Origin of the sequence: Methyloglobulus sp. (genome assembly GCF_040079455.1) — a bacterium.
In the GTDB taxonomy this organism is placed as follows: Bacteria; Pseudomonadota; Gammaproteobacteria; order Methylococcales; family Methylomonadaceae; genus Methyloglobulus.
In genome coordinates this window covers 1-56,793 of the sequence record NZ_JBEBKJ010000006.1, presented here as the reverse complement: position 1 = coordinate 56,793, position 56,793 = coordinate 1, and the positions used below count along the sequence as shown (strand labels likewise).

The window sequence follows — 56,793 nt, the reverse complement described above, 5'->3', positions numbered from 1 at the left end:
AATCAGGCTTACCAGATGGATGAAATAGCGCCCAGTAAGAAAGTTCGCCAGCTTTCGTTTCCAACACGGCGGTAAGCCCCAGCCGATAAGGTTGATTGAGTGGATTATCGGGCAAATCAGCTTCGTTAATCACGGCGGTTAGCACTAAATGATGGTCAGAACGGGCAAAATGGATGGCAGGTGCATGGTTAGCTTGCCATGCTTTCTTTGCCCGATAATCATCGAACGCATAAGCCGCCCATTGACTAGATGGCGAAAAATTAAACTCATGATAAGGTGCTTCTTCCACAACCGCTATGAAGGCTTCAAAACAGGTGTGCTGCCACAATTCACCCGCCATGCTGGCTTGTTGCGGTTCAGGAATTAAGACCTTATCAATGTCACCTTGCAATTCATACCGTAACGTAAGGTTGCCCTGTTGGTACTGTGCCTTCACGCCGATATACAATGCCTTGGTTGCAGCATCGGCGGTGTCTGGATGGTGAATGAGGCAGGATTTGGAGATCAAGTTCTTATTTTCTGTTAGGTAAGAAAGTTATTCTGTCGTTCTGGCAAGTTACGACGGAATGATGGTGGTATTTAACAAGATTAATTACTCAATCCCAAACATCACATCGACAGTGACGGTAACTTCTTGTTCACCGACTTGCACAGGCGTGGACGCTCCGTCCGCCATAGCAGCTTTCATCATCCGCATTTCGCCGTAAGGCATAGGTGCAGCAGGAATGTCGCTGCCTTCACTGATATGTAAAGGTGAACCCAAGGTTACGCTTGCCAATTTAGCATATTGTTCAGCCTTGGTCTTTGCGTCGGCATAAGCTTTTTCACGTGCATTCCCCAAGGCCACTTTGGGATTCTCGATACCAAAATTAATACCTTGTACGCGTGTCGAATTACCACCCGCTTTAACCGCAGAATCAATAATGTCACTGGCCTTGTTAATATCACGGATGCAAACAGCGACTTGATTGGACAGTTGATAGCCGATAATTTTATTGGCCGTATCGGGTGAATAGTTGGGGTAAAGCGAAACAGACCGTGTTTGAATATCTTTGTCCGCAACACCTTCATTTTTAACAGCCTTTATCAGCGCATCCATAGAATTGGCTGCCTGAGCACGTGCCGCCTCCGCAGTTTTTGCCTGAACTTCTACCGATAAGGTCAAATCCGCTTTGTCCGGCGCAACAGAAACTTTACCCGTGCCGCTGACATGAATGGAGCGGGGGCGTTGGTTATCAATAGTTTCGGCATTGGCATTGGGCATCAACAAGGTGCTCACTAAAACGAGTGTCAAAAAAGTAGAAATTTGGCGGAAGTGATAATAAAACATAATTAACCTTATTAGTTGTTCAACAATTGGGCTTACACTGCTACTTAATCAAGATTATCCAATTAAAGAGAATAACGATCTTGCCTGAACAAGAGCTTAACATTATAAATGCGAGACAAGCTAGCCTACTAAATAATCAACACTGAAACCTTAATTCAAGCAATCACCAGGCCCACTAAAACTAACGTGCTTAAAAATACCAACGATATAACAGACACCCGCGAAATACTGCTGGCAATACTCTCAAACAGTGGCACATTGGCGGGGATTAGCCTTGCATTAGTAGGTATCATCAATCTCAAACCCAATAACCCAAAATTGGATACGCTTGCTGACGACTTGTACATTTTTTCCGCACTCGGTTTTGTCGTTGTCTGTTACTTGGTGTTTTTTGCCATACGGCTTTTACACTCACCTCGAATAAGCTATTGGGTCAGAATTATTGATGCCTTATTTCTAGGTTCATTGACAATGCTAGTCGTTGCTGGTTTTTTAACGGTCTACACATTTGTTTAGAACGCGAGTTCAATGCACTTGAGTTTGTAAGTTCCAGCAATAATTTCCCCCTAGGGAATTGCGATAATTATTTTAGTTCTACGGAAAACGCTTGATTTAACCGTATAATATGTCGCTATTTCACAGGTAGCAAGGTGACAATCATGCAAATCATCCAGGAAGCACTGACGTTTGACGACGTTTTGTTATTGCCCGCGCATTCGACTGTATTGCCACGCGAAGTCGAAATCAAAACCCAGTTGACCCGCACTATTGCGCTCAATATACCCCTGGTTTCAGCGGCGATGGATACGGTTACAGAAGCTCGGTTAGCCATCGCGATGGCGCAGGAAGGCGGCATTGGCATCATCCATAAGAACATGACCGTCGAACAGCAAGCGCGGGAAGTGCGTAGCGTCAAGAAATACGAAAGTGGGGTGATTAAAGACCCCATCACGGTTTCTCCCGACACCAGTATCCGCGATGTCATCAAATTAACCCGTGCCAAAAATATTTCCGGCGTTCCTGTAGTTAACGGTGATGAATTGGTTGGCATTGTGACCAGCCGGGATCTGCGCTTTGAAACCCGTTTTGACGAACCCGTTTCAAAAGCAATGACCCCTAAGGAGCGGTTAATTACGGTAAGTGAAAATGCTGACCCTAAGGAAGCTATTGCCTTACTGCATAAACATCGCATAGAAAAAATCCTGGTGGTGAATGATTCCTTTCATTTGCGCGGCATGATTACTGTAAAGGACATCCAAAAAGCGAAAGATTACCCACAAGCCTGTAAAGACGAGCAGGAACGCTTGCGCGTGGGTGCGGCAGTCGGTACCGGATTTGGCACTGAAGAACGAGTTGCTGCACTGGTTGCGGCAGGTGTTGATGTCATTATTGTCGATACCGCTCACGGACATTCCCAAGGCGTTTTGGACAGAGTGCACTGGGTAAAAAAGCATTACCCCAACGTTCAGGTAATTGGCGGCAATATTGCCACCGCAGCAGCAGCATTGGCGCTAGTTGAAGCAGGTGCAGACGGCGTAAAAGTCGGCATCGGCCCAGGGTCTATTTGCACGACGCGAATTGTGGCCGGCGTGGGTGTCCCACAAATTACCGCCGTCAGCAATGTCTCGGAAGCCTTAAAAGGCACAGGTGTACCGTTGATTGCCGATGGCGGTATCCGTTATTCCGGCGATGTCGCCAAAGCCTTGGCGGCGGGAGCGCATTCTGTCATGCTAGGTGGGTTGTTTGCTGGCACGGAAGAAGCACCAGGAGAAGTCGAATTGTTTCAGGGACGTTCTTACAAATCGTATCGCGGCATGGGTTCATTAGGTGCCATGTCACAAGTGCAAGGTTCCAGTGACCGTTATTTTCAGGATGAAACCGATTCCGTTGAAAAACTGGTACCGGAAGGCATTGAAGGTCGCGTCCCTTACAAAGGCAGCTTGCTCGCAGTTATTCACCAATTGTTGGGCGGCGTACGGTCTAGCATGGGTTATACCGGAGCGCAATCAATCAAGGATTTACATGAAAAAGCCCAGTTCGTTCGCGTGACCAGTGCGGGTATACGGGAAAGCCATGTGCATGATGTGACGATCACCAAGGAAGCGCCGAATTACCGGACGGAATAGCCATAATGTCTTCAGGCATATCAAAACACTTCAAGAGGGGAGCAGTCTTGATGGCGAGGTTTCCTAAATACTTGGTGGCAGGAGCATCGTTCGATGCCGGTCATGTCCTTGTATATAACAACGTACGGTCATTTAGGCTTGTCCAGTCAGCGGCCACTAACACATGCGGCGCATACGCTACGCTATTGTCGCCCTACAGGAGTGCGGCTTACGGCCTTAAGGCCTTGATGTTGAATTGATGCGGGTAAAATAGTTAAACACCACACAATTGCCGACAAAAAAGCCAATGAAATTAAATGCCTCATTACTTCATAAGGATAAAAAATAGGATCTAAGTTGTTTGGGGTCTCACCAATCAAAATAGTAAAAACCACAGAAAATATAATGCCGCTTAATAGCCAGAATTTTTTGTACATTAAATAAAATGAAGTGCTTTTAAAACGTCTGACAATAAATAGTGGAACGGATGCGGGTATCGCTAGTAACAATCCGTAGAAAATCACAGAAAGGACTATTCTCAATGGCGGGGATAAAGGGAAGCGCTCACTACAATCTGTGCAATCAAAAGACGCTATCGGTTGTTCTAAACCGGTACGTAGGCCTTTTATTGGGAAGCTTGGAAAATCAATAAGATTAAAAAGCGGCAATCCAATAATCACTATTATGCTGATGATTACCGATAAACTTAGTAAGAATAAGAAAAGGCTAAAGTTTTTCATATTGATTTTGTTCTGATAGATAACGGCGCGTTTTTTCAAAGAACTCGCCGTTATGTTTAATTGTGCTAGTTTTTTAATTTAAAAAGGCACCGGACTAAATTTAGTCGGCTGAATCCTAACCCAACTTTTTGTATATACACCTGGGGTAGCTGTTTTTAATAAGGTTGCTTTAAGTATCTGGTTAACGTGTCCAGTAGGGTTAATATATTTTAGTTCTGGAATAGTTAGCGTCCCGTTAGCAAATAATGTTGTTGAGACCATTGACTTCGTAGGGTTTCGACGTGGTTCAACAACCTCACCGTCGGCAAAACGTGAGTAACGGGGTAACATACCCCGTCACGCGGAGTTCTGTCTGGATGAAGATGGTTTTGGTTGCGAGAAATTATGAAAATGGTAAGTTGAAATTACTTTAACCGTTCAAATGCAATTCGCCAATCCGCCGCATAATCGCTACCTTGAACTGCATTGTTTTGCGACTGAAAATAATTAACGAGACTCGACCGCATTTCCTGGGGTAACGCTGAAAGGTTGACGTTACCCTCTTCTTTTAATAAAAAGGACAGGGCGCTATTCATTCCTTCCTGTGTCTCCGTATCAGGAGATGTTAAAAGGCTATTTACCGAGGTTAACGATTTGTCAGAATTGGCAAAAAGACTGCGAAAAACCGCGCTGTACATTTGAGCGCTAAATTCCGGTCGGTCATTAATGTCGGCTTTAATCTCAGGGATCAGCGATTCAAGCTCAGTCTGGTTAGCCTGGTTTCCATATAATTCCATAGAAAACTCCATCAAGCCGCTAGTTTCGTCAGATAAGTCAAAAAAAGAAGCATCGTTCGTATGAAGTATCTGCTGCCTGAGCATTTCCTTGATATAAGGCACATTCGCCTGATAAACAGATTCCGCCTGGCTATTATTGGCGATTTGTTCTTTGCCTATAGTCAGAATACTATGCGCGATTTCAAGTAAGTCATGCCGCGCTTGGCGGCTTTGCCCCCCTTGCGGGAGTAAGTTCTGGTAAGCGTCAGCTATTTCTGGCGATAGCTCATAAGGGGCCAATCCCGCCAAGACACCACCAATAATTTCTCTTAAGGCATTATTATCACCCGGCCATTCATTGCCCTGGTAAACATCCCATAAAATGCGGGCTTTATCTTCCCGGCTGAGCTTGGGGTTCATGTATATTTGACGGTCAATTTTTTCTGCAAAATCTGTGATCGCTTTTGCCACATCAGGCGGGTTTGCCCCAGGGATTGACTGGGTATTTTCTTGTGGAAAAGGGAATTCGCTAACCCATTGGTTAATTTGCGTTTTCCAATCTTCTAAACCCATAGCTTTGGTTTGTGACGCTATTGCGGTAGATTTATCTTTAGGAGTTCCAGAGGAATTATTGGTATTAGAATCCGCTTTGCTCTTATTTAGACTTGAGTGGGTCGTCTTAACAGCTTGCCCTAGCTTGATAGTCTTTTGGTGGCCTGTGCTAAAAATAGGCCAAGAGACAAAGCCAACGATGAGGCTGATTCCTATTATTCCGGCAAAAAACCAATTACGTGGCATTTAGATACCCTATCTAGGTTGAAAAGAGTTTAATCGGGAGGAGAAAAACGCGTCCCCTCCCGAAAAATAAAGCTGGCCTAGTAATTTCAACTAACTCCCCTAAAGGCCCAATACCAGTAAGTGCGGCGGTTAATAACGAAAATACCAAGGCTCCCCACAACCAGAAAGTTTTATATGTTTGGTAAAATGAATTACTTTTGAAGCATTTGGCAAGGGATAATGGGATCGAAGACAGTACCGCCAGTAACAATCCGTACCAAATCACTGAAAGCACTATTCTTATTGTAGAAGACAAAGGGAAGCGCTCAGGACACTTTAAGCAATCAAACGGTGCTATAGGTTGATCTAAATCATAACGTAGGTCTTTTACTGGAAAGCTAGGAAAATCAATGAAATAGAAAGGATAGGCAAAACCTCCCATAATTACCCATAATCCCAATAAACAGAACGATAAGACGCTTATGTTTTTCATATTGATTTCGCCATAAAAGATAACGGCACGCTTCTATAAAAACGCGCCGTTATGTTTAATCCTTTTTAAATTAAAAAGGTACTGGGCTGAACTGGGTCGGTTGAATTTTAACCCAACTTTTTATATATACCCCAGCAGTAGGTTTACGGCTTATTATAGTATTTGTGTTGAAGGTGGGCCGGTAATATAGCCAAGTAAGCAATGGTGATATACAACGTTACAAGAAAAATTACTACCTGGATTCCACCAGTACCCGTATGAATAAGACCAGTTAGTATGCCGGTTATTGGTGAAAATACCAACGCGCCACACCACCAGAATATTTTATACGCTTGGTAAAATGAAGTGCTTTTAAACCGCTTGGCAATACATAAAGGAATCGAAGCCAGTACCGCCAGTAACAATCCATACCAAATCATTGAAAGAAAAATCCTCGTGTCTTTAGCTAACGGAAAATGTTCAACTCCCCACTCCTGATCTATCCACCCTTCTATGGGAAAGCTCGGAAAATCATTCCTAATAAAATACGTCACTAAACCATACACTCCATAACTGGTGATTGCCGATAAGCCCAGTAAGGATAAGAAGGAACTTATGTTTTTCATATTGATTTCGCCGTGTTTGATAACGGCACGCTTTGCTAAAAAACGCGCCGTTATTTTAATACTATGAGTCTTTTAACTTAAAAAGGCACTGGACTAAACTTGGTCGGTTGAATCTTAACCCAACTTTTTGTATACACACCTAGGGTCGCTGTTTTTAATAAGGTAGCTTTAAGTATCTGATTAACGTGTCCTGTGGGGTTAATATATTTTAGTTCTGGAATAGTTAACGTCCCATTAGCAGATAAGGTTGTTGATACCATTGACGGTGTGGTCGTCGTAACTAAACTAGCACTTTGCTGAAATCGACCATCAGGTAATAAATTGAAAGAACCGGTGAGTACAACACTATCATATCTGTCAATGCGAGGTTTACATGCCCTGCCGAGGGCGATTGTAATATTTATACTGAATATATGCAGGAATTAAAGCCAAACAAACGGTAACTAAATAAAAAATTACAAACAAAACTAACTCAAGATTAATTATCGCGGAATCGGCAGATGGAATCATGATGCCAGTAAGTGCTGTCGTCAGCGAAGTAAAAATGAAAGCACTAAACAACCAAAAAAATTTAAATTTTTGGTAAAACGACTTGCTTTTAAAGCATTTGGCGACACATAAAGGAATTGAGGCGGGTATTGCTATTAAAAGTGGATACCACATTGCTGATAATATTATTCTCATTATCGAGGTCAAAGGAAAACGCTCATTACCCCATTCCTGATTGATCAATCCCTTAATTGGGAAGCCGCCAAAATTCATAAAATTATCAATAATGCCAAACCCAAGTTGATACATGCCGATATTTTCTATTTAGTTTTTAATAAATGGTGTTCCTTGCAAAAGCCAGGTACACCATTAATGTTGAAATTTTGACAGTTAATTTTGGACAGGTAAAAACTTGGTCGGTTGAGTTCTAATCCAGCTATTTTGATATAAACCAGATGAAATAGTGCGTAAAGTAGCTCTGAGAATCTGGTTAACATGTCCTGCCGCATTAATATATTTCAATTCAGGCACATATAACACACCATTGGCGTAAAGCGTTGCTGGTGACATTGAAGGTGTCGTTGTTGATTTTAAGCTGGCACTTTGTTGAAACCGGTTGCCAGAAATTAAATTAAACGAACCGGTCAGTATAGTGCCATTGTATTTTTGGATGCGCGGAATAGTCAAAATTCTGGTACGGCTGTCAAAGCTTGGCATTTGCCCATAGTAAACTCTAATTGCCAGTTTATCAAGAACGCTTAAATCCGTTCTACCAAAATATAGGCTTCGGCAATAATTCATCATTGAGTCAGGATCGTAATCAGTAAAGAGCGTATTGCCGGATACGTTAAATGTGCCAGCGATACCGGGTATTGTCTGAATTTTGGGGAAATCCTCAATATTACACAAACCTCTAGGCGGAGTGAGTGGATCGTCCGGTCTGTTTTGTTCATGTGCTAGACCTAAGATGTGACCAAACTCATGAATAGCTTCGGATTGTATACAAGTGCTGAGTGTTGTATTTGGATTATCGCGTCGGCATCTTGAAAATAAAGTTTGTGGTGTTGAAAATGGATAAAATCGGTCACTTGAAGCTTTATTGAGAGTATTCAACCTAAAATTCAATCGCATCACGCCAACTTTACCATTTCCCTGCCTGCCAAGCGCGGCTCGTGGGTCAAGGACATTATTGACGGTTATTCTGATGCCATTGAAAACTAATGGTGACAACGGGCATTGCCCCCAACCGGTAAATCTTGCCAATGAATACTTCTGCCATGTATTGGCAATTGCAGTCACGACGTTGGCTCTTTCTGCGGCAGTAGATTGTGAAAATCTCTCCCAACATACCGGAATATTGTAGGTTTTGGTGGTCGGGTTGTACGGCCAAAGCACGGTATCCAAAAAATATGCCTTCGCCTTCGGCGTTGCAACAATAGGTGGATTAACCGCCGCCTGAGTGGAAGCCGTTAGTAACATAATGAGCAGGGTACAGATTTTATACCTTATTGTCATGAGGGTATCCTCTAAGTTAAGTTGATTTTTCTGTATGAAACAAACCTCTAGGTTTAATTGGGCTAATGCAGCCGATGCTATGAAACAAATGAAGCGCCGTGTTTGTGTAATTATGCAAACACAGCCTAACTTGTACGCAAATTCTTTCATGCTGTCAATAATAATTTAGCGGTCAACCTATAGGGCTTCTCTCCGGCGATGTATGCCATTGCAAATAATACCAATCCCAATAAGTTGTTATATGAAACCCCCTCATCCTGACCTTCTCCCTTTGGAGAAGAGATCAATGAGTACTTATTGGGATTGGTATAACATCAACCACTTGGTAAGAAAAGGCTCACCTTGAGTGTTGTTGGTTGTCTTTCAGTGCTTAATTTTGTATGCTACAAACCCTAATCGTAAACCAGAGTGGCAAAGCTCATGACTAATACAAAAATAAGCAACCTTATGTTTGCCTGTTTAACAAACTACAATGCTTTACTAGGCAAAGCAAAGCCAGTTGTCTTGGCAGGTTTTCTGGTAATCGGGCTTTTTGCGCAACCCGCTGAGGCGGCTTTGACATTTGGCTTCAATTACCTGAATCCAGGCCAAGGTTTTGACGATCCTATTTTTGGTAGTAAAAGAAAAGCGGCGCTGAACAGTGCTGCGGGGATGTTAGGGTCGTATTTTAAGAATTACAACGCGCATCTTACTTACAATGTTAGTTCAGGCAGCGTTAATGAGCCTACATTGGCTTCTGCTGGCAGCTATTCGTATCTTACCCCTGGCAGTTTTCAGCCGTCTTTTGTGCAGACTAAAATCTTGAGTAATGGTCGAAAAGACTACAACGGTTCTGCTGCCGATGGCGATATCGATTGGAATTTTTTTGAAAAATGGGGGCTTACAGACAAAATCAAGGCGAATGAATTTGATTTTAAACAAATCGCGGTACATGAGTTATTACACACACTTGGTTTTAATTCGAACGTTAGAGAAAATGGCAAAGGGCTTGGCGGTAATGCGCCAGGCACAGCAGATACCTGGGCAATTTTCGATAACTTCCTGACGGATGCCGCAGGCAATCGGCTTATCAGCTCAGCAGGTGTTTTTGATAGCACCAAGGTTGCTGCCCTTACAGGCGGAAGTGGCGTGTTTTTTAATGGTGCAAATGCTATGGCGGCAAGTGGTGGGACTGAGATTCCTCTTTACTCACCAAGCTGGTGGCAAGAAGGTAGTAGTATTGCTCATCTTGATGGGTACAATCCATTAATGGCATCTTTGCTCATGGTTCCATCTATAAGTAGAGGGCTTGGTCCGCGCACTCTGTCTGCTATTGAGATTGGTATGCTTAAAGATATTGGTTATGCCAGCATATCTGCACCTGCGGTTGTACCCGTACCCGCCGCTATATGGTTTATGGCTAGTGGCTTGCTGATTTTATTTGGCATCAATCGGCAGCGTAAGATTGTCTTATGACGCGCAGAGTGGACACAAAAAGCACATTGCTCACATGCGGAAGAAATATCTGCTGAAGCTCTTCGATGGGTTCAGGACGAACGGAATCAACTTTTTAGCGGTGTAGTAATACCAATCCCAATAAGTTCACATATTATCCCTTCTCCAGTGGGCGAAGGTTAGGATGAGGGGATTCAAATAACAACTTATTGGGATTTGTATAACTATGCAGCGTCGTTGCTTAGTTGCCGTACTGTTGTACCTTCTCCCTCAGGGCATTAGGTATCTACACAAGCATCTGCCCCTTCTCCCCTCGAGGGAGAAGGCTGGGATGAGGGGCATAATCAAGCATTTTGCCTTTTTGATCCCCCAACCGCTCATGTGTTGCCCTATTTACCTATATCCATGTAGGCCTCCCTCTCGAGAGGTCTTTTAGGTGAAAACGCTGAACAGTTTTTCAGCGGTTTTCCTTAACGTGTAATTCCGTTTGAGCTATAGTAGTAACAAAATAATGCCATTGGCAAGATTAAATTTTGTAAGTGATAAAGTGAATCTGCCCAAGCCCTACGAGACACCAATATGGACTTAAAGAAAACATCACCCGATAGCAAATCAGCTCAGATTGTTTCTGAAGCACGGCGTAACCAGGAATTGCGGGAACAATCGTATCGAGGACAAGCCTTGAAACTTTACCCATGGATTTGTGGACGATGTACTCGCGAATTTGACCACAAGACGCTTAGTGAATTAACGGTTCACCATAGGAATCATAATCATGACGACAATCCGCAAGATGGTAGCAACTGGGAGTTGCTTTGCCTTTATTGTCATGACAATGAACATTCCAGATACGAAGAGACACGGTTTGGTAATGCCAAGACAGCATCTTCAACTGCAACAGCGATTGTCGGGCACAATCCCTTTGCTAACCTTAAAGACTTGATGAATAAGAAATAAGGGCTTACCCAGCCTTGACATGACTTGCTAACATATCTATCCCAAGATTCGCTAATTCATCAGCTCTATCGTTACCTTTATCACCGGAATGGCCTTTTACCCATTTCCATTCAATACGATGGGGTGTTCTAGCTGCGTCTAGCCGACGCCACAAGTCTTCATTTTTAACAGGTGATTTGCTTGCGGTTTTCCAACCTCTTTTTTTCCAGCTGTCCATCCATTCAGTAATGCCTTGCAGCACGTATTTAGAATCGCTATTGACCTGGACGGCGCTAGGCTGAGTCAACGCTTCCAAGGCATTGATGGCTGCTAACAGCTCCATACGGTTATTAGTCGTCTCCCGTTCACCACCATAAAGCTCTTTAGTGTTGCCTTTATAGCTCAGGATTGCACCCCAGCCGCCCGGGCCAGGATTACCACGACAAGCGCCATCGGTATAGATAATCACAGAATCATTCATTGTCTTTCATTTGTAAACTGGATATCGCGGTATTCGCTAATGCCAAACGGGGTTGCAAATCTTTAACGGGCGTTAAAGGAATTAAGTGATAACGCCGTTTTATCGCCTTAACCGCATAAGCTGTTGCTGATAACGAAAAAGCATTGCTTGGAAATCTTCCATGTGTCGTGTCTATCGAATCCAGATTAAACTGGGATAGCATGGTAACCTCAAAATTTAACAACTTTAGCCAATCGATAACTCTCGAACGACGTATAAAATGCCCTCGCCATGAATCCGCCAAGCGTTTGTCCCAAAGGTATTGGTATCTGACCCAGATACTCCAGGGATTAAAATTTAAAATCACCACTGTTCCCTCCGGCTTTAACACCCGCTCCACCTCGCGCATGGTCTGGAACCGGTAGGCATCAAACTCCAGTATATGCGGTAGTATGATCATATCGACACTGTCACATTGCAAGGGCAAATGGTAGGCTTTTGCACGGATTTTTCTGGAATCTTGACAACCCAGGGTTTTCGCATCGAGTATCGTATAACTTGTGTAAAGTGAGCAGTCGATGAATTCATTTTCCCAGTCCAATCCACCAATCTGCAAAATGGTCTGTTTGCAACTGACAACGATAGCACTCTGTAAATAATTGACCTCAAGCCCCCTCAAAAGCTTACCTCTAGGAGTTTGGTAGTAAGCGAACAGGAAATCGCGTTTCATGGCTTATACTCTATCAATATTAACTTTAGATTTTTCAATAAAAACAAGCTACAATCAAACTATTCTATATTTAAACTTCACGTTAATGGGTTAGATAATGCTTAACAATTCTAACAGGTCAGTCAAATTTTTATTTCTTTCGTTCACAATAATCGTTGCTGGCTGCACCGATGCACCCAAAGAGCCGCTTGACATCACTAGCTCACCCGCCACATCAACGTCCTACAGGAGTTCGGTAACTAAGTCACCACGAACCTTTTTCAAAAAAAGGCTTAAGGGTCTTTTTTCACACCATGATACCGTCTGGGAAAGGATGATCTCGCTGTACTCGCTCCCAGAAGTTGATAATGAGCGCGTAGACAGAGAATTAAGTTATTACCTGGGCCACCCTGATTACATCGCTAGAATCCAAGAACGAGCTGCCCCATACATGCACCTCATACTGGATGAAATTGAGGCAAAAAACCTACCTGGCGAGCTAGCTTTGCTGCCCGTCGTCGAAAGTGCCTTTATCCCAGAAGCCTATTCAAGAAGCGCGGCATCAGGACTTTGGCAATTCATCCCTGCAACCGGCCGACTGTTCGGGCTTGAACAAAACTCCTGGTACGATGGCCGCCGCGATGTCTATGCTTCAACAGTGGCGGCAACTACGTTTCTTAAAGATCTGAGCGAAACCTTCAATGGTGACTTCTTTCTTGCCTTAGCATCGTATAACTATGGCAAGGGCAACATCGGTAAAGCCATCACCCGTAACGAATACCAAGGCTTACCGACCGACTACTGGTCATTGGATCTTCCCAAGGAAACTTCAGATTATGTACCACGGTTATTGGCGATTGCCAAATTATTCGCCAATGCCGAACAATATAACGTTCGTTTACAAAATGTCCCCAACAAACCTTACTGTGAAGTTGTCAACGTTGGTTCCCAGCTAGATTTAGACAAAGCTGCGGAAATGGCGCACACCCCACTCAGCCATTTTTTGAAATTAAACCCAGGCTTTAAGAAGGCCAGCACCGCACCGCAAGGCCCACATCGCTTATTGATTCCATCCGTTCATGTCCAATCCTTCAAAAAAAGTCTGGCTCTGTTGCCTTATGAAGATAGAGTGGATCAAAGACAACATGACGAAGAACTATTAGCCGAAAAAATTCACCAAAATGAATTGATCGCCCAAAAAGCACGCGCAGAAGAGGAAAGATTCGAAAGTCGTCGCAGCAAAGAAATAATTACTGCGAAAAGGTATTTTTCAGGAGTTCCAACCCAGCAATACCGTGTTGGTCGTGGCGAAACCTTGTCTAATATTGCTAGAAAATACGACACAACCATTACCGCTTTACGCCAAACCAATCATCTGGCAAAAAACAGCGTCAACGCAGGAGCTTATCTTAAAGTCCCTGCATCAAGCCACACCGCCGCAATCAAGCAGATAAGCAGACCTGTCAAAGCTAAAATGTCAGGCGGACAAATCTACGTCGTCAAAAAAGGCGACACCTTTTTTAACGTCTCCAAACGTTTTGCAGTCAGTCGAAACAACATCGCGTCTTGGAACAACATATCCGCCAACAGCAACCTTAGGCTGGGGCAAAAGCTAGTCATAAAAGGCGGCGGACAACAAGTCGCCTCCGCATCCCCAACTCGTCTTATCCGTTATACGGTAAAACCAGGCGACTCATTGATGCAACTTTCCAGAAAATTCGGCGTTTCTTTGAACGATCTGCGTAAATCCAATCCCGAAGCCGGCTCCAAAGGGCTGCGCCCAGGCCAGAATTTAAAGATTTTGGTTGATAACTCTAATCGCGCGACCTAGTTAAGGGGATCTCTAAAAATTCAAAAAGCACCTTCTCCCTCTGGGCATAAGTATCTACCCCCTTCTCCCTTGAGCGAGAAGGTCGGGATGGAGGGGGATTAGCCGTTAATTTTATTCTCCTCGAACCGCTCCATGCGTTGCCCTGCATCCATGCAGTCGTCACCCCAACTCTCCAGCAGGAGAGGGGCTTGGTGATTTGGCAACCCATTGTTTTTGTTATATTGAAAAGTTGTGTAGATACTTATGCCCTCTGGGAGAAGGTTGGGATGAGCGATTAAAATCAAGCATTTACAAACCTCACCCTAGCCCCCTCCCAGAGGAAGAGCGTAGCGATGGTTCGGGGATTTTTAGAGATCTCCTAAGTATTACCCTCGTATTAGGCCACGCAAAGCTCCGCTGCGAAACCATAGGTGTGTTACCACAGGTTAGCAACATTATTCCTCACGATCTTAGGACAGATTTTCGCTCCTGCAAAATCTGTTTTTCCGTCGTTCACGTCAGTGAACCGACAATAAATACATACCGTGTACACTCACCATTTGCGGGATTTGACCTGTATTGAAGCACAAGGCCAGCAAGGAATTGCAACAATTAACCATGCTGGAAGGTGAACCTGTTGGTGATATACGGACAAAAAACACTCTTTTTAAAGGGAGAACTCAGAAAAATGGTTTAGCGCAATACGAAGTTCTGGATGAAAAATTCGTAGCGCATGAATGGATAGTCACTTCCAACAAGACTATTCCAAGCCTTGCTATCGACTTGGTTAATGGCGGTGATTTATTTTATTTCCATTTCAAAGAGCGGGGAATTTCACGCAGCTAAAATAATACCGGAATTTTTAGAACTAAACTTGCTCTCATAAGTATATTCTCATAATATACAAAAATGATTGATATAGCCAAGATCATAGGGTTTGATTGGGATGACGGAAATATCCGCAAGAACGACAAGCACGGCGTATCAATGGCGGAAGCGGAAAAAGTTTTTTTCAATACTCCTTTATTATTATTGATTGATAACAGACAGGATTATAAAGAACCGCGCTTTCACGCCTTGGGCAAAACTGATGATAAACGACTGTTACATATTACTTTCACGTTACGTTTTTCCGGTGAAAAAATTCGCGTGATTTCCGCTAGAGGCATGCACAAAAAAGAGCGCACAAATTATGAACAAACAACTTAAAGAAATCCCTGCATTTGCAAATGAAGTACAAGAGCGTGTCTTTTGGGAGACGCACGACTCCACCGACTACCTCGATTGGACTAAGGCACAATCCGTTGTGCTGCCCAATTTGAAGCCCACGACCAAAACCATTTCACTGCGGCTACCACAACACCTGCTTGACTCAATCAAGGCCGCCGCTAATGCCCGTGATGTGCCTTATCAATCGCTTATTAAGGTGTGGTTGCAGGAAAAATTGCATGATCGTTGATTTTACAAAAATAATATGGAAATCAAAACGTGGTCAATAAACCCTACTCCCAAGCCTGCGAAAACAATAAAGCACCTATTTTAGCGGTCATTCGGGAGATATTCAGTGAACCAACAACTGTTTGGGAAATCGGCAGCGGTACGGGGCAACATGCGTGTTATTTTGCCAGCGAGCTTCCGCATCTTATCTGGCAAGCTACGGACGTGGTGGGGAATCTCCCTGGCATCAACGCATGGCGGGAAGAGGTGCAATTGACTAACCTTAACCTGCCAATAGCCCTTGATGTCACCGATTCTGTCTGGCCTTGTGATGGGATGGATACGGTATTTACTGCCAATACTTTGCACATCATGAGCTGGCAACAGGTTGAAATATTGTTTAAACGTTTCCAAACCTATCTAAACCCGTTGGCACGGGTTTGTATTTACGGGCCATTTAATTACAACGGCAAGTACACCAGCGACAGTAACGCCAATTTCGATCAGTGGTTGAAAAGCCGTGATCCTTTGAGCGGCATCAGGGATTTTGAGGCGGTGATAGCGTTAGCAGAGATTGCTGGACTCAGGTTATTAAATGACAACCCTATGCCGGCCAATAATCGGCTTTTGGTTTTGCAAAAAGTTGACAAGACATCGAATGACTAACAAAGGTCACGCAGCTTATGTTAGCCATAGAAAGGGGAAAATATGCAATTCGATATTGATATGAAGTCAGAGCATAAAGCACTTTTTATGTCCGCACGTAAATTGCTAGTCGAATACTACCAGCTGAAGGAAATAAAAAAAGATCGGATAACCACTTATTCCGATGATAAAAGCGGAATCTGTCATATGCGAACGATGCCACATGGAATCGATATTGGCTTCCTTAAAGGCACTTGTATGGAGGATAAATATAGCTTGCTGACTGACACTGGAAAAGTCATGCGAGTGCTGTCAATGAGTGCTTTAAATATTGATTATATTAAGTATTATATCGATCAGGCCATCAAGATAAATGCTGAAAAGCCATGAACTTGCAGCAAGTGATAACACGATTGCAAGCTTTGGCAGACCCAGAGAAAATAGTAATTAAGGAACGAAAGTTTGGTATCAAAGCCCAGAATTCTCTGGGCGTTTATCACAAAGACCTAAAGGATTTAACTATGGAAATTGGACGTGATAATAATCTCGCCCACGCCTTATTTGAGACGGGCATTTATGAAGCAAGAATACTGTGTAGCAAAATTTACGACCCAATGTGCATTACGGAAGGGCAAATGGATCAATGGGTAATGACATTTGAGAACTGGGAAATCTGTGATTCATTCTGCATGGGATTTTTCACCAAAAGTAAGCATGGTTTAGCCAAGGCATTTGAATGGTCTGAGAATGAGCATGAATTCATTAAACGGGCTGGTTTTGTCATCATGGCGGCTTATGGTTTTGCAGACAAAACGTCGGGCAACGAAGTGTTTGAGCAATTCCTCCCAGTCATTGAGCGGGAAGCAAATGACGACCGAATATATGTTAAAAAGGCCATCAACTGGGCACTTCGCAATGTTGGCAAAAGAAATATCGATCTCAATAAAAAGGCGATACTCACTGCTAAGCGCATTCTAGTTACGGATAGCAAACCAGCAAAATGGATTGCTACCAATGCAATCGCCGAGCTTGAGAAACCGGATGTCCATATTTTGGATTATCCAAGACATATTTATAGCCCAAAAGCCTGCAAATCAATGATTCACTCCCCTAGAAGGAGAGGGTGATTATTAAAAGAATTCTTGGTAGATAACAGAATGACTAAATTTCAGTACTTTCCAACATCGGCACTACCCAATACTGAATCCCCGCACCTTCAAATTCCTCCTTCAACCGCTTTAATAAAAGCCTTGCTCCATCCTCATCAATATGTATCTGAAAACAAATTTGCTTCTGACGACCACTGACTTGCTCTGCCAGCGATAGGCCTTTGTTTTCATGATGATGCACGTTGACGGGAAAGCTGTTGAAGCCGTGTTCAGATTCCAATGTCAACAGGCAATCAACCAGCATTTCCTCTAGGCTTGAAGGCGCGTTGATTATAACCAAACAGTCTTTGTTCATTATGCAACCACCTTGGCTAAGCCAAACCGTTTAAACAGGATAGGTAATAAAAATAAGGTCAAAAATGTGGAAGATACCAGCCCACCGATGACCACGATTGCTAAGGGGCGTTGAATTTCCGAGCCGGGGCCGGTGGCAAACAGCAAGGGGATCAAACCAAAGGCGGCTATACTGGCGGTCATCATGACTGGCCTTAAACGCCGGGCTGAACCGATAACCACGACTTTAGCCATGTCCATACCTGTTACCAAAAGCTGGTTGAAATAGCTGACCATCACCACGCCATTCAGTACGGCGATACCTAGCAGCGCGATAAATCCTACCGAGGCGGGGACTGATAGATATTCGCCCGACAACCATAACGCAAACACGCCGCCGACCATCGCTAAGGGAATGTTGGAAAGCACCAATAGCGCTTGTCGCATCGAACCGAAGGTTGAAAACAACAACAGAAAAATCAACCCTAGTGCGACCGGAATAACCAACGACAACGTAGCTGCCGCGCGTTGCTGGTTTTCGAATTGACCACCGAATGCGACGGTATAACCTGTGGGCAATTTTACCTTCTCGGCAACGGCTTGTTTAGCTTCTTCAACAAAACCGACCAAATCCCGCCCATCGACATTGCTACGGACAACCGTAAACCGCTCGCCATGCTCCCGTCCAATGGAAACAACGCCCTCAACTTTTTTCAAATGGGCAATTGCTGTGATGGGTACATGACTGCCATTTGGCAAGGTGATTTGCAGATTATCAAAACTGGCTATGGTGCTGTTGCCACGCACAATTAAGGGCGTACGCTTAATGCCTTCCTGCACTACGCCTAAGTTTAAGCCTTCAATTTGCGCCCGTAATAGATTTTCGATGCTATCGCCATCCAAGCCAAGACGACCTGCTGCCGACCTGTCTATGGTCACTTGCAGAAATTGCATACCACTATTTTGTTTAACGAATACATCGCTTGAGCCTTCAATATGTTTGAGTATATCGACGATTTCATTAGATTTCTCCTCCAGCACAGCAAGGTCGGAACCGAATAATTTAACCGCCAAATCGCCCCGCGTACCCGTCAACATCTCGGAAACCCGCATTTCTATAGGCTGGGTAAAACCGAAGGAAATTCCTGGCATTTGTTCCATGACGGCGCGAATTTTTTCGATTAACGCTTCTTTTGAAGACACCTGCCATTCGGCTTTGGGTTTAAGCACCAAAAAAGTGTCGGTTTCATTGAGCCCCATTGGATCAAGCCCTAATTCATCGGATCCGACACGGGCAACAACGGTAGTAATTTCCGGCACATTCTTTAACAAAACTTTTTGTATTTGCCCATCCAAGGCAACAGATTGTTCCAAGGTAATCGACGGTAATTTTTCGACCTGCACAATGATGTCGCCTTCGTCCATTGTCGGCATAAAAGTGCTACCGATCTGGGTAAATACTAAAGTGGTCACGAGCAGCAATCCGCCAGCTATGAAGAAAATCTTTTTGCTATTGTCCAGGCTCCAAAGCAACGCTGGTTGATAGAGACTTGATAACTTTCGTGGTAACCAGGGCTCTTCATGCGTGACTTCCTTGAGCAAAAACGAAGCCAGTACGGGAATGACGCTTAGCGATAAAATCAGCGAGCCACCCAGCGCAAACACGATGGTTAAGGCGACTGGCGTAAACAACTTGCCTTCCAAGCCTTGCAAGGTCAGCAAAGGCAAAAACACGATTATGATTATGAGGATGCCGGATGTTACCGGAACGGCAACTTCGCGGGTGGCTCGGTAAATCACATGCAAGCGCGGTAAGCGTTCGGCTTTTTCCTTATGCGCCAGATGGGTGATGATGTTTTCGACCACGACCACTGCCGCATCGACTAACATACCAATCGCTATTGCCAAGCCGCCAAGGCTCATTAAGTTAGCTGACATTCCCGCAAACTTCATTAGAATGAAGGTCACCATCGCTGCCATCGGCAATGCCAATGCCACAGTAAGCGCCGCCCGCAGGTTACCCAAAAACAATATCAACAGAATCACGACCAGTACGATGGCTTCCATAAGGGCGTGGAATACCGTATCAACAGCCTTATCTACGAGATTGCCGCGATTATAAAAAACTTTGGCTTGCACACCTTCAGGAAAACTTGGCGTTATTTCTGCTAACTTTTCCTCGATACCGACGATGGTTTGCCGAGCATTCGCGCCGCGTAAGCTCAATACCAAGCCCGTTACCTCTTCGCCTTTGCCGTCTTTACTGACCGCACCATAACGTGTCAAAGCGCCAATCGAAACATCAGCCACGTCGTCAACGGTAATCGACATCCCTTGATTGCTATCCACCACAATCGCTTTCACATCATCCAGGGTTTTAATGCGACCTTCGGCACGAACAATCAGTGCTTCTTCGCCCTCTGTGATGCGTCCCGCGCCATCATTACGGTTATTGGTTTGCAATGCGCTGATTAACTTGTCCATGTTGATCCCACGCGCTGCCAAACGTGCGTTATCAGGCATCACGACAAAGCTCCTGACCATGCCGCCCAATGAGTTCACATCGGCGACACCAGGAACTGTTCTGAGTGCTGGACGGATAACCCAGTCCAGTAAGTCCCGTTTTTCCATCAGACTTAAGCCGCCACCTTCGATGGAAAACATAAACATTTCCCCCAATGGCGTAGTCATTGGTGCAATACCGCCGGAAACCCCAGACGGCAAATCGCCCCATAAAGTATTCAAGCGTTCGGCAATCTGCTGACGCGCCCAAAAAATATCCGTGCCTTCTTCAAAATCGACAGTAATATCAGTTAACGCATACTTGGCGATGGAACGCAGCATGGTTTGGTGCGAAATACCCAGCAAATTAATTTCGATAGGTGCGGTAATCCTGGCTTCAACCTCTTCAGGTGTCATGCCGGGCGCTTTAACGATAATTTTTACCTGTGTGGGGGAGACTTCAGGAAAAGCGTCGATGGGAATGTTTTTAAACGCATAATATCCCCCACCTGCCAGCAAGAACACGGCTAACAGGACGAGTATCCGCTGGCTAAGCGCGAATCGTATCAGGCTGGCCATTATTCACCGCTCCCTAAGCCCAGCCACAAAGCCTTGAGTGTCGCTGCATTATTGATTGCAATGTCCTCATTGCCGGAAAAAGTGCCGCTAATAACCGAACCGTCGGATTGTTTGCCCAATATAGCGACTTCGCTAATCTTGAAACCGTTTTTATCTCTAATGAAAACATACGTTTTTCCGTCATTATGAGCAATGCCAGCATCGGGCAGTCTATACGTTTCAGTATCGGTATCCTGGATAACTTGAATCGTCACTTTTTGCCCAACACGAACTGAAGGCTGGTTGCCTTTAGATTGCTTATCTTTAATGACTGCCCTAGCTAGAATCGTCTGGTTTTCTGGATTGACGCTTTGACCTAATACTGTAATTTCGGCTTCTACCAAGGTGTTTTCCACCTGAACTTGATCGCCGATTTTTATATCGCTGATGTGTTCATGAGGAATATTGATTTCCAGCCAAAGCTCATCAAGATTGGCTACGCGGTAGAGCGGTGCCATGGCATCCACGCGGGTACCGGAAACCACCATGCGTTCAAGCACTCTGCCTGAAATGGGTGACTTTACGCTGATCTGGCTAACAAAACGACCTGTGCTATCTAGTTGTTTAATGTTTGCTGGGGTCATTCCGGCAAATTGGAGCAGTTGTTTCGCCTCATTCATGTCGATTATCGAGGCGTTGTATAAACTAAACGCCTCTTGCTCGTTTCGACCCGAAATAACGCCTTCTTTACGTAATTTTTTATCTCGGTTATAGGTGGCAGAGGCCAGTTTTAGTGCGCCAACGGCTTTAAGATAATTGCCCTGCAAAGTCAGCAAATCAGGGCTGTTAACTAGACCTAAAAGCTCGCCTTTAGCAACCTTGTCACCTACCGAAGCATTCACCTTAACGACTAGACCTGCTTGCGATGTGCTCACGACAAAATCATTTGCAGGTGGAACGACTACTTTCGCTGGGGCTGTAAATAAGGGGATATGGCTGGCAGGTTCTAACTTGCCAGTTTTTATGCCAAGATTATCAAACTGTTGCTGCGTAAGCTGGATGAAATTACCGACCGCCCAGGAAATAGGGCTAAAAATAGCTAAGCCCAATGTGGAGACAAAAACTAAAATTTTTATCTTACTCATGGCAACACTCCTACCGCCTGATTGTAGAGCGCAATATCGCGCTCAAGCATGATTGCGCGTTCTTTTGCACTTAGAATTGCTTGCTGTGTTCTGGACTGTGTCTTCAACAAATCCATCAGATTAAGTTCACCCACAGAAAAACTAAGTTGCATCATTCCCAAATGTTCTTCGGCCACCCGCTTCAATTCATTAGCGATTTCAAGTTCTGCTTGGTTGACTTCCAGATTGTGTTCCGCCTCATGATGGGCAAGCTCTAAATCCCGGAAAAGCTGCTCACGGTTTGCTATCAAACGATTAAGCTCTACATTTTGGGCTGCAATTTGCGGTTGAAGATGCTCTGCTCCGCCAAAAGGAATGTTTACGCCAACATTAAAACTCTCGGTTTGATTGCTTCGTGGATCATTGTTTTGAGTCCTATCACTATTAACACCGACAGTAAGATTGGTTTGTCCTGAACCCACTAACTTAAGTGCTTTAATTTCAGCCTGTTTTCGTTCGATCTGACTATTAATGGCTACGAAAATAGGGTGGTTAAACTCAATTTTTTTTAATGCGACTAATTTTTCCTGGTAAATGGCTGGGGTTTTGGTCAATTGGGTGATACTGGAATACCGCTTACGGGCGTGCATTAATTCAGCTTCTGCTTGGGTTAAGGTTGAAAGCTTTTGCAGCAATTCGGTTTGCGCCAGCAATACATCAGCGCGGGGCAAATCGCCCAATTCAACTCGTCGTTCAACTTTGGCTAATAGCTGCTCAAAAACATTGATTTCTGCGCGGGCTTGTTCATAGCGGATTTTTTGTAGCTCCATATCCCATAATGCAGCTCTTACCAATCCTGCAATACGTAGTTTGGTTGCTGCGGATTGGAGGTCGGCGCTGTTTTCAGCTTTTATGCCACGCTCTTGTTCAGCATCGCGCTGACCCAAGTTCCACAACGGTACTTGCACCGTCGCATCGACATAATTTACGGTTCCACTGGTCATGTTCTGATAGCGCAGCCCTGCCTGGGACGCGCCTGCTGTCCAGCTTTCCCCGCGTTGCTTAATGGCTACCGCCTCTTCTTCCAAAGAATTGAGCCAAGCCATATCGGGGAATTTTTCCATAGTTAAATCAACTACTTTGGATAAAGTTAGCGATTTATCAATTTCAATGGGATCTTCATGGGCAACAGTGGGTTTAGGTTCTGCCGCCGCAACGGTAGCGATCAGCAAAAACACTGTTAGTACCTTGGTAATAAGGTTTGAAACAAACATAGCAAGCTCAATGCGGGAAAACCGCGAATTTTATAATCTAAAAAGCAAACGCGTCCTAATCAGGACAAAAAACCGTAGATTATTGAGCAGGAGGTGCGCGAGGAGAGAATAAAGGGGGTAGTCTTCGAAAACTAAACGACTGATGTTGCGGAGAGAAATTATTGTCAGTTTCAGGTAAGGCAGAGACCTGTAATTGATTGGAGGGTAACAGTGCAAAACCGCTATCTATGCTGGCTACAGAAATATCCTGGGTACTTTTAATGCCAGTATCAACCATAACCAGCAAGCCTTCAGCATCCCACTCAACATTGACATTGTGCAAAACAGGGGCATCTTGATGGGCAAGGTAAGACTCAAGTCCGGGCATATGCAAACCCTGATTGAAGTTTTTACCGCCCGTATGTGCATGGACTAATGGTGCAAAAAATTGCAACATTGCCAATACAAGCATAAGAGTTTTGCGAAGATGGAGTAACATAGACCAATGTTATTCTATAAAGGCATAATTAACAACTTGAAACTTTTACCATTCTCCCCCATCTTAGTGATGCACGATTTAACTTTGAGGAATTTATGAAAATCCAAACTGGCATACTTTTTAGCGCGTTGCTTTCCCTGTTTTTAGTTTTTGCAGGCTTAAATGATGCAGAAGCCCGACGCTTCGGCGGCGGCAGCTCGTTTGGCGGCAGGTCTTCCTATAGCGCACCTTACCAACGTTCGGCAGCACCCACACGTTCAGCCACACAACAACAAGCGGGCAAACAATCACCAGCGGCGGCGCGTCCAGGCTGGGCCAATCGTGGGTTGATGGGCATGTTGGGAGGTTTGGCTATCGGTGGCATATTAGGCTCCATGTTTATGGGCGGCGGCTTTCATGGCCTTAACTTTATGGATATGCTGGTTTTTGGCGGCATTGCGTTTTTCCTCTACAGAATGTTTGCGGCGCGTAAGGCTTCTGCACAGCGACCTGTTTTTGGGCAACCTAGCGGTCGAACCAGCAATGACAGTTATCAAGACACCACCTCCAACTACCAACAACATCCAGACCAATCGACACAAAGCAGCTCGACAGGCTTTAATACCGACATTCTGTTTGATAAAAACAAAAAATCGGCTGATTTGTCAGACCAAAGCACACAACAAGATGCCGGTTTTAACACTTACGTAATGCCCGAAGGTTTTGATGAACAAGGTTTCTTGGCTGGCGCAAAAATCGCCTACAAAAACTTGCAAAAAGCTTGGGATGAACGCGATTTGGCTGAAATCAGGGGTTTAACCACCGATAAAGTCTTCGCCGAGATACAAGACCAAATCAACGCATCAACCGAAGACAACCACACCGACATCCTAAAGCTGGAAGCTGAAATCTTGGAAGTGCGTGAAATCGGCAACGAAATCGAAGTCGTCGTCCTGTTCGACACCGTCATGCGCGAAGACCATGATGCCCAAGCCGGACAAGTGCGGGAAGTATGGCATTTTGTTAAACCAAGCAACCCCAAGCAAACCAAGTGGTTGCTGGATGGGATACAGCAGTTGGCGGAATAGCTCCCTTTACACCTACATTTTGAACACATGCGGGGCGCAGCAATTTGCCCGTCCCGCTTGAAATCAAGTGACAAAGGTTAGCGATATTAAATGATTTATTCTGCTGACGGCCTTGAGATCAATTATTTAAGCCCGGCTGAAATCCTGGACTGGCCTCCTTACTCTGACATACCAGAACCAAGCCAACGCTACGAGCCATTTGTCCAACGCCTTGATGATGTCGGCTTATGGACACCGTCGCAAATAGCAGGACGCCGCTGGTCTGTCGGTTGCGTATCCCTGGAGATTACTCAGCGCTGCAATTTAGATTGTACGCTGTGTTATCTTTCCGAACATTCGGAAGCCGTACGCGATATTCCACTAGAGGAAGTTTTCCGACGCATCGACATGATCGAAGCACATTACGGCAAAAATACCGATGTGCAAGTTTCGGGTGGTGATCCTACTTTACGCAAGCGCGAAGAATTGGTTCAAATCGTAAAACGTATTGCTGAAAAAGGCTTGCGGGCATCGTTGTTTACCAATGGCATTCTCGCCACCCGCGAGTTGTTGTCCGACCTATGCGCTGTGGGACTCGTTGATGTGGCTTTTCACGTCGATATGACCCAACAGCGTAAAGGCTTTAACAGCGAAGAAGAGCTCAATAAAATTCGTGAGAAATACATTGACCGTGTCCGAGGCTTGCCGTTAGCCGCGTTCTTCAACACCACTGTCTATGACGAGAACTTTCATGAAGTCCCAACGTTAGTGCGTTTTTTCCGCAAACACACAGACGTGATTAGTTTGGTTTCGTTTCAGCTCCAGGCTGATACTGGGCGAGGCGTGTTACGTGACCGTCATCAGGGCATTACGCCCGATACGATGATCGAACATATCCAGTCTGGAGCGGACAGGGCATTGCGTTTCGACACGTTGACAGTTGGACATCCCAGTTGTAACCGCTATGCCATGGCATTTTCTATTAATGGCAATTTGTATGATTTTTTCGATGATCCTGGTTTCACTGTACCGTTGCTAAATGCAACCGCGAAAGTTAATTTTTCGCGTACAGATCGACGTTCAGCCTTCGTGGTTGCTAGCCTTGCTTTTATAAAAACGCCGCTTTTGTGGAAAAAAGGGCTGCAGTGGCTGGTGCGTAATCTCTGGTCAGCGAAAGCGGATTTGTGGGCGGCACGCGGTAAAATTGAGAAATTGACTTTTTTCATCCACAACTTTATGGATGCTTGCCACTTGGAACATGACCGCATCAAAGCTTGCATCTTTATGGTGGCTTCTCAAGATGGGCCAATCTCCATGTGCCTGCACAATGCCAAGCGCGATGAATACATCTTGAAACCAATTGCCGTGAGCGGGGCTGAGGGGGAACACTTATGGCAACCATTGACGGGGAAAACGATACCAACAACTGGGCTTGAAACGCATCAAGTCAACCCCAAAATATATCCCATCAAATTCCTTAGGGGACGCACCCGTGCAAATGCCATGAGAGATAGCAGCTATGCTAGCGTTTCTACCGACTCCGACCTGAACAACGATATAATTTTGGCTCCTGACGAACTGCAATGAGAAAATTAAACGCGACTGCACTGTTAATAGCATTCGTATTGTTGCACGGCTGCACGACCTTAGTTCCGATTCCCGAACCTCAGTCAATACAACGTAGTGACAACCCATTAGACGCATACGCACGGGTGTTACACACTTATGTCAACGAAAGCGGAGAAGTAGACTTCCCCGCCCTACAAAAACAACCTGGCGATTTGTATTACTACATTGCTTATGTCGCACAATTTCCAGCAAGTTCAATAAGTAATCCGAATGTACGTTTAGCGCATTACATCAATAGCTATAACGCCTTGTCGATGTATAACGTACTTGCATCCAATATCCCAAAAACACACGAAGGCTGGGCTAAAGTTCGTTTTTTTTATTTGCGAGACTTCCTTATTGGCGGCAAGGAGATGTCGTTATATTCATACGAAAACGATGTTATCCGTAAACTAAAGGATCCGCGTGTGCATTTCGCCTTAAATTGCAGTGCATCCGGCTGCCCAATTTTGCCGAAAATACCATTCTCCGCTGCTAATTTATATCAGGCGTTAGATCGTGAAACGCGAAAGTTTTTTTCAGAAAACCGCAATCTGCGTATCGACCACTCCTTAAAAACCGTGTATTTGAGTGAATTGCTGGATTTTTATACCGACGACTTTATAAGCAAAGAAACCCCATCGCTTATCGCCTATGTAAATCTTTACTCACGGGAGAAAATACCTAAAGATTACGTAATCGATTTCATACCTTACGATTGGAATGTTGCTAATTCAGCGCGATGATTACACGCTACACCTTACTAGCATTTCGCTATTTTCTGGGCCTACTTTTTGTTGTAACTGCAATAGGTAAACTGTTGGATAATCGTGGTTTTGCACAGGTAATAAATAGCTATCAATTGGGTATACCTGATTTCGCGCTTCTAGGGTTTGCCCTCACATTTTCTTTATTGGAGCTAATTATTGGCCTCAACATTCTGTGTGGTCGGGAACTCAGCAAGAGCATACTTGCGACATTAGGTTTCCATCTGGGCTACGCCACCCTTGCTTTTACAACGCTCTTGCGTGGCATTGCACTTCCCAATTGTGGCTGCTTTGGCGTTTTTCTAGCGCGGTCACTCACATGGTCAACCGTCATCGAAGACCTAGTGCTTGCAACGATCAGCTTGGTCTGCTGGTTATTGCTGCGGCGAATTACTATTCTCGCAGTTGTAGAAAACATCGCCCATAGTTCTCAATACGATGAAAGGAAAAGCAATCAAGAGTAATGTTTCCTATGAATTCTGCAATCCGATCTTGGCTACCATTGATAGGTATAAGCATACTTTTAGCCTTCATAGTCATTGTGGCAATTTGTGGCTGGTTGTTTAGCTGCGGTTGCGACTGGCCATGGCGAGGCTTCTTCGAGCATTGCAATGCCTTTGTTCCCGACGCGAAGGAAAAATGCCCGTGGTGTGTACATAGTCGACCCTGAAAAACCACCCATCTTATTGAAACCTATAATTATTTACCAAAATAACCCACAACCAATCAACCGGAAATGATAAAATAACCCCCTGTTTCCCAGTCGAAAGGATCAAAATATGTTAACGCCCACAAGCACAGGCCACCAGACCAACTTTTTTGGCATCGACCTGTTGCTGCAACTCGATCCCCGCTGTAACAACGATTTACTAACGCGGTTGTGGAAACCCGATTAAAATAGCCGTTATTATAGCGACTCACACCACTGAAAGCACCTACTTGAACTTCATGCCAAGCAACCTTATCTATTCAATTTTGAACCTTTTTCTATAAATATTGTTTAGGACGTTGACACCTTACTTTCGTGCTTTAACCCTAAACGCGATAGTTACCAGTTCGATAATTTAGATTATACAAACAAATATCATGTCAGAACAACACCAAACCAGCACCACGCAATCCGCCCTAATTCGCCTAAAAACCCACATCAACCAAGAAATTATCGGCCAGGAAATTCTGGTTGAGCGCATGTTGATTGGCCTGTTGGCCGATGGCCACCTTCTCGTTGAAGGTGCGCCAGGATTGGCCAAAACCCGTGCCATTAACGTACTCAGCAAAGGTATCCAAGGCGATTTTCATCGGGTGCAGTTTACTCCAGATCTGTTGCCAGCCGATTTGACCGGGACTGAAATCTACCGTCCCCAGCAAGGCACGTTTGAATTCCAGAAAGGGCCATTGTTCCATAACCTGATCCTGGGCGACGAAATCAACCGTTCTCCGGCAAAAGTCCAGGCGGCTTTGTTGGAGGCTATGGCAGAACGGCAAATTACGGTGGGGCAGGCCACTTACCCGCTGCCGCAGCTATTCATGGTGATGGCAACACAGAATCCGATTGAGCAGGAAGGCACTTATCCCTTACCGGAAGCCCAGCTAGACCGGTTTTTGCTGCATGTTAAGGTGGATTATCCAAAAGCGGAACATGAAAAAAGCATTCTGCATTTAGCGCGTTCAGAAGCGCGATCCGAAGCTGCAAAACTTAAGCAGCCCTTTGAAGCCATCACCCAAAACACCTTATTTGCTGCCCGCGAGGAAGTGTTGGATATGTACATGACCGATAGCCTGGAAGATTATTTGCTGCAAATAGTCTTGGCAACCCGAAACCCGTCCGTGTACGGAAAAGATCTTGCAAGCTGGTTGCAATACGGTGCCAGCCCACGAGCTAGCATTGCCTTAGACCGCTGTGCCAAAGCCAAAGCTTGGCTGTCCCAAAAAGATTTCGTCAGCCCCGAAGACATTCAGGAGCTGGCTTTTGATGTGTTACGCCACCGCCTGATTTTATCTTATGAAGCGGAAGCCGAAGGCATCACGACCGATCAGGTTATCAAGGAACTCATTGCCAGAATTGCGGTACCGTAATGTTTTCTGCGAAAAAAATCGACGTTGACAACAGGCCTGAAGATACTAACGGGTTGGTTTCGGTATCGTTAAAGACTTTGATTGATCTGGCAAAACCTGCATCTGGCTTAAACCTGCACCGTTTGACAATCCGTGCTCAACAAAGCGGCGGCTATCTGTCTGCTTTTAAAGGCAGAGGGATGGAGTTTGACGAGACTCGTCTCTATCAACAGGGCGACGATATACGCAGTATTGACTGGCGGGTAACTGCACGGACAGGTAAAACCCATACCAAATTATTCAGGGAAGAACGCGAAAAGCCCGTATTTATTTCCGTAGATAACCGTCCGGCTATGCAGTTTGCTACCCGTGGCGTATTCAAGTCCGTGCAAGCCAAAAAACTTGCGGCTTTACTGGCCTGGGTTGCCAACCAACAGGGCGACAGGATAGGCGGACAGGTGTTTTCACAATCATCCTGTAAAGAACTCAAACCCCAAAACGGTAAACATTCGGTACTGCATTTCTTGAATGCCCTCGTCATTCCTGATATAGCAGAAGGTAATGATTTTACTTTTACTCAAGCACTATTCAGGTTATCACAACATGCCAGGCCAGGGAGCTTGGTATATATCATCAGTGACTTTCGCGGCATAAACGAACAAACGGAAAACTATTTACTGAAGTTATCGGAACATTGCGACGTGGTATTGATCTTCGTCTACGACCCGCTAGAAAAAGGACTGCCCACGCAAGGCCGTTACCGATTTACTCATGATGATAAGGATGTACTGATTGATACCAGCGATAAGCAAAGGTTAACTAACTACCAGCTTCGTTTTGAAGAAAGGCTACGAAAAATAAAGCGCATTTCTTCAAGGCGTGGCGTGGCGTTGATACAGTGCAGCACCCAGGCCGATCCTGTGCAATGCCTGAGACATCCATTGGGATCTCGATAAAATGGAATCCGGTAAACTTCCACTCCGCGACATTCACTTGCCTGAAGCAATTGGTTGGTGGCCACCTGCAATTGGTTGGTGGATATTGGCGATCCTGATTCCCTTATTGATTGGATTGATGTATTGGCTGTATCGATACGTCACCGGAAAGACAGCCATTAAGGCCGCAAAAAAGCTTCTTCTGGAAATAAAACAAGACACACGGGGCGAAAACAGCCAAAAACTGAAAGATTTATCTGCGCTTATTCGGCGTACGGCAATTAGCACAAACGTGAGAAATGAATGCGCTGGGTTGACGGGGCAACAGTGGCTCGAGTTTCTTGACCGTTCTGTCTCAGGAACACCATTCACACAGGGTATTGGCCAACTTTTAGCTAATGCACCTTACCAAAAAAGCCCGCCAACGGAACAGGAAATCACCCAACTTACCAGCCTGTGTGAAGACTGGCTAAACGCCCAAACCAAACGTAAACGATGATCCACTTTGAATGGCCTTGGCTTCTCCTTGTATTGCCGCTACCGCTGTTAGTGCGTTGGTTATTCCCTGCCCGAATGACCGTCGAGCAAGCGGCTTTAAAAGTCCCGTTCCTGGATGATTTTTCCGATGCGGAAACCAAATCGGTCACACAAAACCAAAAGTGGCCGTTATGGGTAGCGTCAATTGCCTGGGTTTTGTTAGTCATAGCCTGCACTCGCCCACAATGGCTGGGCGAACCCATCGAACAGGCCGTTAGCGGACGCGACCTGATGCTCGCAGTGGATCTGTCTGGTAGTATGGAAGTGCAAGACTTTTTCATCAACAAACGGGCGGTAGACCGTTTGACTGCCATCAAATATGTCGCCAACGATTTTATTAACCGTCGAGTGGGTGACCGGCTGGGCTTGATCCTATTTGGCACTCAAGCTTACCTACAAACGCCACTGACTTTTGACCGGAAAACGGTCATGACCTTATTGGATGAATCAGCCATTGGACTTGCTGGCGATAACACCGCCATCGGCGATGCGATTGGTTTGGCGATCAAACGCCTTAAAAATCAGCCTGCCGACAGCCGGGTTTTGATCTTACTCACCGATGGCGCGAATACCGCAGGTGAGGTGTCACCCTTAAAAGCGGCGGAATTGGCGGCGGCAAATAAACTCAAAATCTATACGATAGGGGTGGGCGCGGATGAAATGATCGTCCGTAGTTTTTTCGGTTCCCGTAAGGTCAATCCTTCTACCGATTTGGATGAAAATACCTTGGTTAAAATTGCCGAAAGCACTGGCGGGCGCTATTTTCGCGCCCGAAATGCCGAGGAATTGAATAATATCTACATGCTACTGGATCAGCTTGAACCCATTGAAAAAGACAAACAATTTTTCCGTCCACGTACCGATCTTTTTTACTGGCCTTTAGGGCTGGCATTAGCCCTGTCAGGTTTGATAGGTTTTTATAAAACAAAATGGTCATGAACTTATCCGATTTCCATTTCATTAGACCTTATTTGCTGCTGGCACTGCTACCTTATGCAGTTTTATTGGTCATGCTGGTCAGAAGTAAACTGAGCCACGGCAACTGGGCAGCCGTCTGCGATGAGGCATTGCTGCCTTATCTGTTGCAGGATAAGGCCGTCGCGCAAAGCCGCTGGCCTCTGGTAACAGGCGCTGTTGCCGCTTTGTTCGCAATTATCGCCTTGGCAGGGCCGGCTTGGGAACGCTTGCCTACGCCCGTATTCAGGAACGATTCGGCTTTGGTTATCGTGCTGGATTTGTCGCGTTCGATGGATGCCGCCGACATCAAACCCAGCCGTTTGGTGATGGCACGTTACAAAATCGCCGATATTTTAAAGCAACGTAAGGATGGACAAACGGCGTTGATCGTATACGCTGGCGATGCGTTCACTGTCACGCCGCTAACCAATGATACCGAAACTATAGACAACCAGTTATCCGCGTTGACGACAGGCATTATGCCCAGCGATGGCAATAACACTACACGGGCATTAGAAAAAGCCGTGGAACTATTTAAACAAGCGGGTTTGCAGAAAGGGCAAATACTTCTGCTGACCGATGGTGGGAACACTAACGATGCCTTATCAAAAGCAAGGTCGCTGGACGCTTATCAACTGCTGGTGCTAGGAGTAGGTACTTCCGGCGGTGCACCTATTGCCCTGGACACGGGCGGTTTTTTAAAAGATGACCAGGGCGGTATTATCGTTGATAAGCTTGATGTTAGCGGCTTAGGGAAACTGGCTCAGGCAGGTAATGGTGCTTATCAATCCTTGACGGCAGATGATGCAGATATTCAAGCCCTGCTTTCGACGGTAGCATCACAATCACATGTGAAAGGCGAGAAAAATGAAAACCTGCTGTTGGATCAATGGCGTGACTTAGGGCCTTGGCTGTTGCTGTTAGTCCTACCGTTAGCGGCATTGAGTTTCAGGAAAGGTTTGCTTGGTGTTGTCTTTTTGTTGCTATTGCCATTCCCAAAAAACAGCTACGCCCTTGACTGGCAAGAGCTATGGAAAACCAAAGACCAGCAAGCTCAAGAAGCTTACAACAACGGGCAATTTGATAAAGCGGCGGAGTTATTTGAAAATCCTGATTGGCAAGCAGCCGCTCAATACAAGTCAGACCAAACAATAAAAGGTGAAATGAAAGATGCCAAAACCGCCGTTGGCGATTACAACCAAGGTAACGTCTATGCCGTTCGTCAGGAATATGACAAAGCTATAGGAGCTTACGCTAAAGCCCTTAACAAATCACCGGATAAGCAACTTAAAGATGATATTGAATATAACAAGAAATTAGTCGAAGAAGCACTTCAAAAACAACAACAGGAAAAAAAACAAAACCAACAAAAAAAAGACAATAAACAAGACTCCCAAGACAAAAAAAATCAGGAGAAAAATAAGGAAGGCGACAAGTCAGGCCAGCCAGAACAAGATAAAAACAAAGAAAAACAAGACGAGCAAAAGGAAGCCGATAAAAAGCCTGAGCAAAAATCCGAGCAATCACAAGAAAGTGCGGAACAACAGCCTGAAAAAAAAGAAGCTGAAAAACAGGAGCAAAAAAATCAGCCAGAGGCAGCAAAACCTGAACAAACCGATCCTAAAAAAGATGATAAAAAACCGGATGCGGCATCAACAAAACCTTTAGACGCAATGACTAATGAAGAAAAACAAGCCAATGAACAGTGGCTCAAACGAATTCCAGATGATCCAGCGGGGTTATTGAGACGTAAATTCAAGTATCAATATGATCAGCGCGGACGACAATAAGCAAGTATTGGAAACGGCAAAGACAAAGACAACCCTATGAATCCAATAAAATTAATCATTAACCTTCTTCGTTTAAACATATTTCCAATGGTCTTAGGTAGCCCCATAAGTATTAATGCCGTCATTCCGGCAGGGATTGCCGGAATCCAGATGCCAAGGATGGCAATGCCAAATAATAACTCCAATTTTTTAAGAATCTGGAGCAACTTTTTTTCACATCCATGTGTCCTGGATCTCGGCAATCCCTGCCGAGATGACGAACTCTATAGGCATCAAAAACCATTGATAGCAACTATGCTTAGTTACTTCCTGTTGATACTGGTTTTGATTTTCGGCATAGCTCCTCACCAAACATTCGCCGCCGACATATCCACTTCCGTTGACCGCAATCCCGTCAGCATTGACGAATCATTCAAGATATTTTTTACAGCCAACGACACGCCTGATAGCGACCCTGATTTTGCGCCGCTCCAACAAGATTTCGCCATCGTTAACCAAGGCCAAAGCACCAGTTCATCCTGGGTCAACGGTAACTACACCAAGTCAATCCGCTGGACGGTTGAAGTCACGGCGAACAAGCCCGGCAATTTGGTTATTCCAGCCATACAGTTCGGCAGTGATGCCAGCAACCCACTTCCTATCGTAGTCACTCAAGGCACAGCAACGGGAGATGCAGTTAACACTAACGAAGAAATATTTCTGGAAGTAAAAGCTACGCCAGAGCAGCCTTATGTTCAATCTCAAGTCATTTACACAGTACGCTTGTACAGGCGAGTGGATGTCGCTCAAGCCGAATTGAGTGAGCCGGAACTTGCGGATGCCGTGATTGAAAAGCTAAGCGAGGACAGTAATTACAATACAGTGGTAAACGGTGTTTCCTATCTGGTCACTGAAAGGAAATACGCCATTTTCCCTCAGAAAAGTGGCGTAATGAACATTAAACCACTGTCTTTGACAGCCGCCATCATTGTTGATCGCCAGCCCGATTTCAGGGATTTTTTCGGTTCCCGGATGACTAAGACCAAACGGGTTTTATCAAAAGAAGTCACCTTGAATGTCAAACCAGCACCGTCCAGCTCTATCGGCAAAAACTGGCTTGCCGCTGAAAAACTCGAACTAACACAAGAATGGTCTGGTGACAGTCAGCAAATGAAAGTCGGCGAACCGTTAACCAGAACCTTGACCCTACAAGGTGTTGGCACGACAGTTGGGCAACTGCCTGAATTGAGCGCCATTAAAACGGATGCGAACTTTAAGGCTTATCCTGACCAGCCAATCCTGAATGAACAGAAGTTAGCGGCTGGCATTACGGCATCCAGACAAGAAAAAATAGCCCTTATACCATCGATAGCGGGCAAACACGTTTTACCAGCAATTGAAGTCCCCTGGTTTAACACCAAGACGCAAACCATGGAAATTGCCCGTATACCGGAGACTACCATCAATGTTGTTGGGATAAGTGAAAACCAACCTGATGCGAATGCCTTACCAAAGCCATTAATTCCACCTGTCCAGCCCAGCACAAAGCCTGAGACAACCAACCCGATTCTAGTCAACACAAATGCTGGGCAGCAAAACATCTGGTTATGGGCATCTTTATTTTTGGCCTTGGGCTGGTTGGCTACCCTAATCTATTTCTTGAAAAGACACCCCAAGAAACTCAGTGCAGATGCTGATGACCCCCAACGCCATCGGTACGAAGCCAGCTTAAAAGAGAGCATAAAAAATCTCAAGGAAGCCTGTGCCGATAACGATGCATTGGCCGCTAAAAACGCCCTGCTTGCATGGGGCAAACAAAAGTTTAGTGCCAACAATCTGGGGGCGATTGCAGATTGCTGTGATGCAAGGCTAAGAGATGAAATTACGCAACTAAACCAAATACTCTATGGCAAAGACAAGAATCAGTGGGTGGGTAAAAAACTGATGCAAGCGTTTACCGAAAACAAGGCAAGGGAAAAAAAAGCCAGTAACGATGATCCCATCCTGGAACCGTTAAACCGCTTATGAAAGTAAGTTTTTAAGCCCTTCGACAAGCTCAGGGCTCAGCTAGACGGGCATGTTGCCCCGTCTGTAGGTTTCACTTTGATTAAGCACAGCCATGTCATTTAAGTTTTGCGAAAACGTTAGGAACGGGGTTTCAAACCCCGTCCCGCGTGGAATTTTAATTTCCCTTAAATTCAGTTTATTTCCCAGCCAATTTCTTGATTTCATCCTTTTGGGAAAGGTCAGCAATAACCTTCTGAATTAATTCCTCACCTTTTGCTTACACGGCTACTTCAGCAATGGCTTGTGTCAATCCCGTATAGAAACTCTCATCCCCTGTAAGCCGATGCCAAAAATCCTTGCCTATGTGTAAGGAATAATCGTGTTTATCCCTCAGATATTTATAGTGATTGCTTTCTTTTCCAGGTTCACCATACAGAATTCCGATAACAAGATCATGTTGTTGTACGGGCAGATTATTTGTTCGCCCCAAGTTTTTGGCTTGTCTAAAATGATTATGGATCGTTTCCACATCATCTTTGTTGATGGTGTTCGGGCCAAGCTTCGCTTGACAGTATTTCTTTCTGCCATCAAGAGCATCGACAAACTCAATATCGATCCCAGGCACTAACGACCCATAAGAATCCAGCACCCCGGAAATGAAAGTCTGCATGTTTTGCCCAAAGGAGGTGGTAATCGAAGAACCTAATATCCTGGGATAAAGCAGCGCCTTGGCCACTGATTCTGGCGTGAGTTCTCCAGTCAAAAGCGGCTATATAGGGGACTAAGAAAGGGTTGATATCAAACTCACTCGGCTTGGCTAATTTTAGTGTGTTCTTGATGTGATTAGGAATAATAACTGTCCTGAACCAAGTTTTTACTTTTTCCAATATATCGTTGCGTTCTTGTTCATTCATGACATTTCCTTGCTTCTTCGATTATCAGATAAGTTTGGCATGAAAATAGCGCGGCATAACATTGCTCACTCATATAAAATAACCAAACCAACAACATTACACAGGGTTATCAGTGAAAGATTTTTATTCATTATCTGAAGTTGCCGATATGCTCGGAACCACCAAAGAAACCCTCAGACGTTGGGATAAGTCAGGTAAGCTTAACCCAGTTAGGCATCCAATCAATAATTACCGCGTGTATAAATCGACAGATTTAGAACAATTTGAAAAAATTGGCTTTATGTTTAGGGAACAAACTACACATGAGGACGAACCACCCTTAAAACGATACACATCTATCGAATTATTTGCCGGCGCAGGTGGACTTGCACTGGGATTAGAGAAATCAGGATTATCCAATATACTTCTATCTGAAATTGATAAAAATGCATGTGAATCCTTAAGAAAAAACAGGCCTGAATGGAATGTCATTGAAGGCGATGTTGCTAAAATTGACTTTAAACCCTACAGAGGAAAAGTTGATGTTTTAACGGGAGGTTTTCCTTGCCAAGCATTTTCCTTCGCTGGGAAACGATTGGGCTTTGAAGATGCTAGAGGAACTTTATTTTTTGAGTTTGCTAGAGCAGTCAAAGAAACTCAGCCGCTTATTTGTGTTGGCGAGAATGTAAGAGGTCTGCTTCAACATGAAAACGGCAAAACCATTGAAGGGATGAAAGCTGTTCTTGATGAACTTGGCTACGACGTGTTGCCGCCGCGTTTATTAAAAGCAATTTTTTACCGTGTTCCACAAAAAAGGGAAAGGGTGCTCCTAGTTGGCTTGAGAAGAGATACTGGACTTAAATTTGAATGGCCGCTTGAGAGTAATGAAATATTAACCATTCGAGATGCACTGAAAAAAGGCAAGCTATACCCAACCGATGTACCGTTGTCTCCTGGGCAGGCTTATCCAAAGGGCAAGCGTGAAATAATGGAGTTAATCCCTCCGGGGGGCTATTGGTGAGATTTGCCAATTGACCTGCAAAAAGATTACATGAAAAGCTCGTTTCATTTAAGTGGCGGCAAAACAGGAATGGCGAGAAGAATTTCCTGGGATGAGCCTTGCTTAACGCTTACCTGTGCGCCTGCCCAGAAACAAACGGAACGCTGCCACCCCGAAGAGACACGGCCTTTTACGGTTAGGGAATATGCCAGAATACAAACTTTTACTGATGATTGGGAATTTACTGGCTCACTGACCTCCCAATATGCCCAGATTGGCAATGCCGTCCCCGTTAACCTTGCCGAAGCAGTCGGTAAATCGATTATTAGAACGCTGAATAACTACTACAGAAACAGCCAGCAGCAATACATAACGCAAAAAGTCTATCCCACTCAAGCAATTTGCAACGTTGGTGTCGAAGCCGTAATTGGTTAACTCGCTTTTCAAAATCCCAGCACAGTAGAACCCTGTACTCAAGCATAAAGCCGATCAAGCAATTGCTTACCACTAACAAAATTTGCAATCGCACATTTCTCACTCATCATTCTGCTCATCCTGCACAAAAACCGTTGATAAGGCCATGCGGTCAGGTAATGTTTATAAGCAATATGATTTTTCACGATATTGGTAATGTACTCAGCGTTACCTGGAATTTTTAACTTCTTATCATTAGTAGTGACCGCTGCATTCTTTTGGAAAAATACCGTGATGTTTGCGCCATCTTTGGAAATTTTATGTTCCACCTCTGTAAAACCAACCTTTTCACCCAGTTTTCGCAAAGTAGCTAGATTAAAATTGAAAATATGCGCTTCGTGGAATGTGCTTTTGGGCGACTGGCATATCGCCTCAATCGTCGGCACTTCCACCACTAGAATGCCTTGAGGCTTGAGCAAGGCATGTAGCTTAGTCAAAACATCGCAGGGATTTTCAGTATGCTCAAGCACATGCCAGATCGTGATTAGCTCGAAAGATTCGTCAGGTTGTTGGATGTCCTGAATAAAACCGACCTGAATATTCAAGCCGTACTCTTGCCTGGAAAACTCGGCATAGCCTTTATTAGGCTCTATCCCGCTAACATCATGCCCCAGTGATTTAAGCAAATAAGCGAATTCGCCACCGCCCGTTCCCACATCCAGGATTTTTTTAGGCTGGGCTATCCATTTACCCAATAGTTTACGTCGGTACAAAGCGACTTTTCCCGCACGCAGGATATGTTTCGGTTTGGGGGTGAACGTACCTTTGTACTCGACCCTATAGTCGTCTTCGTAATAACTGCGGGGATTATGCGGTAAAGGATCTGCCCATACCAGGCCACAATCATTACAAATCACTGTCCTAAGTGGTTTGCCACTGCGGCTATGGTTGGCAAGTACGGAGACATCTGTTCCGTCACAGACATTGCAAGGAGTTGATCTCATTTCCTGATGGTTTTGTTGCATTAACTATTCTCTGAAGTGAAGTTTTTGCCTGAGTAAAATAGCACAAGCTGACTGTGCTACTTAATTAAGGGCATTTTGAACAATATTAATAAGCACGGCTAAAAATGATAACTCAACTCTGCCCTTATATGGTCATCTTGCCGCAAAAAAAAGGCGAAATCATTTTTATCTGCACCGGAGGAAAAGCGCGCTTCAAGTGTTAGTTTTAAACTCTCGCCCAAACGGCGACTGGCTTCTACATTGTAAAATTTGGTGTTACTGGTGCGGTCAAACGTGATGCTCGCCAAAATTTCCGTACTTTGCTCATCATTAAAACCAAAACGTAATCCGGTCATTATGTCATCTTGAAAAAATGTCTGACCGTTTCTGCCTCTGCTGTCGTAAAGATATTCGGTTAACAATCCTATATCAAAACCACTTTCGAATATATTATAAAAACTATATTCCAGTCCGCCAGTACCGGCCACAAATGTTTTACCTTGCCCTGCACGGACAATGGTTTCCAGCTTCCACTGCCAATTTCCTTTAGTGTACTGGACATCCAGTCCTGTTTGATGGATGTTCTCATAGAAAGGGACGGTTTGCTTTAAGTTTCCTAATGGATCGAATTCTGGCACGATGGTAGGGGTACGGTTGGTGCCATAAAAATAGGATAAGCCCATATCCCATTCAGCTATCGCTTTAGACCAGCGGAAAGCGTACGCGAGATGCTTTTCGATGCCCTGTTTTTCAAAACGCGCAGCCCCCTGATTTAACATCGGGAAATTTAGGTGGCCTTCGGAGCCAGCAAACGTCCGTTCCCGAAAGCCTGGTAGCAGAAATAAATCAAGCGTTCCCCAATCGCGGATTAACGCCAAATTAATCATGGGCTGACCCAGTTTGTCTTCCATATCAAAATTTTCTACGAGGTCAGTCTGGTTAATTATATCAACTAAATGTTGGGACTCAGCCATACCCCAAAATACTTTGCGGATCCCTGTCCGTAATTCCCAAGTGTCCGCTGCTTTCAACCAGGTCAATTCACGGATATCGAAGTGGGTGCGACGGTTATCGTGTTGGGATAAACGGAAAAAAGGCACGAATGTTAGGCTCTGTTTGCCATTTTCCCATTCATGAACCAGTTGTGGCTGTATGGCAGCAGATAAATAATGGCTATGTTGCTGTGGGAATAAGGGGTTTTGCAAAAACCCTAAACTTTCTATGCCTAAGTAACCTGACAATTCCAATGCGTAAAGCGCATAACTGTTCAGCAAAAGCAACGTGCCAATACAAATCCTGGCAATTTGTGTCACGTTTTATCTAATGCGCCCGCTGTAAAGTGTTTTGGTCAAAATCGCGGTCGGTAAGTCCGATCTTGAATTGGTAATTTTCCCAAGTCAATGCCGTACTTTTGCCATTTTGCTGATTTACCATAAGCATCTCGCTGGCACGCCAGTATCTCTTCAGGTACTGTTGATGATTTTTAAAGGTAAGTGTTTTCAACAAGGCGTTTTTGCGGTCGTAATAATCGATCTTTAGGCTGATATAACGGTCTTTATCAATCCACAGTATTTCCCGTGTATAACCTGATTCCTCATATTTGGGCGTTGCTTCAATAATAAAGCAGCCGATACCGTCTACAGTTTCATCCTTAAGGTATTTGTAACTGTACTTAGGCACTTCAAAAGACGTTAAGTCTTCGAAAGCATACTCGCTGCCCAAAAATGGCCCAGATTTATTGCTGGAAGAAATGCGTTTTACCCGTTTTACGGCAGGTAAATACAGCCATTGGTCATCAGGGATCAGGGCATGGGTAAAACTTAAAAACGCCGTGCCTTTTACATCGGCAGGACTGTCAAAGATGATCAAGCTTTTATCACCATCATCGACTATTTCGAGAGTTTGTATCTCTAGAATGCGGATGCTTTCTTCGCCTTGGCGATTTTTTAGGATCATTTTCATATCCGCTTTGGAATCGCCAAAGCCGGTATCTCGTTTGTCTGCTTCCTGGATAATTTCCAGTCCGCGTTGTTCGGGAGTTATGGAATAAGACACATTGGAAAATAAAGCCAGGAATAAAAACACTGTACTTTTATTCATTTTTTCGCCACTCGTGTTTTTAAAAGTCTGGAACAGCATGGCGGCGCAAGGTTGTGGAAGAAGAAAAGCTCATCAACAAAGGGGGTAATAGGAATAATTCTAGCAGCATTGCAGCAGTAATGGTTATCGCTGTTAGCTGCCCCATATCACCATTGATATTAAAATGTGACAGGCTCAACACCATAAAACCTGCCACTAACACAACCGAGGTAATGCCCATCGCCACTCCAATGGTCGAAAATGTGTAACGCACGGCAGACACGCTATCCATACCTTTTATTTGTGTAGCTTGTTGGTATTTGCTGAGAAAATGGATAGTATCATCGACCACTATGCCCAATGTCATGCTTGCCACAACTGACAAGCCCATGTTTACCTGCCCATTCAGCAATCCCCAGATTCCAAAGGCAATCCCAATCGGTAACAGATTGGGAATCATGCTGATCAAACCCAGTTTGACTGAGCGAAAAGCGACTATTAGCATCATCGAAATTGACACCAGTGCCAGGGTTGTTCCAACCAACATGCTTCTTATACTGCGTTCACCAATATGCGCGAACATCAATATCGGACTTGCCACTTCCGTTTGAATTTCCGGCATATTTGCAATTAGCCATTCTTTAGCGCGGCTCTCAACTGTAAGCATATTATTGGACGACATCACCTTCATTAGTGTGGTCACTCGGAGTGACGACTTATCAATATTGATTTGGTCATTTAAATCCAAGCCATAAGGCAGGGACATTTCATAAAATAACAAGTATTGGGCGGTCAAGTCCCGTAATTCTGGCAAGCGATACCATTGCGGGTTGCCGCCATGCATATTTTCGTTCAGACGCTTAAAGATATTAGTTATCGTATTTACATGCACTATTTCGGGTTGTTTGGCTAACCAATCCGAAAAACGCTGTATTTTATTTAAAAATTCAGGTTCGCTAACTCCACCATGCTGGCCAGAATGGAGAGAAAACTCGATATTGTAAAGGCCCCCCATATTTTCATTAATAAAGTCGGTGTTTTGCCTGAAATCGATTGTTTCATCAAAATACTTCACAAACTCATCATTAAGCTCGTTGAAGGGGATGCAAGCCAGTAAAGTAATAGCCATTAAGCCATTTATTATCAGCAAGTTATTGCGTTTGGCGATGACGAAATTAGCCAGCTTATCCATAAAAATAAGCTGCGGGTCAGGTTTGACTTTAACACGTATAGGCAATAACACCATCAGCGCGGGTAAAAAAGTTACCGCCAACACCCAAGCGGTGGCGGTGCCGATAGAAACAAGATTGCCCAAATCACTGAACGGCGGCACATCGCTGGAATTCATGGCGGCAAAACCGATAGCTGTCGTCAGGCTGGTGATGAACATAGGCTTAAAATTGACCTCCAAACTTTCTTGTATGGCCTGTTTTTTGTTATGACCCAAACGCATTGATTGCAATAGGGTAACCATAATATGTATGCAATCGGCAACAGCCATGGTCAGGATAATCGTCGGCGCGACGGCTGATGTCGGATTCAAATCCCAACCCAGCCAGCCTACTACTCCTAAAGCACCGATAACTGAAAGCCCCAATAGCATCACTACGGCAACGGTAGCCGAGATTGATCTAAGGCACAATAACAAAACCAGTAATATGATGCCTAGCATTAGCGGTATCAGCGTTTTATTATCATTCATTACGCTTTCAAAAAAGGCGTTATTTAGCATCATACCGCCTGACAAATACACTTTAATGTCTGGATAACTGCTTTCAATTTCCCGCGCAAGTTGCCTGGCTTGAATGGCTACATCCAATGATTCAGACTCGGATGTTTTCGGTAGCTGTACGGTAACGTTTACACCCGTCACATGGCCAGTTTTAGAAATCAGATAATCGGCCAGTTCAGGATCGTGTAAAACAGTATTTTTAATTTGCTCCCGTTCTGCAATGTCAAGTGTTTGAGGGCTTGTGATAAGATTACCAACAATTAAATCATCCTGTTTGGCTACGATATTCTGAAAATTGCTGATTGAATCGACGCGGTTGGAATATGGTAACTGCCACGCTTTTTTTGTAAGTTCGACAACGGCTTGTAACGCATGGTTAGTAAAAACCGTTCCGTCATCGGGGGCGATTACAAACATTATGTTGTCAGATTTGTTATAAGTTTTTTGAATGGCTTCAAATGCCAACAACTGCGGATTGTCCTCTCCAAAATAAACTTGGTAGTTGTTATTGAACCCCAGGTTTTTCATCCCTGCCGCCATCGTCAGGGTGATACTTAAGGTAAGTAGCAATACCCACCACGGATGTAAAATCACAAAATTCGATAATACTGTAATCCCCTGGTTATTTTTCATGACTTATCCCTTAGGTCCCATCAGCAACAAACCAGTCACATGTTCAGTAATAACTTCAGGTGCTTCATGCTCGGGCTTCCAGCCAAATAAATGCCTCCGTAAGGGTAGCATTTCAAGCTGATGCTTAACCAGGCTTACGATGGAGATAGCCGTCAAATGGGTATCGCGTCCTGGTGCTAGTTCTGCGGATAAGAGCAATAAAAACTCGAATTGTTTTTTAAACACAGTTTGTGCCAACAAGCGCATCCTTTCAGGGTTGGCATCCAGGATTTCACGCTGTATAAGTCGATGAAAATCACGGTCTTGTACTAAGAATTCAGTCGTTATTCGAATAAAATCTGACAACTTTTGTTCTGCCGAGCTTGGCCTGTCCCACAATTCGGTAAAAATCTGTTCTTTGTCAGAAAAGGCAAAAAGAACGGCTTCTTGATATAAGCTTTGCTTGTCAGGAAAATGATGATAAATGGTTGCAACGCTTATCCCTATTTCCTTAGCTAACTGGCGCATGGATAATCCGGCAAAGCCTTTTTCGGCAAACAATAAAATAGCTTTGGTGAGAATGGGTTCTTTTAAGTTCATAAACAAAGCCCTAGCGAGCGTTAGGTAGGAAGTCTAGTATTAAAAAACGGGTTTACAAGTGGCTTTAAAAATCTTTGTTAGCTTTTTATGTTGTAAAATCTCTCATTTTTGCATAGCGCTCATGGCACAAAACCTAAACCGCATCGCGTTAACCCCTGGCGAACCGGCAGGCATCGGTCCTGATTTGTGTATTGCGCTGGCGCAATCTGATTTGCCTTGCCAACTGGTTACCATAGCAAGCCCCGACTTACTGCAAGAACGTGCTAAGCGTTTAGGTTTACCTTTAAGGATAGTCGAATTCAATGATGATGCACCCATAGAAGTAAACAAAGCGGGCCAACTGACCGTAATGCCCGTCGAGCTAGTCGCTCCAGTTAGTGCAGGTCAGCTAAACACAGCCAATAGCCGTTATGTATTAAAGACCATCACCAAGGCTGCCCAAGGTTGTGTGAAAGGCTTGTTTGATGGAATGGTAACCGCCCCTGTGCATAAGGGCGTCATTAATGATGCTGGAATTGCGTTCACAGGCCATACCGAATTTATCGCTGCTATTACCGGCGGCAATCCAGTCATGATGCTGGCAACGCCAGGCCTACGGGTTGCCTTGGTGACTATTCACTTGCCCCTGTCTGAAGTCCCACGAGCGATTACGCATACAAGGTTGAGGCAAGTAATCCGAACACTGGATTATGATCTTCGCACTCGATTTTCTATCAATAACCCAAGGATACTGGTTTGTGGATTGAATCCACACGCAGGTGAAAACGGCTATTTAGGTAGGGAAGAAATTGACATGATCGAACCCGTGCTGAATGGCTTGCGTAAGCAAGGCATGAATCTTGACGGACCACTGCCTGCCGACACGTTATTCACACCCAAATATCTTGATAAGGCTGATGCAGTCTTAGCCATGTACCATGACCAAGGTTTACCTGTCCTCAAGCACATGGGTTTTGGGCGCGCCGCGAATATTACATTAGGTTTGCCGATTATTCGTACCTCTGTTGATCATGGCACCGCGCTGGATTTAGCAGGTTCGGGATTGACCGATTCAGGCAGTTTGCGTTACGCCCTGGAAACCGCACTAATGATGACCAATACCCATGCCTAATACCACACATACTCCACGCAAGCGCTTTGGTCAGAATTTTCTGCATGATTACTCTGTAATTGCCAACATTCTTGCCAGCTTGCAAATAAGGCTAGGTGAACACTGGGTTGAAATAGGTCCAGGTCAGGGTGCTTTAACTGTGCCTTTGCTGGAAAAAAACATCACGCTAGATGTGGTGGAGCTGGACAGGGATTTGGTGAGATTACTAAAGGATAAATTCAAAGATAATAAGAATTTGACCATACACAGCGCCGATGCCCTGAAATTTGATTTTTCCGCACTCGCTAAACCAGAAGAAAAACTACGCATCATCGGTAACTTGCCTTACAACATTTCCACACCCTTGTTATTTCACCTCCTGGAAAATGCCAGTTGCGTTTCGGACATGCAGTTTATGCTACAAAAAGAAGTGGTTGACCGGATTTGTGCGGTTCCAGGTAGTAAAAAATACGGTAGGCTAAGCGTGATGATGCAGTATTACTGTGCGGCAGAATGTTTGTTTGAAGTCTATCCTGAGAGCTTCGATCCCTCACCGAAAGTCATGTCAGCCGTCATAAAATTAATACCTCACCCCAAGCCGCCTGTGGTGGTCAATGATCTGGTCATATTCAAACAAGTCGTCACCCAAGCATTTTCGCAACGCCGAAAAACCCTGAGAAACTCACTGAAAAAGCTTATCAGCGAGGATTGCCTTGTTAGCTTAGGAATTGATCCAGTGGCAAGAGCAGAGACTATTTCCCTATTTGAATTTGCCAATTTGAGTAATTGGCTAACCGAAAACCCTGGTTAACCATAAAGTATGCTGGATTAATCCATTTTGTACTTTTACAGTAAGCAATAGAAACACAACTTGGTGCTGGCAAAACATACCGTAGCTTGTTAAAAAAAAATGATTAAGCTTGTTCATTCAATTTTTTACCTAAAACCTTCAAAGTTCGCCATTGCTACACTAAACGGCGATACCTCATCAATTAAACTGTGTCATATCACACACCTACTGTGTCATATGACACACTTTTTTCTGAAAGGCACGGTTCATGCGGCTTTCAGCACTGCATAAAATCCTGAAAAGTGCGTCATATAACACAGCTCTTTTAATTTCTTGCATTTCACCCAGTAAATGTAGGCTTTTCCAAAAAATCACAAAGCTATTGCGCGGCGACGATAAATCCTAAGTTATTCATTAATTATCAAAAAGATACGCCTACATAATTAGGTGCTTCACGGGCTTATAGCAACATCAAAAAAATCATAAATTACTCGAAATAATTGGCACTATAATTGCTTAATATTCTGCGTAGCTTGTGTGGGTTTGTTCATCCTCTCATAGGTCTGCACCCTTCCTCTCTCAATGCGGGCTGATGGCGTCACCATTAACCCGCATCTTTTTCAGGAAGTCATACTGCAAAACAAGCCAATGATTTTTATGGCTTTTAAATGAAGCGAAAAAACTTTCTGACGATTAACTGCTAACAAGTTTATTCAATCCTAATTCGGCTAATCGCCCTTTATTAATGGCCACACAAATGAAGATAGCGCCTGTAGCCGTTATCCTCTTTTCTATCTACTCCATAAAGAGTTAACTTGCAAATTCGTATACCAAAGAAGCTACGGTTAAAAAAATAGAACAACTTGATAATTTACAAGAGACCTTTGCACGGAGAATAGAAACTCCGGCAGGTTAATCAAATGCCGATTTTTTTGAATGGGCATTCACCTTAATGGGCAGTATTCGGCTGGAATACGCATTTATCGCGCAATTTTTCATAAACCCTTGGCTATTTTTCGCCGTTTTCCGTGCATTGGGCGGAGTTATCCTGCAAACGCCAGCATCTCGGCCTGGACCGCCACGCCGCGCTTGATGTTGTAGGCCATCGCCGCCAGCATGAACCGGGCTTGGGTTGCGTTGCAGCCCCGAGTAACGCGCCTTGGCTAGGCGACAGTGTTGCTTGAGGATGCCGAACACGCGCTCGACGGTGCAGCGGACGCTTGACCATTGGCGGTTCAGGTGTTTTTGCTGTTCATTCAGCGGCTGGTTGCGCCTGGCCTTGTGCAGGACGCGGTTGCCGGTGTTGCGCTTGGCTAGAAGTCGGTCATGTTCGGCGCTGGCGTAGGCTTTGTCGGCATATACTTGTTCCTCGGTAGTGGTCAGCAGTTTTTTGAGGGAATGCGAGTCATGTTCGTTGCCGGGGGTATAGCCGTCGGCGGCGGCCTTGACGCTGTAACCGACTTCGCTGTCTTGGGTGTTCCCGCCGCCCTTGCCCTTGCGCGGGCGGCTCTGTTTGGCCTCGATGACGGTGGCATCGACGATGACGGCTTCGCCGGTCTTGATGTACAGCCCCTTGGCCGACAGCTTACGGTTGACTTCCGACAATAAGGTGTCCAGCAAGCCCTGCTTAGTCAAGGTGTTGCGGAACCGCCAGACCGTGCTGTGGTCGGGTACGCTTTCGCTTAACCCCAGGTTGATGAAGCGCCGGAACATCAAGTCCCGCGCCAGTTGCTTCTCCAGCCCAGGGTCACTTAGCCCATACCAGCTTTGCAGCAACAAGGCCTTCGACCGCAGGGATGCAGGAGGTAGGGCAATGCAGAAGCAATTGCCGAGAACATCAGCAACGGCGGCCAGGCCTGCTCGCCCTGTTTCTTGGCATGGATGCCGGACATCTGCTGTTCTATTTCCCGCCAATCAATCAACTGGTGGATGCCGTCCAGTTCTTCCAAGGCTACATGGTGCTTGACAAGGGCGTCACTTAAACTGGCTAGGTTCTTCCAGGACATAGGCTGTTGCTCGGTCTTGAATAAAGTTCTATTTTACCCGTTTTGGGGCTTGGGGTCGTGCAAAGGTCTCTTAATATTTATTGCCTACTTGCTGTATAAATGTTCGGCGAACCACATGTTTTTGAAATTAAATAATTATTTAATTTTGCTGTGTGATCGGGTATTGAGCGTTGTAACTACCGTAATTACTTGTTACCGCCCATTTATCAGCAGTCCCTGGGATAGCCTTCAACTCCCCCAAATAATAAACCTTGCCAAAAGGATATGGATAAAGGGGATTACTGACTGTTCGTTTAGCCATTTTGATGTCCATCACTCCATTGACAACCGACACAGGGCAATTGGAAACGTTGACATTACCAGAGATTGGTGTTTTCACTAGCGTAAATGCATTGTCGTAAATGCCGTCATGGTTAGCATCGGTTATTTTTCTAAGTTCCGCATTGTAGTAGGTGGAACCAATTTTCAAACTGGGAGTGCGGATAATCTCAATACCTTTGCCTACATGATTGTCCCAGCCTACTGAGGTATTTAGACTTGGCATGTTGCCGTAAAACGCTCTTAGAACTATTTTGTCTCTGACACTCAAAGCAGGATTTCGAAAGTGATTCAAATTACAATAAGCAATGATCGATTGATCATCATTGACACCAATACGCAAATTACCAAATGTGATATGACCTAATACTGGTGATGGATCATTCGTGCCACAAGCCATTGTTCGGTAAGGCAAAGGTTCATCGCTTCTATCCTGTTCGTGTGACATACCAAGAACGTGACCAAATTCATGCACGGAAACAACTTTGTAGCAGTTTTCTTCACTAATTAATTGAGCTTTGCAACCTTTAAAAGTACTGATATTGGCGTTATAAATCAACTTATTATCAAAATCTAAAACAAGACCATGAACTATATTAGTTAAATTTCTTCCTAATGCTCTTGTATAGGGAGGAGGTAGAAGACGATCATCTGGTAATAGAAGTTTATAGGTTGAACTTACCAATATTCTAACACCTCGAAAAAGCACCCTAACATCGGGGTACTGCCCCATATCCCTAAAATATATCAATGCTGCTGACCCGTTGCCAGTTGGATTGGGATTAGTACTGGAATTGGTTATATCACCCCAAGCAGCATTGGCATAGTTTATGGTGTTTATTCGGCGTTGACTCCAGCCAGGATGATGTACGGTATCGTTGACTTCACTCAAATTCTCCCAACATACGGGAAGTACATACTTGTGAGTTGTTTTATTAAAATTTAAAGTCCAAAGCTGATCATCTCTAACAAACGCCTTCGTCGGCGGTGTAGTACCCATAGTTGGCCTAGCGGCTGCGTGGACTAAAGTGGTAGAAAGAAAGAAAATTTTCGCTTGAATTTTGAATGCATAACTTTAAATGCGGAATCACAACGTGTTCCTGGCAACTGTTCGAGTTATAAAAAGCTAGGTGAAGCGACCATTGCTGCATGACGGTTTTATTGAATAAACCAAAGTCGTATCGGTCTACTTCACCCATTTTTTCACTAGAATTCCTATTCTAATAAAAACTGGAGTAAGTTGCTTGGTTTTAATCATGCAAGTCGTCCAGCAGGAGAGGGGGCGCATTCTCAACTTAACAGAATTAGGCCATAGCTACGATTTTTCAAGCAACAAACCTCCCCAAAACCGTATCCAAAAAATCCCAGCCTTTATCCGTACACGCATAATAGCCGTTTTCAAGCGTGACTAAGCCTTGTTTCTGGCAATCGGACAATGTGGGTTGCAAGGTGGTTGCGGCCAATCCGGTCATGTTTTGGTAATGGTTTAAGGTGAATCCGCATCGCAGCCGCAATTGGTTCATGATAAATTCCAACGGTAGTTCATGAAAGGCGATGGTTTGGCTACCGCCGCCTTGAGATGGGTTTTGTAGGTAAAGCTCAGGGCTTTTGGCTTTAAAGCTGCGAATGATCTGATTTGGCAATCTGTTAGTAATCTTGCCGTGCGCACCCGCACCGATACCCAGATAATCGCCAAACTGCCAATAATTGAGATTATGGCGACATTCTTTACCAGGCTGGCTATATGCAGAAATTTCATATTGCTGATAGTTGTTATCGGTCAATAAACCTTGGCAATTCTTTTGGGTAGTGTAGATAAACTCGTCGTCGGGGAGTTTGGGCGGGTATTTATGGAATAAGGTGTTGGGTTCTAGGGTTAACTGGTAAAAAGAAATATGCGTGGGCTTAAGGTCGATTGCTGTTTTCACATCTTGTTCGCTATCGCCAGGAACTGCACCGGGCAAGCCGAACATCAAGTCCAGGTTAAAATTGGCAAATCCTGCATCATGTGCTATTTCTGCTGCCCTGATGGCATTTTGCCCAGAGTGGACACGGCCCAGTTTTGCCAACAAATCATCATTAAAGCTTTGAATTCCTATAGATAAGCGGTTGATACCCAAGGCATTGAACTCTTTAAATTTTTCGCTTTCAAATGTGCCAGGGTTAGCTTCCAGGGTGATTTCCAGGGTTTCTTCAAACTTAACGTGCTGCCTGATTCCAGAAATCAAACAGTCTAAAGATTCAGGAGAAAACAGGCTGGGGGTGCCACCACCGATAAAGATGCTATGGATGGGGCGGGTTATGGCGTAGCGTTCTAGGTCAGCAGTTAAGTCATTCAGCAAGGCATCAATATAGGCTGATTCTGGTAAATTCGCTTTGGCTGCATGTGAATTAAAATCACAGTAAGGGCATTTTTTAATACACCAAGGGATATGAACGTATAGACTAAGTGGTGGCAATATAAACTCAGGTATTTTATTAATTCGGCAGTCAGTTTATCATTAACGGCATCTAATGAACCCCGCTAATTTTATTATTCCTGGAGAGCTAGAATAAGTCTTAAGCAAGGGTTAACTTTTTTTGTTTACGTTGTTGTGATTAATAGTCACAATTTTATGAGGTCACATGCGACTTTTATTAGTAGAAGATGATGAGATTTTAGGCGATGGCCTAGTCGAAGGTTTAAAAATGGAAGGCTATGCCGTAGACTGGCTAACCAATGGCAAGCTTGCTGATGAAGCGCTAAAAATGAATTGCTATGAACTGGTCGTCCTGGATCTGAACTTGCCCGATATGGATGGAATGACCATCTTACGGGAGTTAAGGGCTCGTAAGGATGAAACGCCCGTATTGGTGCTGACTGCCAGAGATACCGTACCTGACCGAGTGGAAGGTTTGGACAGTGGCGCGGATGATTTTGTCATCAAGCCTTTCGAATTGGATGAGGTCTGCGCTAGATTAAGGGCATTGGCACGGAGAAATGAAGGCAGAAGTACGCCAACTATTGAGCATCAAGGGATTGTCTTAGATCCTGCCTCACATCAGGTCACTTTCAACGACGAAAATGTGGAGCTATCCCAGAAAGAATTTGAGATCCTCAGTTTTCTTATGGGCAATATTGGCCGCGTGGTATCCCGCGCAAGGCTCGAGGAAAGCCTGTACTCCTGGAGTTCCGATATCGAAAGCAACACGGTGGAAGTGCATATCCACTATCTCAGAAAAAAACTCGACCCTGCCATTATCCGTACGGTTAGGGGGGTCGGCTATATCATAGATTCAGAAAATGATACGAGTTCTGATTCAGATGAAGAAGAATGAATTATTCCCTACGACAGTTATTGCTGGTAACGTTGCTATCAGCATCTATGCTGATATGGGGGATTACTTCCTATATCAATTACCGTTTAACCCGTAATGAAATCGCCACTATTTTTGACGCTGAATTAGCCCAGTCAGGCAAGGTGTTGATGGCTTTTTTAGAAGAGCGCTTAAAACTAACTGAAAGCCACGAATTAGGCCAGGATTATGACCGAAAAATCGTATCCCAGCTCAAATCTGAAAATTACGGGTTGTTATTGCACTCAAAGAATGCACTGAAATTTCCAGTTTTGGGACTTGGCGCAGCTAATAATGAAGATTTTTTATCGAATGTTTTTGACGAACTGCTGCAAACCGACGCTTTTGGCCATAAATCCGAAAGAAAAATAGCTTTTCAGTTATTTTCGAGTGAAAGGGGCTTACTGCTTCGGTCAGAAAACACCCCCAACTTTGCTTTTTCTTCATCTATTGGCGGGTTCACCGAAAAGAAAATAGACGATCAATTATGGCATGTATTCAGTATTACTAATGCCGCTGGCAGTTATGTCATTCATGTCGCTCAAAAAGAGGAGATACGGGCTCAATTAACGGATGATATTTCCAAACAATTGATTACCCAGTTGCTAATTGGTTTACCGATACTCGGTATCGTAATCTGGTTTATCGTTGGGTATTCTTTAAAGCCGCTTATTCGTTTGGAACGGGCGTTATCCAAACGCGAAGTCAGTTTCCTAAAGCCCTTATATACCAAAAAATTACCCCAGGAAGTCGTACCTGTTGTTAATGAAATCAATATTCTATTCGCACAGCTTGAACAAGCTTTTGAACACGAGCGTCGATTTACGGCGGATGCCTCACATGAGCTAAGAACGCCTTTGGCAGGATTGTTAACCCAAGCCCAAGTGGCACTGCGAACAACCGATGAAGCGGTACGCAAGCAGGCACTGCTACGCATCTCTCAAGCTGTCCACAGAATGACCTACATGGTTCAGCAATTACTAACGTTTTCGCGTATCGAGTCCGGCAAAGAATATCTCACCAAAGAAATTACCATTATGAATCGGGAAATTATTCAAGTAATTACCGAACTAGAACCTGCGGCGCACAAAAAACGTATTCAAATCGAATTTGTTGAACACAATGCCGTGCCTATTATGGCCAACACCCAGCTTATTACTATTTTGGTCAGAAACATTATTGATAATGCCATCAAGTACACTCCCGTCGATGGTAATATCATGATTTATATGGAAGGGAGTGAAAAGCAGTTACAATTCAGGGTGGAAGATTCTGGTCCAGGTATCCCGCCGGATCAATACGAAAACTCCCTGAAACGCTTTCATCGTTGCGTAGAAAATGCCCATACAGCGCAGGGCAGTGGACTAGGTTTTTCGATTGTGGAAAGAATTACGACCATGTATTGCGCTGAATTAACACTGGGCGTATCACAACTTGGCGGCTTGATGGTGACGGTTATATTTCATGTACCCAAAAGACAGGAGGATAAATTCCCCCTCGAATCTGCATTGGCAAAACACGCTGCCAAGGCGTAAAGTTTTGGAAATCTCTAATAATCCAAAGAACCCCTTCTCCCTCTGGGAGAAGGTCGGGATGAGGGATTTAAAAGCAAGCATTTACAACCCTCACCCTAGCCCTCTCCCTGAGGGAGAGGGGCTTATTAGAGATTCCCTAATAATCCCTTTAACGAGGTTCATCAATCACCGGATTACTTAACGTCCCAATCCCTTCAATCTCAACGCTAACCGTTTGCCCTGGCTTCAAATATCCACGAGGTTCCATCTTTACGCCCACGCCGCTAGGTGTTCCCGTGCTAATCACATCACCTGGCTCTAAAGTCATGGCTTGCGACAGGTAAGCGATCATCTCATAGCAATTAAACAGCATGTGGCGGGTATTGGAATCTTGCCGTAACTCAGCATCAACCCATGTCTTGATATTAAGATTATGTGGATCGCCAATTTCATCGTTAGTCATCAGCCACGGGCCTAGTGGGCCGCAAGTGTCGAAGGATTTACCGACGGTAAAGGTCGGTGAACGGAACTGCCAATCCCGCACCGAGACATCATTGGCAATCGTAAACCCCGCAATCACTTTATAAGCCTCATCCACCGGCACATGGCGGCAACGTTTGCCAATAACAAACGCCAGTTCGCCTTCATAATCCAGCTTGTCAGATACTTTTGGCAGGTGAATGGCATTACCGTGGGCAATAATGCAAGTGCTTTGTTTAGTAAAAAAGCTGGGGAATTCCGGCCTGTCACGTCCGGTTTCGGCGATATGGTCGGCGTAGTTAAGGCTGATAGCCAGATATTTTCCTGGTCTGGGTATTGGGGCTTGTATTTTGACTTCTGCTAAAGGAATCCGGTGCTTTCCAGTGTCTATGCGTTTTCGCATAGCCGAAAGTGCCGGTTCTCCTGCGGCTAAAAAATTAATCATTGCCTCTGGAATATTCATTTCGCCAACGCCATCGACAACCTCGTTATCGACCACTGCGCCAAAACGGGAATAATTGTTATGGGTAAAAGAGACCAGCTTCATAAGAATATGCCTTGTGCAATTTTTAGGTCAGCTATTGTATAACGAAGATGAAACACCAAAAAAAAGATATAATCGCCATATTTAACCTAGAGGATCGAAAAAATGAACGAAAACTGGATAGCCCCTTCCATCCTGTCTGCTAACTTTGCCAAATTGGGTGAGGAAGTCGATAACGTATTAAAAGCTGGTGCAGACGTTGTCCATTTTGACGTAATGGACAACCATTTTGTGCCTAACCTGACCATCGGCCCCTTGGTCTGCGAAGCCCTGCGTAAGCATGGCGTTACCGCACCCATCGACGTGCATCTAATGGTCGAACCCGTAGACCGCATCATCCCTGATTTTGCCAAAGCAGGTGCGACTTTCATCACTTTCCATCCCGAAGGTTCTGTGCATATCGACCGCACTTTGCAACTGATTAAAGATTGCGGCTGCAAAGCGGGTTTAGTGTTCAACCCTGGCACACCATTAAATCACTTGGATTATGTGATGGATAAGCTGGACATGATCTTGTTGATGTCGGTCAACCCTGGGTTTGGCGGACAATCATTCCTGCCTTCCGCCCTCGACAAGCTGCGCCAAGTCAGAAAACGTATTGACGACAGCGGTTTTAACATCCGCCTGGAAATCGACGGCGGCGTTAACGGTGCCAACATTGGCGCGATTAAAGCCGCTGGAGCCGATACCTTCGTCGCCGGTTCCGCCATCTTCGGCAAGCCGGATTATAAGGCGATTATTGACGAAATGCGGGCGGAGATGGCGAAAGTCTAGCCCTACAGAACTGTAGAATCAATGATAATCGATTCAATAGAAGACTATCGAAAAGAAATTTTGCAGTTAAGGAGTGATCTGGGTCAGGAAACAACAATCCTTTTTAGGGGGCAAAGTGACGAAAGTTGGAAAATTGAATCATCGCTTGAAAGGTATGGAGTTAGCGAAATTGAATGCAAGGAATACTACAGAACTATTGATAGGTATAAACCTTTAATTAACCCCATTATTGAAAATCATTTTGAAAGAAAATTTACAATATCTGGTTATCCATTTGATTTTAGTCGCTATGATGAAGGATCTTTTGAATTGCCTGAAATGGAGTATTTGGCATATTTAAGACATCATGCTTTTCCGACACCGTTAGTTGATTTCTCAATGTCATGTTTTATAGCACTATTCTTCGCGTGTGAAGATTTTAATCAGCCAAAAATAGATAAAAGGGTAAACGGAAAAGTTTTTTTATACGCTTCTCAAGTTAGCGTACATGGAAATAATATTCCGGAATTAAGAAGAATTGGCAGATATGTCGAAGCTGGTAAACGCCATTTTGCACAACAATCAAATTATCTTCTTCCCATTGAACATATTGACGAATGGAAATTTATACCTTTTATGAGGGCGATGGAAGACCAGCATAATAAAGATAAATTACTCGAAATAAATATAAGCAAGGATGTGAAAGTTGAATTAATGAGAGAACTGCATGATATGAATATTAATAGGTATACCATGTATCTTAATGAGGATGCATTAATAAAATCATTAGCTGATGACTGGGCTTTGGAAAGGTTAACAGTTCGTAGGTTGGGTTAGGTGCACAAAACAAATCACCTTAAAATGACAACCGATTTACCCGTGCGCCGTAACCCAACATTGGCTGACATATTAACCGCCGAATGTTGGGTTACGACGCGCCCAATATCCCGTACAAATTCAAAGTTTGATTGTTTTGCGCGCCTAACCCAACCTACATAACCACCTGAATTAAGGAGGAGTGAATATGAAAACAACTCTCAATTTACCTGATGATTTAATTAATGAAGCAATGTACACGCTCAATATGAAAACAAAATCCGAAGTGGTTATCTATGCGCTGCAAGATTTGCTTAGACGAAAAAAAGTTGCGTCCTTGAGAAATTACAAAGGGAAGGTTGACTTGGAAATAGACCTGGATACACTCCGAAATCGTAATGCAAATATTGGTTGATACGTCAATTTGGATCGATTTTTTTAAAAAAGGAGAGCTTTCCTTAAAGCTTGATGATTTGCTCTTGGATGATCGCGTCGTCATAAACGATATTATCCTTGCCGAACTTATACCTTTGTTGCTTTTAAAAAAACAAGCCAAGATAATTGAGTTGCTTAAAAATATCGTTTTATTTCCGCTTGTTATAGACTGGAATCAAATCATTCAATGGCAAACGATGTGTTTGAGTTCAGGAATAAACGGCATAGGAATACCGGATTTACTTATAACCCAAAACGCAGTGCAAAATAACCTTTCGGTTTATTCGTTGGATAAACACTTTCGGTCGTTATCAAAAATAAACCGTTTACAAATATTTGAATAATCCATGACCCCCGAACAATTCAACACCTACGCCAGGCAGGGCTATAACCGCATCCCCATCTGCCGGGAAATCCTGGCTGATTTAGATACGCCCTTAAGCGCGTACCTAAAACTGGCCGATGGCCCATATTCTTATCTGTTTGAATCTGTCCACGGCGGTGAGCAATGGGGGCGTTATTCTATTATTGGCTTGCCTTGTAAGACGTTAGTAAAAATTACTGGCAATGAAATCCGGCTGGAAAAAGATGGCGAGGTGCTTGAAAGCGTAACTCACGACAATCCTTTAACCTGGATTGAAGCCTTCAAAGATCGTTATAAAGTACCGGACATTGAAGAATTACCACGCTTTAGCGGTGGCTTGGTCGGTTATTTCGGCTATGAAACCGTTGCTTATATCGAGCCGCGTTTACGTGCAGATAAGGCTGATCCTTTAGGTTGTCCTGATATTTTGCTGATGGTTTCGGAAGAAATATTGGTGTTCGACAACCTGTCCGGCAAAATGCTGTTGCTCACCCATGCCAATCCCGAAGAAGACGATGCATATAACCTGGCTGTCGCCCGATTAGATGACCTAGCAAGAAGATTACGTGAGCTAAAAGCTGAACCGGCCAAGCATAACAAGTCTGTGCGGGTGCGGGAATCAGACTTTGTCTCCGGTTTTACGGAAGAGGGCTATAAAAATGCGGTACTAAAAGCCAAAGAGTACATCACCGATGGCGATATTATGCAGGTGGT

Annotated in this window: 59 protein-coding genes and 1 pseudogene (1 of these 60 only partly in view); 32 read left to right on the top strand and 28 right to left on the bottom strand. The window is 44.4% G+C overall.

The genetic code is table 11. From position 1 onward, the window contains the following. A protein-coding gene (locus ABL924_RS02795; protein WP_349025542.1) for a DOMON-like domain-containing protein crosses the window boundary here: on the bottom strand, positions 1–508 show its 5' portion. It extends 44 nt beyond the left edge of the window; only the first 508 of its 552 coding nucleotides appear in the window; it begins with the start codon at positions 506–508; the stop codon falls past the left edge of the window. An 84-nt stretch (positions 509–592) separates the two neighbouring features. Further along, a complete protein-coding gene (locus tag ABL924_RS02790; protein ID WP_349025541.1) occupies positions 593–1,330 on the bottom strand; it encodes an SIMPL domain-containing protein in 738 nt (245 codons plus the stop codon). 186 nt (positions 1,331–1,516) lie between these two features. Here ABL924_RS02790 and ABL924_RS02785 point away from each other — a divergent pair, with 186 nt between their 5' ends. Continuing rightward, positions 1,517–1,846, top strand: coding sequence for a hypothetical protein (locus ABL924_RS02785; RefSeq protein WP_349025540.1), 330 nt, complete (start codon positions 1,517–1,519; stop codon positions 1,844–1,846). A gap of 143 nt (positions 1,847–1,989) precedes the next feature. Continuing rightward, entirely contained in the window at positions 1,990–3,456 is a 1,467-nt protein-coding gene (gene guaB, locus ABL924_RS02780) for an IMP dehydrogenase (RefSeq protein WP_349025561.1), read from the top strand. A gap of 182 nt (positions 3,457–3,638) precedes the next feature. Here the strand turns inward: guaB and ABL924_RS02775 are convergent, their stop codons facing one another. The 6 genes from ABL924_RS02775 to ABL924_RS02750 all read right to left on the bottom strand — a co-directional run bounded on the left by ABL924_RS02775 (position 3,639) and on the right by ABL924_RS02750 (position 8,809). Continuing rightward, entirely contained in the window at positions 3,639–4,214 is a 576-nt protein-coding gene (locus tag ABL924_RS02775) for a hypothetical protein (protein ID WP_349025539.1), read from the bottom strand. Between the two features lie 365 nt (positions 4,215–4,579). Continuing rightward, the gene (locus tag ABL924_RS02770) at positions 4,580–5,728 is read right to left on the bottom strand and encodes a hypothetical protein (protein WP_349025538.1); all 1,149 of its coding nucleotides are present in this window, start codon (positions 5,726–5,728) and stop codon (positions 4,580–4,582) included. Positions 5,729–5,741: 13 nt separating this feature from the next. Continuing rightward, the gene (locus ABL924_RS02765; protein WP_349025537.1) at positions 5,742–6,200 is read right to left on the bottom strand and encodes a hypothetical protein; all 459 of its coding nucleotides are present in this window, start codon (positions 6,198–6,200) and stop codon (positions 5,742–5,744) included. Between the two features lie 143 nt (positions 6,201–6,343). Beyond that, positions 6,344–6,805 carry a hypothetical protein gene (locus tag ABL924_RS02760; RefSeq protein ID WP_349025536.1) on the bottom strand — a complete coding sequence of 154 codons (462 nt, stop codon included), beginning with the start codon at positions 6,803–6,805 and terminating at the stop codon, positions 6,344–6,346. Between the two features lie 369 nt (positions 6,806–7,174). Beyond that, a complete protein-coding gene (locus ABL924_RS02755) occupies positions 7,175–7,603 on the bottom strand; it encodes a hypothetical protein (RefSeq protein WP_349025535.1) in 429 nt (142 codons plus the stop codon). Between the two features lie 81 nt (positions 7,604–7,684). Next, on the bottom strand, positions 7,685–8,809 hold the full coding sequence (locus ABL924_RS02750; protein WP_349025534.1) for a hypothetical protein: 1,125 nt from the start codon (positions 8,807–8,809) through the stop codon (positions 7,685–7,687). Positions 8,810–9,229: 420 nt separating this feature from the next. Between ABL924_RS02750 and ABL924_RS02745 the strand changes: the two genes are divergently transcribed. Both ABL924_RS02745 and ABL924_RS02740 read left to right on the top strand, forming a co-directional pair. After that, positions 9,230–10,264, top strand: a complete 1,035-nt coding sequence (locus tag ABL924_RS02745) for a hypothetical protein (RefSeq protein ID WP_349025533.1) — start codon at positions 9,230–9,232, stop codon at positions 10,262–10,264. A 558-nt stretch (positions 10,265–10,822) separates the two neighbouring features. Further along, positions 10,823–11,200: a YajD family HNH nuclease gene (locus ABL924_RS02740; RefSeq protein ID WP_349025532.1), complete on the top strand. Its 378-nt coding sequence runs from the start codon at positions 10,823–10,825 to the stop codon at positions 11,198–11,200. Between the two features lie 4 nt (positions 11,201–11,204). Here ABL924_RS02740 and rnhA read toward each other — a convergent pair whose 3' ends face one another. Then, on the bottom strand, positions 11,205–11,660 hold the full coding sequence (gene rnhA, locus ABL924_RS02735; protein ID WP_349025531.1) for a ribonuclease HI: 456 nt from the start codon (positions 11,658–11,660) through the stop codon (positions 11,205–11,207). Beyond that, positions 11,653–12,369 (bottom strand): methyltransferase domain-containing protein, encoded by a 717-nt coding sequence (locus ABL924_RS02730; RefSeq protein WP_349025530.1) that lies wholly within the window; start codon positions 12,367–12,369, stop codon positions 11,653–11,655. Before ABL924_RS02730 ends, rnhA begins: the two co-directional genes overlap by 8 nt. 313 nt (positions 12,370–12,682) lie before the next feature. On the opposite strand from ABL924_RS02730, the gene ABL924_RS02725 reads away from it, so the two are divergent. From ABL924_RS02725 to ABL924_RS02695, 7 genes are all read left to right on the top strand, one after another. After that, positions 12,683–14,179 (top strand): LysM peptidoglycan-binding domain-containing protein, encoded by a 1,497-nt coding sequence (locus ABL924_RS02725; protein ID WP_349025529.1) that lies wholly within the window; start codon positions 12,683–12,685, stop codon positions 14,177–14,179. Between the two features lie 558 nt (positions 14,180–14,737). After that, positions 14,738–15,004: a hypothetical protein gene (locus tag ABL924_RS02720; protein WP_349025528.1), complete on the top strand. Its 267-nt coding sequence runs from the start codon at positions 14,738–14,740 to the stop codon at positions 15,002–15,004. Positions 15,005–15,067: 63 nt separating this feature from the next. Next, entirely contained in the window at positions 15,068–15,367 is a 300-nt protein-coding gene (locus ABL924_RS02715; protein WP_349025527.1) for a BrnT family toxin, read from the top strand. Beyond that, entirely contained in the window at positions 15,351–15,617 is a 267-nt protein-coding gene (locus tag ABL924_RS02710; protein ID WP_349025526.1) for a BrnA antitoxin family protein, read from the top strand. The genes ABL924_RS02715 and ABL924_RS02710 overlap by 17 nt, the downstream gene beginning before the upstream one ends. A 29-nt stretch (positions 15,618–15,646) precedes the next feature. Next, positions 15,647–16,261 carry a DUF938 domain-containing protein gene (locus ABL924_RS02705; protein WP_349025525.1) on the top strand — a complete coding sequence of 205 codons (615 nt, stop codon included), beginning with the start codon at positions 15,647–15,649 and terminating at the stop codon, positions 16,259–16,261. Positions 16,262–16,303: 42 nt separating this feature from the next. Further along, complete coding sequence (locus tag ABL924_RS02700; RefSeq protein ID WP_349025524.1) at positions 16,304–16,630, top strand: hypothetical protein; 327 nt, start codon at positions 16,304–16,306, stop codon at positions 16,628–16,630. After that, complete coding sequence (locus ABL924_RS02695; protein ID WP_349025523.1) at positions 16,627–17,367, top strand: DNA alkylation repair protein; 741 nt, start codon at positions 16,627–16,629, stop codon at positions 17,365–17,367. Before ABL924_RS02700 ends, ABL924_RS02695 begins: the two co-directional genes overlap by 4 nt. 34 nt (positions 17,368–17,401) lie before the next feature. Here the strand turns inward: ABL924_RS02695 and ABL924_RS02690 are convergent, their stop codons facing one another. The 5 genes from ABL924_RS02690 to ABL924_RS02670 all read right to left on the bottom strand — a co-directional run bounded on the left by ABL924_RS02690 (position 17,402) and on the right by ABL924_RS02670 (position 23,591). Next, the gene (locus tag ABL924_RS02690; RefSeq protein ID WP_349025522.1) at positions 17,402–17,704 is read right to left on the bottom strand and encodes a DUF3240 family protein; all 303 of its coding nucleotides are present in this window, start codon (positions 17,702–17,704) and stop codon (positions 17,402–17,404) included. Beyond that, positions 17,704–20,763 carry a CusA/CzcA family heavy metal efflux RND transporter gene (locus ABL924_RS02685; protein ID WP_349025521.1) on the bottom strand — a complete coding sequence of 1,020 codons (3,060 nt, stop codon included), beginning with the start codon at positions 20,761–20,763 and terminating at the stop codon, positions 17,704–17,706. Before ABL924_RS02685 ends, ABL924_RS02690 begins: the two co-directional genes overlap by 1 nt. After that, the gene (locus ABL924_RS02680) at positions 20,763–21,887 is read right to left on the bottom strand and encodes an efflux RND transporter periplasmic adaptor subunit (RefSeq protein WP_349025520.1); all 1,125 of its coding nucleotides are present in this window, start codon (positions 21,885–21,887) and stop codon (positions 20,763–20,765) included. Before ABL924_RS02680 ends, ABL924_RS02685 begins: the two co-directional genes overlap by 1 nt. After that, a complete protein-coding gene (locus tag ABL924_RS02675; protein WP_349025519.1) occupies positions 21,884–23,140 on the bottom strand; it encodes a TolC family protein in 1,257 nt (418 codons plus the stop codon). Before ABL924_RS02675 ends, ABL924_RS02680 begins: the two co-directional genes overlap by 4 nt. A gap of 79 nt (positions 23,141–23,219) precedes the next feature. After that, positions 23,220–23,591: a hypothetical protein gene (locus ABL924_RS02670; protein WP_349025518.1), complete on the bottom strand. Its 372-nt coding sequence runs from the start codon at positions 23,589–23,591 to the stop codon at positions 23,220–23,222. Between the two features lie 122 nt (positions 23,592–23,713). Here ABL924_RS02670 and ABL924_RS02665 point away from each other — a divergent pair, with 122 nt between their 5' ends. From ABL924_RS02665 to ABL924_RS02650, 4 genes are all read left to right on the top strand, one after another. Continuing rightward, on the top strand, positions 23,714–24,685 hold the full coding sequence (locus tag ABL924_RS02665; RefSeq protein WP_349025517.1) for a TIM44-like domain-containing protein: 972 nt from the start codon (positions 23,714–23,716) through the stop codon (positions 24,683–24,685). A gap of 90 nt (positions 24,686–24,775) precedes the next feature. Continuing rightward, positions 24,776–26,251 carry a radical SAM protein gene (locus ABL924_RS02660; protein WP_349025516.1) on the top strand — a complete coding sequence of 492 codons (1,476 nt, stop codon included), beginning with the start codon at positions 24,776–24,778 and terminating at the stop codon, positions 26,249–26,251. Next, complete coding sequence (locus ABL924_RS02655) at positions 26,248–27,018, top strand: DUF547 domain-containing protein (protein ID WP_349025515.1); 771 nt, start codon at positions 26,248–26,250, stop codon at positions 27,016–27,018. Before ABL924_RS02660 ends, ABL924_RS02655 begins: the two co-directional genes overlap by 4 nt. After that, positions 27,015–27,503, top strand: a complete 489-nt coding sequence (locus ABL924_RS02650; protein ID WP_349025514.1) for a MauE/DoxX family redox-associated membrane protein — start codon at positions 27,015–27,017, stop codon at positions 27,501–27,503. Before ABL924_RS02655 ends, ABL924_RS02650 begins: the two co-directional genes overlap by 4 nt. A 59-nt stretch (positions 27,504–27,562) precedes the next feature. Here the strand turns inward: ABL924_RS02650 and ABL924_RS02645 are convergent, their stop codons facing one another. Then, on the bottom strand, positions 27,563–27,697 hold the full coding sequence (locus ABL924_RS02645; RefSeq protein ID WP_349025513.1) for a hypothetical protein: 135 nt from the start codon (positions 27,695–27,697) through the stop codon (positions 27,563–27,565). A gap of 428 nt (positions 27,698–28,125) precedes the next feature. Between ABL924_RS02645 and ABL924_RS02640 the strand changes: the two genes are divergently transcribed. The 6 genes from ABL924_RS02640 to ABL924_RS02615 are packed head-to-tail and all read left to right on the top strand — an operon-like array spanning position 28,126 to position 35,320. Further along, the gene (locus tag ABL924_RS02640; RefSeq protein ID WP_349025512.1) at positions 28,126–29,115 is read left to right on the top strand and encodes a MoxR family ATPase; all 990 of its coding nucleotides are present in this window, start codon (positions 28,126–28,128) and stop codon (positions 29,113–29,115) included. Next, entirely contained in the window at positions 29,115–30,050 is a 936-nt protein-coding gene (locus tag ABL924_RS02635; protein ID WP_349025511.1) for a DUF58 domain-containing protein, read from the top strand. Before ABL924_RS02640 ends, ABL924_RS02635 begins: the two co-directional genes overlap by 1 nt. A 1-nt stretch (position 30,051) precedes the next feature. Next, positions 30,052–30,528, top strand: a complete 477-nt coding sequence (locus tag ABL924_RS02630; RefSeq protein ID WP_349025510.1) for a DUF4381 domain-containing protein — start codon at positions 30,052–30,054, stop codon at positions 30,526–30,528. Further along, the gene (locus ABL924_RS02625) at positions 30,525–31,505 is read left to right on the top strand and encodes a VWA domain-containing protein (protein ID WP_349025509.1); all 981 of its coding nucleotides are present in this window, start codon (positions 30,525–30,527) and stop codon (positions 31,503–31,505) included. The genes ABL924_RS02630 and ABL924_RS02625 overlap by 4 nt, the downstream gene beginning before the upstream one ends. Next, positions 31,502–33,313, top strand: a complete 1,812-nt coding sequence (locus ABL924_RS02620; protein WP_349025508.1) for a VWA domain-containing protein — start codon at positions 31,502–31,504, stop codon at positions 33,311–33,313. The genes ABL924_RS02625 and ABL924_RS02620 overlap by 4 nt, the downstream gene beginning before the upstream one ends. 36 nt (positions 33,314–33,349) lie before the next feature. Next, a complete protein-coding gene (locus ABL924_RS02615; protein ID WP_349025507.1) occupies positions 33,350–35,320 on the top strand; it encodes a BatD family protein in 1,971 nt (656 codons plus the stop codon). 256 nt (positions 35,321–35,576) lie between these two features. On the opposite strand, the gene ABL924_RS02610 is transcribed toward ABL924_RS02615, so the two are convergent. Further along, positions 35,577–35,993 (bottom strand): PmeII family type II restriction endonuclease, encoded by a 417-nt coding sequence (locus ABL924_RS02610; protein WP_349025560.1) that lies wholly within the window; start codon positions 35,991–35,993, stop codon positions 35,577–35,579. Then, positions 35,905–36,213, bottom strand: a complete 309-nt coding sequence (locus ABL924_RS02605; protein ID WP_349025562.1) for a hypothetical protein — start codon at positions 36,211–36,213, stop codon at positions 35,905–35,907. Before ABL924_RS02605 ends, ABL924_RS02610 begins: the two co-directional genes overlap by 89 nt. Positions 36,214–36,325: 112 nt before the next feature. Here ABL924_RS02605 and dcm point away from each other — a divergent pair, with 112 nt between their 5' ends. Together dcm and ABL924_RS02595 are read left to right on the top strand one after the other, a co-directional pair. Next, on the top strand, positions 36,326–37,213 hold the full coding sequence (gene dcm, locus ABL924_RS02600; protein ID WP_349025506.1) for a DNA (cytosine-5-)-methyltransferase: 888 nt from the start codon (positions 36,326–36,328) through the stop codon (positions 37,211–37,213). 30 nt (positions 37,214–37,243) lie between these two features. Then, positions 37,244–37,627, top strand: coding sequence for a DNA cytosine methyltransferase (locus ABL924_RS02595; RefSeq protein ID WP_349025505.1), 384 nt, complete (start codon positions 37,244–37,246; stop codon positions 37,625–37,627). 38 nt (positions 37,628–37,665) lie between these two features. Here the strand turns inward: ABL924_RS02595 and ABL924_RS02590 are convergent, their stop codons facing one another. The 5 genes from ABL924_RS02590 to ABL924_RS02570 form a co-directional block, all read right to left on the bottom strand. Then, positions 37,666–38,631: a methyltransferase domain-containing protein gene (locus tag ABL924_RS02590; RefSeq protein WP_349025504.1), complete on the bottom strand. Its 966-nt coding sequence runs from the start codon at positions 38,629–38,631 to the stop codon at positions 37,666–37,668. 98 nt (positions 38,632–38,729) lie between these two features. Further along, the gene (locus tag ABL924_RS02585) at positions 38,730–39,923 is read right to left on the bottom strand and encodes a hypothetical protein (RefSeq protein WP_349025503.1); all 1,194 of its coding nucleotides are present in this window, start codon (positions 39,921–39,923) and stop codon (positions 38,730–38,732) included. A 7-nt stretch (positions 39,924–39,930) separates the two neighbouring features. Further along, positions 39,931–40,710 carry an outer membrane lipoprotein-sorting protein gene (locus tag ABL924_RS02580; RefSeq protein WP_349025502.1) on the bottom strand — a complete coding sequence of 260 codons (780 nt, stop codon included), beginning with the start codon at positions 40,708–40,710 and terminating at the stop codon, positions 39,931–39,933. Positions 40,711–40,729: 19 nt separating this feature from the next. Next, positions 40,730–43,054 (bottom strand): MMPL family transporter, encoded by a 2,325-nt coding sequence (locus ABL924_RS02575; RefSeq protein WP_349025501.1) that lies wholly within the window; start codon positions 43,052–43,054, stop codon positions 40,730–40,732. A 3-nt stretch (positions 43,055–43,057) separates the two neighbouring features. After that, complete coding sequence (locus tag ABL924_RS02570; protein ID WP_349025500.1) at positions 43,058–43,633, bottom strand: TetR/AcrR family transcriptional regulator; 576 nt, start codon at positions 43,631–43,633, stop codon at positions 43,058–43,060. A 121-nt stretch (positions 43,634–43,754) separates the two neighbouring features. On the opposite strand from ABL924_RS02570, the gene pdxA reads away from it, so the two are divergent. Together pdxA and rsmA are read left to right on the top strand one after the other, a co-directional pair. Next, complete coding sequence (gene pdxA / locus ABL924_RS02565; RefSeq protein ID WP_349025499.1) at positions 43,755–44,744, top strand: 4-hydroxythreonine-4-phosphate dehydrogenase PdxA; 990 nt, start codon at positions 43,755–43,757, stop codon at positions 44,742–44,744. Then, entirely contained in the window at positions 44,737–45,534 is a 798-nt protein-coding gene (gene rsmA, locus ABL924_RS02560; protein ID WP_349025498.1) for a 16S rRNA (adenine(1518)-N(6)/adenine(1519)-N(6))-dimethyltransferase RsmA, read from the top strand. The genes pdxA and rsmA overlap by 8 nt, the downstream gene beginning before the upstream one ends. Before the next feature lie 891 nt (positions 45,535–46,425). Here the strand turns inward: rsmA and ABL924_RS02555 are convergent. The 4 genes from ABL924_RS02555 to hemW form a co-directional block, all read right to left on the bottom strand. Next, the gene (locus tag ABL924_RS02555) at positions 46,426–47,289 is read right to left on the bottom strand and encodes an IS5 family transposase (protein WP_349025497.1); all 864 of its coding nucleotides are present in this window, start codon (positions 47,287–47,289) and stop codon (positions 46,426–46,428) included. After that, positions 47,265–47,519, bottom strand: a complete 255-nt coding sequence (locus tag ABL924_RS02550) for a hypothetical protein (RefSeq protein ID WP_349025496.1) — start codon at positions 47,517–47,519, stop codon at positions 47,265–47,267. The genes ABL924_RS02555 and ABL924_RS02550 overlap by 25 nt, the downstream gene beginning before the upstream one ends. Positions 47,520–47,658: 139 nt before the next feature. Next, positions 47,659–48,837 (bottom strand): hypothetical protein, encoded by a 1,179-nt coding sequence (locus tag ABL924_RS02545; RefSeq protein WP_349025495.1) that lies wholly within the window; start codon positions 48,835–48,837, stop codon positions 47,659–47,661. Between the two features lie 325 nt (positions 48,838–49,162). Continuing rightward, positions 49,163–50,296: a radical SAM family heme chaperone HemW gene (hemW, locus tag ABL924_RS02540; RefSeq protein ID WP_349025494.1), complete on the bottom strand. Its 1,134-nt coding sequence runs from the start codon at positions 50,294–50,296 to the stop codon at positions 49,163–49,165. Between the two features lie 166 nt (positions 50,297–50,462). On the opposite strand from hemW, the gene ABL924_RS02535 reads away from it, so the two are divergent. Both ABL924_RS02535 and ABL924_RS02530 read left to right on the top strand, forming a co-directional pair. Beyond that, entirely contained in the window at positions 50,463–51,155 is a 693-nt protein-coding gene (locus ABL924_RS02535) for a response regulator (protein WP_349025493.1), read from the top strand. After that, positions 51,152–52,708: an ATP-binding protein gene (locus ABL924_RS02530; RefSeq protein ID WP_349025492.1), complete on the top strand. Its 1,557-nt coding sequence runs from the start codon at positions 51,152–51,154 to the stop codon at positions 52,706–52,708. The genes ABL924_RS02535 and ABL924_RS02530 overlap by 4 nt, the downstream gene beginning before the upstream one ends. Positions 52,709–52,856: 148 nt before the next feature. Here ABL924_RS02530 and ABL924_RS02525 read toward each other — a convergent pair whose 3' ends face one another. Continuing rightward, positions 52,857–53,714 (bottom strand): fumarylacetoacetate hydrolase family protein, encoded by an 858-nt coding sequence (locus ABL924_RS02525; RefSeq protein ID WP_349025491.1) that lies wholly within the window; start codon positions 53,712–53,714, stop codon positions 52,857–52,859. 102 nt (positions 53,715–53,816) lie between these two features. Between ABL924_RS02525 and rpe the strand changes: the two genes are divergently transcribed. The 5 genes and pseudogenes from rpe to ABL924_RS02500 all read left to right on the top strand — a co-directional run. Continuing rightward, the gene (rpe, locus tag ABL924_RS02520; RefSeq protein ID WP_349025490.1) at positions 53,817–54,485 is read left to right on the top strand and encodes a ribulose-phosphate 3-epimerase; all 669 of its coding nucleotides are present in this window, start codon (positions 53,817–53,819) and stop codon (positions 54,483–54,485) included. Between the two features lie 21 nt (positions 54,486–54,506). After that, complete coding sequence (locus tag ABL924_RS02515) at positions 54,507–55,301, top strand: FRG domain-containing protein (RefSeq protein WP_349025489.1); 795 nt, start codon at positions 54,507–54,509, stop codon at positions 55,299–55,301. Between the two features lie 187 nt (positions 55,302–55,488). Next, complete coding sequence (locus ABL924_RS02510) at positions 55,489–55,695, top strand: type II toxin-antitoxin system VapB family antitoxin (protein ID WP_349025488.1); 207 nt, start codon at positions 55,489–55,491, stop codon at positions 55,693–55,695. Continuing rightward, a complete protein-coding gene (locus tag ABL924_RS02505; protein WP_349025487.1) occupies positions 55,679–56,059 on the top strand; it encodes a PIN domain-containing protein in 381 nt (126 codons plus the stop codon). The genes ABL924_RS02510 and ABL924_RS02505 overlap by 17 nt, the downstream gene beginning before the upstream one ends. 3 nt (positions 56,060–56,062) lie before the next feature. Next, positions 56,063–56,793: pseudogene (locus tag ABL924_RS02500) on the top strand (anthranilate synthase component I); the annotation flags it as partial.

What these genes read in the sequence shown, in the direction of transcription:
- ABL924_RS02790 (WP_349025541.1), bottom strand. Translation starts at nt 1,330, where the DNA reads ATGTTTTATTATCACTTCCGCCAAATTTCTACTTTTTTGACACTCGTT.
- guaB (WP_349025561.1), top strand. Translation starts at nt 1,990, where the DNA reads ATGCAAATCATCCAGGAAGCACTGACGTTTGACGACGTTTTGTTATTG.
- ABL924_RS02770 (WP_349025538.1), bottom strand. Translation starts at nt 5,728, where the DNA reads ATGCCACGTAATTGGTTTTTTGCCGGAATAATAGGAATCAGCCTCATC.
- ABL924_RS02765 (WP_349025537.1), bottom strand. Translation starts at nt 6,200, where the DNA reads ATGAAAAACATAAGCGTCTTATCGTTCTGTTTATTGGGATTATGGGTA.
- ABL924_RS02760 (WP_349025536.1), bottom strand. Translation starts at nt 6,805, where the DNA reads ATGAAAAACATAAGTTCCTTCTTATCCTTACTGGGCTTATCGGCAATC.
- ABL924_RS02755 (WP_349025535.1), bottom strand. Translation starts at nt 7,603, where the DNA reads ATGTATCAACTTGGGTTTGGCATTATTGATAATTTTATGAATTTTGGC.
- ABL924_RS02750 (WP_349025534.1), bottom strand. Translation starts at nt 8,809, where the DNA reads ATGACAATAAGGTATAAAATCTGTACCCTGCTCATTATGTTACTAACG.
- ABL924_RS02745 (WP_349025533.1), top strand. Translation starts at nt 9,230, where the DNA reads ATGACTAATACAAAAATAAGCAACCTTATGTTTGCCTGTTTAACAAAC.
- ABL924_RS02740 (WP_349025532.1), top strand. Translation starts at nt 10,823, where the DNA reads ATGGACTTAAAGAAAACATCACCCGATAGCAAATCAGCTCAGATTGTT.
- rnhA (WP_349025531.1), bottom strand. Translation starts at nt 11,660, where the DNA reads ATGAATGATTCTGTGATTATCTATACCGATGGCGCTTGTCGTGGTAAT.
- ABL924_RS02730 (WP_349025530.1), bottom strand. Translation starts at nt 12,369, where the DNA reads ATGAAACGCGATTTCCTGTTCGCTTACTACCAAACTCCTAGAGGTAAG.
- ABL924_RS02725 (WP_349025529.1), top strand. Translation starts at nt 12,683, where the DNA reads ATGATCTCGCTGTACTCGCTCCCAGAAGTTGATAATGAGCGCGTAGAC.
- ABL924_RS02715 (WP_349025527.1), top strand. Translation starts at nt 15,068, where the DNA reads ATGATTGATATAGCCAAGATCATAGGGTTTGATTGGGATGACGGAAAT.
- ABL924_RS02710 (WP_349025526.1), top strand. Translation starts at nt 15,351, where the DNA reads ATGAACAAACAACTTAAAGAAATCCCTGCATTTGCAAATGAAGTACAA.
- ABL924_RS02700 (WP_349025524.1), top strand. Translation starts at nt 16,304, where the DNA reads ATGCAATTCGATATTGATATGAAGTCAGAGCATAAAGCACTTTTTATG.
- ABL924_RS02695 (WP_349025523.1), top strand. Translation starts at nt 16,627, where the DNA reads ATGAACTTGCAGCAAGTGATAACACGATTGCAAGCTTTGGCAGACCCA.
- ABL924_RS02690 (WP_349025522.1), bottom strand. Translation starts at nt 17,704, where the DNA reads ATGAACAAAGACTGTTTGGTTATAATCAACGCGCCTTCAAGCCTAGAG.
- ABL924_RS02685 (WP_349025521.1), bottom strand. Translation starts at nt 20,763, where the DNA reads ATGGCCAGCCTGATACGATTCGCGCTTAGCCAGCGGATACTCGTCCTG.
- ABL924_RS02680 (WP_349025520.1), bottom strand. Translation starts at nt 21,887, where the DNA reads ATGAGTAAGATAAAAATTTTAGTTTTTGTCTCCACATTGGGCTTAGCT.
- ABL924_RS02675 (WP_349025519.1), bottom strand. Translation starts at nt 23,140, where the DNA reads ATGTTTGTTTCAAACCTTATTACCAAGGTACTAACAGTGTTTTTGCTG.
- ABL924_RS02670 (WP_349025518.1), bottom strand. Translation starts at nt 23,591, where the DNA reads ATGCTTGTATTGGCAATGTTGCAATTTTTTGCACCATTAGTCCATGCA.
- ABL924_RS02665 (WP_349025517.1), top strand. Translation starts at nt 23,714, where the DNA reads ATGAAAATCCAAACTGGCATACTTTTTAGCGCGTTGCTTTCCCTGTTT.
- ABL924_RS02660 (WP_349025516.1), top strand. Translation starts at nt 24,776, where the DNA reads ATGATTTATTCTGCTGACGGCCTTGAGATCAATTATTTAAGCCCGGCT.
- ABL924_RS02655 (WP_349025515.1), top strand. Translation starts at nt 26,248, where the DNA reads ATGAGAAAATTAAACGCGACTGCACTGTTAATAGCATTCGTATTGTTG.
- ABL924_RS02650 (WP_349025514.1), top strand. Translation starts at nt 27,015, where the DNA reads ATGATTACACGCTACACCTTACTAGCATTTCGCTATTTTCTGGGCCTA.
- ABL924_RS02645 (WP_349025513.1), bottom strand. Translation starts at nt 27,697, where the DNA reads ATGTACACACCACGGGCATTTTTCCTTCGCGTCGGGAACAAAGGCATT.
- ABL924_RS02640 (WP_349025512.1), top strand. Translation starts at nt 28,126, where the DNA reads ATGTCAGAACAACACCAAACCAGCACCACGCAATCCGCCCTAATTCGC.
- ABL924_RS02635 (WP_349025511.1), top strand. Translation starts at nt 29,115, where the DNA reads ATGTTTTCTGCGAAAAAAATCGACGTTGACAACAGGCCTGAAGATACT.
- ABL924_RS02630 (WP_349025510.1), top strand. Translation starts at nt 30,052, where the DNA reads ATGGAATCCGGTAAACTTCCACTCCGCGACATTCACTTGCCTGAAGCA.
- ABL924_RS02625 (WP_349025509.1), top strand. Translation starts at nt 30,525, where the DNA reads ATGATCCACTTTGAATGGCCTTGGCTTCTCCTTGTATTGCCGCTACCG.
- ABL924_RS02620 (WP_349025508.1), top strand. Translation starts at nt 31,502, where the DNA reads ATGAACTTATCCGATTTCCATTTCATTAGACCTTATTTGCTGCTGGCA.
- ABL924_RS02615 (WP_349025507.1), top strand. Translation starts at nt 33,350, where the DNA reads ATGAATCCAATAAAATTAATCATTAACCTTCTTCGTTTAAACATATTT.
- ABL924_RS02605 (WP_349025562.1), bottom strand. Translation starts at nt 36,213, where the DNA reads ATGAATGAACAAGAACGCAACGATATATTGGAAAAAGTAAAAACTTGG.
- ABL924_RS02595 (WP_349025505.1), top strand. Translation starts at nt 37,244, where the DNA reads ATGAAAAGCTCGTTTCATTTAAGTGGCGGCAAAACAGGAATGGCGAGA.
- ABL924_RS02590 (WP_349025504.1), bottom strand. Translation starts at nt 38,631, where the DNA reads ATGCAACAAAACCATCAGGAAATGAGATCAACTCCTTGCAATGTCTGT.
- ABL924_RS02580 (WP_349025502.1), bottom strand. Translation starts at nt 40,710, where the DNA reads ATGAATAAAAGTACAGTGTTTTTATTCCTGGCTTTATTTTCCAATGTG.
- ABL924_RS02575 (WP_349025501.1), bottom strand. Translation starts at nt 43,054, where the DNA reads ATGAAAAATAACCAGGGGATTACAGTATTATCGAATTTTGTGATTTTA.
- ABL924_RS02570 (WP_349025500.1), bottom strand. Translation starts at nt 43,633, where the DNA reads ATGAACTTAAAAGAACCCATTCTCACCAAAGCTATTTTATTGTTTGCC.
- pdxA (WP_349025499.1), top strand. Translation starts at nt 43,755, where the DNA reads ATGGCACAAAACCTAAACCGCATCGCGTTAACCCCTGGCGAACCGGCA.
- rsmA (WP_349025498.1), top strand. Translation starts at nt 44,737, where the DNA reads ATGCCTAATACCACACATACTCCACGCAAGCGCTTTGGTCAGAATTTT.
- ABL924_RS02550 (WP_349025496.1), bottom strand. Translation starts at nt 47,519, where the DNA reads ATGTCCTGGAAGAACCTAGCCAGTTTAAGTGACGCCCTTGTCAAGCAC.
- ABL924_RS02545 (WP_349025495.1), bottom strand. Translation starts at nt 48,837, where the DNA reads ATGGGTACTACACCGCCGACGAAGGCGTTTGTTAGAGATGATCAGCTT.
- ABL924_RS02535 (WP_349025493.1), top strand. Translation starts at nt 50,463, where the DNA reads ATGCGACTTTTATTAGTAGAAGATGATGAGATTTTAGGCGATGGCCTA.
- ABL924_RS02530 (WP_349025492.1), top strand. Translation starts at nt 51,152, where the DNA reads ATGAATTATTCCCTACGACAGTTATTGCTGGTAACGTTGCTATCAGCA.
- ABL924_RS02525 (WP_349025491.1), bottom strand. Translation starts at nt 53,714, where the DNA reads ATGAAGCTGGTCTCTTTTACCCATAACAATTATTCCCGTTTTGGCGCA.
- rpe (WP_349025490.1), top strand. Translation starts at nt 53,817, where the DNA reads ATGAACGAAAACTGGATAGCCCCTTCCATCCTGTCTGCTAACTTTGCC.
- ABL924_RS02515 (WP_349025489.1), top strand. Translation starts at nt 54,507, where the DNA reads ATGATAATCGATTCAATAGAAGACTATCGAAAAGAAATTTTGCAGTTA.
- ABL924_RS02510 (WP_349025488.1), top strand. Translation starts at nt 55,489, where the DNA reads ATGAAAACAACTCTCAATTTACCTGATGATTTAATTAATGAAGCAATG.
- ABL924_RS02505 (WP_349025487.1), top strand. Translation starts at nt 55,679, where the DNA reads ATGCAAATATTGGTTGATACGTCAATTTGGATCGATTTTTTTAAAAAA.